Consider the following 57,671-nt stretch of genomic DNA (forward strand, 5'->3'; position numbering starts at 1 on the left):
CGGTTTACAGCGTTGTTACCGCCGCCACCTACACCGATAACCTTTATTGTTGCTAATTGATCCACATTAGTATCAAATTCCAACATCTTAAGTTCCTCCTAATTCTAGAAATTACGTTGCTTTTAATCAAAGAAATATCCGAAAAATCGTTTCATCCGATTTGATAAGTTCTTTTCATTTTTCGGCTTCTGCTTTGAATTTGCGTTTGAGTTTGAGTTTATTTTTGCGTTTGGTTTTGGTTTTGGCTGTTGAGGAGCCATTATTTCTTCCTCAACCATCTCTTCTTGAATAGGTGTACTAATATCCCGTCCTTGAATTTTTGCATTTTTATAGGCGAACTTTATTAGGCCAACACCTGTTGTAAAATGTGGTTCTCTTACTCCAATGTAATCAGGCATTGCAAGTCTTACATTGTTTTCAAGTACCACTTCTGCCAGTTCAAGAACTCCTGGCATAGAAGCGACACCACCTGTTAGTACATATCCTCCTGGAACATCTTTGAATCCTAAATTGTTTACTTCTTGAACAACCATATCAAAGATTTCCTCTAGTCTCGCTTCGATAATGTCAGCGATTTCTAGTTGGTTGAACTGCTGATGTTGATCGCTTCCAATGATTGGTACACTAAATACTTCTTCTTCTGATGCATGATCATAAAATCCATGGCCGTGAGCAAGCTTAATTTTTTCTGCATCTTCTGTTGAAGTTCTAAGACCAATTGAAAGGTCTTTTGTGAGATGTTCCCCACCGATTGGAATAATTCCTGTAGCTTGTAAGTGCCCTTTGCTGAAAACAGAAACGGTTGTTGAACCGCCTCCCATATCAATCATTGCGACACCAAGATTTTTTTCATCCCGAGAAAGAGCAATTGAACCTGCTGCTAGTGGTTGCAAGCAAATATCCGTAATCTCAAGTCCAGCTCTCTCTACACAGCGTAAAAAGTTATGTAACACGGTCTTCGATCCCGTAATAATCGTGCCTTCCATCTCAAGACGGACACCTAGCATTCCTCTAGGATCTGTAATCCCTTCTAGTCCGTCTACAATGAACTGTCTTGGAATAACATCGATAATTTCACGGTCAGGAGGAATAGACATAACTTGCGCTGCATCAATAACACGTGCAATATCGCTATTCATAATTTCCCGATTCTCGCTTGAAACAGCTACAACTCCGTGACAATCTTGTAATCTTACATGGTTTCCGCTAACGCCAACAACAACGCGATGAATCTCCATACCTACCATACGCTCTGCTTGTTGGACAGCCTTCTTTATCGAATGAACGGTTTCATCTATATCAACAATCGACCCTTTTTTAAGTCCACTAGATTCCACGTTTCCAACACCAATGATATTTAGTGAATCATCACTCATTTCACCGATGATTACTTTCACACTGGATGTACCGATGTCAAGACTTACGAAAATCTCATTGCTGTTCATTCTCTGGCACCTCCCTTAACACTTCAATCCTACTTTTTTAGGAGAACAACAATTATATTTATCATATGAAACTATTCAACATATAGCTCTTTTTCCCTTTTGTGAATTGAATTTTTTTATCTTTTTTGTTTAAATAACCGTTATTTTTAATAGAGTTAGATCATAACAAGAATTTACTATTAAGTGAATGTAAAAGATTCGTAAACCTATTAAATATTAGTCTACACTAATATGAACGGCTAGAAAAGTGTAACTTACGCCCAATTGGGTATTATAAAACAAAGAAAGAGTAAAAAACACCGAAAAATAAATCTACCTCATTTTCCCAGCTCTCTTCACTTATTTTGTCCCTTTAGAAACAGTAGTTATAACGAGCTAATTATAGAACGATACTCCCTTTAAAAGGTTTCACTTTTCCTACTGAGCTTCTTCTGCTTCATCTTCTTTTTTATCGTCTTTAAAGTATGGGTCGTAAAGTCCGTCATATACTTCAAAATCAATGACTCCTGCGGCTTCTGGTCCTAACTCACTAACGATTTGTGGATAAGCTAAAATTTTCTTTGATAAATCTTCAATATTTGCCGTTACTTCAAAACCGTCATTCATATAAAGCGTGATAAACATTTTGTTTACATCTGTTGGAGTATACTCAATTTCTGAAATTGAATGCGCAATGCTGTCTGGAATCTTAATCAGTTCTTTGATCATTTCTTCCAAACGTTCGCCATTATTCCAACCTACTAAGAGCGGTGCATCCCCATGGGTATCTTCCCCTTGATTAGATTTTAAGATCTCTCCGTTTTCTAAGATAGGAATGAATTTCCCGTCATCAGCTACGTAAGCAACACGATCATACTCTTTCACATGAATATTGATTTTGTTAGGAAAAGCCTTCTCAATAGAAGCACTCTTAATTTGCGTATTTTCTTTAATTTTTTTGCTAACATCATCTGAATTAACGCTAAAAAAGCTCGTATGTGTTGATAAATCGCTCGCTTTAATAATTTCTTTTTTGGATGTGTACTCGTTTCCTTCGACGTTAATCTTAGCCACGTTACTAAGCGACGATTGTGTGTAAAGAATAAACAAGATCAGGATAAAAAAAACGGACATGTATATAATAAGTCTCCGATTAGCTCTTGATTTTCTTTGTTCCTTTAGCTTAGGTAAACGATCTTCCAAATTTACTACTTTGCGTTTATCCATGTTCATTCACCCTATATAGCTTAGTCATACAAGCAAGAGCCTGTACATATTACTAACATTATAGCACATACAGCACGCCTAAAAACGATATTCTCGCAATCGATTCTTCGTACGTGTAAGAAAGGATTGTGTTTTGTTCCTTTATTAGAGCAAGGAAAAAGACCACTTTCTTCAAGTGATCAAAAGAATTAAAAAGTTGCATCCCTCTAATTTGCGATATAAGGGAAAGCCAATTACTCACTTTCCCTTTCTTTCATACTTTCAAACAGCTTTTCTTATGTCTTTGTTCCTTTTGTTACGGTAAATGATTTAGCTCACAATTTCAACTTCTGTGTGCATTTCAATGCCTTCTTTTTCTTTTATTGTCTTTTGAATATACTTGATAAGATCAACAACATCCTGTGCTGTTGCACTTCCTGTATTCACAATAAAGTTCGCATGAAGGTCACTTACTTTTGCTCCACCGATCTCATATCCTTTTAAGCCATTCTTTTCAATGAGCTCTCCTGCATAGTTGGGAAGCGGATTTCGGAAAATACTTCCTGCACAGGGAAAATTCCATGGCTGCGTTTCTTTACGATAGTCTTTGTTCTTTTGAATTTTTTCAACAATTGCCTCGCGATTTCCTTCTTCAAGAGATAATACAGCCTCGATACAAATACCAGGACGTTCGTTTTGAAGAATAGAGTGGCGATATGAAAACTGAAGTTCATCATTTGTTAACCATTCAATTGTTCCATCTTCAAATAAAACAAGCGCTTTTTCCAGTATCTTGGACATATCAGAACCGTGGGCTCCTGCATTCATGTAGACAGCGCCGCCCACAGAGCCTGGAATTCCCGCAGCAAACTCGAGCCCTGTAAGCCCTTTACGGCTTAGCTGTGTTGCAAGTGCAACAATGGAGTATCCTCCTCCAACTTTTACCTTTGTTCCCTCAACTGTAAGATCGCTAATATCTCGACCAAGCTTAATAACTGCTCCTTTAATTCCTTCATCAGACACAAGCAAGTTAGAGCCGCGACCAATTGCTCGCCATGGAATGTTATGTTTCTTAATAAGAGTCATTGCTTTCTCAAGACCTTGAACGCTATTTGGCTCAATAAAGAGCTCCGCAGGGCCGCCAATTTTAAGCGTTGTATGATGTGCGAGAGGCTCATGCTGAAGCACTTTTCCTACATTATTTTCTTTTAGTTCTTGCACTAACCGTTCCATAGAATCCTCCTACGTTTATCTAGCTATATACGTCCACTTTATTATATGTGGGTATTGACCTAATAGTGATTTTGACCATTTTATTAAAGGTGACAAAAGTTATTTTGTCAAGTTCTTCAAAAGCTCATAAAGAACGGTTGCTGCATTTGGCATACCTAACTTTTTCGATGCAGCTCTCATATCTTTCAGCTTTTGCTCATTAAGTAAAATTTCATCAATGGACTCAAGCAAGCGTTCGCCTGTTAAATCAGCTTCTAAGCAAAGCGTTGCTGCATCATTGTCGCTTAGTGCACGTGCATTTTTTTCCTGATGGTTATTTGTTACATACGGACTTGGGACTAAAATGCTCGGAAGCCCTAACGCGGTAATTTCTGAAAGAGTTGTTGCTCCTGCTCTCGCTACAATCAAATCAACACCAGAAAGGACTTCTGGCATGTTATGTAAGAAAGGCTTAACAATAACATTTCCTTGCGCTCCCGCTTCTTCAAGCTGCTTCACAACTCGCTCATAGTGCACATCACCTGTCACATATAAAAATTCGTACGGTTTTTGACCCGCTTCCTTTATAACGCTTAACAGTGCATCATTAATTGGGCGAGCTCCTCGGCTTCCTCCCACAATAAGTACACTTTTCTTAGTTAAGCTAAGACCAACATCTTTTTTTCCTTTTACTCCGTCCTGATTAAGTACTTCAGAAGCACGGGGATTTCCTGTCATAACCACTTTTTCACTAGGGAAAAAAGCTTCTGCCTGTTCAAAGCATACAGCCACTTTATCTACATATTTGCTTAAAAACTTATTTGTTAAACCTGGAACGCTGTTTTGTTCATGAATAACGGTTGGAACCCCAAGCTTTGAAGCAGCGTAAACAACAGGGCCACACACGTATCCTCCTGTTCCAATTACAACATCTGGTTTAAATTCTTTAATATACTTTTTACTTTTAGATACACCCTTTAAAAAGCGGGCTACTGTTTTTACGTTATCAAAAGATAGCTTTCTCTTAAACCCTGAAATTTCAATTGCTCGAAAAGGAATACCTGCTCTTTTCACAATATCGCTTTCAAGTCCTTTTTCTGAGCCTATATATAAGACTTCTGTATTAGTTTCTTGTTTTTGAATTTCTCTAATAAGGGCTAAAGCCGGGTAAATATGACCACCCGTTCCGCCTCCACTTACGATTACTTTCATATCTTTCACCTCATCTGCACAACTTTTTAAATCATACCATAAAATTATATTACATAGATGATATGAAATTTACGTTTTTTAAACATTTTCTCTTCTATTATTGCATGAAATTTCTATTACAGAGACATTCCTAACTATTTTATCAAAAATAATAAGAGATAGAAAAAAAGAACTGCTACAATTGTAGCAGTTCTTTTTTAGTAACGAGAATGTCGACTAACGTTTAGCAGCACTCCAACAGCTGCTAGCATAAGTGTTAAGGAAGATCCTCCATAGCTTAAAAACGGTAGCGTAATCCCCGTGACAGGGATTAAATTTGTTACAACTCCAATATTAATCATTACTTGTATAGCAACCATTGAAATAACCCCAATAGCTAGAAAACTACCGTACAAGTCAGGAGCTCCAAGCGCTATCCTTACTCCTCTCCATAGAAGGAGAGCAAACAGGATGAGCACAATCGAGCCGCCAATGAAACCAAGCTCTTCTGCTAAGATAGCAAAAATGAAATCTGTTTGAGGTTCTGGCAAGTAAAAGAACTTTTGTCGACTTTGACCAAGTCCCATCCCAAGCAAGCCGCCTGGACCGATAGCATAGAGTGATTGGATAACCTGAAATCCACTTCCTAGCGGATCTTCCCAAGGATCAAGGAAAGACGTAATTCGCTTGATACGATACGGTGCAGAGGCAACAAGAGCAACAAAGCCTGCTACCCCAACAAGTCCTAAATAAGCGAAATGACTAATTCGGGCTCCTGCTACAAAAATCATCACAATACATGTTCCAACCATTACTGTTCCAGTACCTAAGTCAGGCTGAAGCATAATGATGCCAAATGCTAGAAAGACAAGCCCAAGAGAAGGCATTAGTCCTTTCTTAAAAGAAGTGATCTTCTTTTGATTATCTGCTAGATATTTGGAAAGAAACGCAATCATTGCAAGCTTCATGAACTCTGAAGGCTGAATGGAAAAAGCTCCAACGCCAATCCAGCTTGTAGAGCCGTTTCGCGTCATCCCTACTCCAGGAACGAGAACAAGTACAAGAAGCACAAAGCAAATGATAATAAGGGATTTTGACCATTTCCGCCATGTCCAGTAATCAATGTTCATAATAACAAACATGGCACATACCCCAAGCCCTGCAAACAATAGCTGTCTCTTAGCAAAAAAGAACGAATCATCAAACTTGTACGAAGCCCATACAGCACTTGCACTGTACACCATAATGAGTCCAATTGTAAGCAATGAAAGAGTTAATACAATTAAAATGAAATCTGGCGTTGTTTTTTTAGTTGACAATGTAGCACACCTCTGACTACAAGAATTCAGAGCTTCTTCCTAAGGTGTGAACAGTTTTTGAGACAAGCTCCTATTTTAGCTTATGCACGCAATTAATAAACATGTCACCGCGCTCTTCAAAAGTTTTAAACTGATCCCAACTTGCGCATGCAGGTGATAAAAGAATAACGTCTCCTTCTTCTGACAGTTTATATGCTGCTGCAACAGCCTTCTCTACATTATTGACACGTTTGATTGTTTGTATTCCCACATTTTTTGCAGTCTCTTCAAGCTTTGGTGCTGTTTCTCCAAATGTCACAAGCGTTTTTACACATGAGAGCGCATCTTCTAAATCTTCAAATCCATTTCCACGATCAAGACCGCCAGCTAATAAAATGACGTTCTCTTTAAAACCAGAAAGTGCTGCCTTTGTTGCTAAAATATTCGTTGCTTTTGAATCATTATAAAACGCTCGGCCATCAATATTTGTGACGTACTGCATTCGATGTTTAACACCTGTAAATGTTTTCAAAACACTAACAATCGCTGCTGTGCTTGCTCCGTAAAGCTTGCATGTAGCAATCGCTGCTAAAACATTTTCAATATTGTGCTCTCCTTTTAATAAAACATCATCCCAGCTAATAATTTTCTCTTCTTGGAACATCAGTTTATTTCCTGATAAATAAGCTCCCTCTTTCAGCTCTTTATGACGTGAAAAAGGTACAACTTTTGATTTGATACTCCCGAGATTAGCAGAAATGACAGGGTCATCAGCATTGATAACTGCATAATCTTCTTCATCTTGATGGCTAAATAAATTAAACTTCGCTTCAACATATTCCTCTTTTGAAGAATGATAGTCTAAATGAGCATCAAAAATGTTTAATAATACAGCTATCTTAGGTTTGTATTCTCGTATTCCCATAAGCTGAAAAGATGACAGCTCTGTAACAATAACTTGGTCTTTTTCTGCTTTAGCTCCAACTTCACAAGAAACCGTTCCAATGTTGCCTGCAATAAGGGGTTCTTTTTGGGCTGCTGCTAAAATCTCATAGATGAGAGTTGTTGTCGTTGTTTTCCCATTGCTTCCCGTAATTCCGATAATTGGAGCTTCCGACAGCTCATAGCTTAACTCAACTTCTGTAATAACAGGAATCTCTCTTTTTAAAGCTTCTTGGAGAAAAGGAATGCGATATGGAATTCCAGGATTTTTCACAACCATATAAGCATTATCTAAAAGGGATAGAGGGTGCTCTCCAAATACAGAAGAGATCCCCTCTTTTTCTAGTTCTCTTTTTACTTCTTCTTCTGGTTCTGTACGGTCTGTTACCGTTACATTAGCTCCAAGTCTATGTAGAAGTTTAGAAGCGGCTAGCCCACTTTTGGCTAATCCTAAAATAACCACATTTTGATTTTCATATGTTTTGATTGTTTTCACTTAAATCCACACCTCAATATAAATGCCTAAAATCGCAAATAGTAAACCAACTGTCCAGAACGTCATAACAACGCGCCATTCGCTCCACCCGCTAAGCTCATAGTGGTGATGAAGCGGACTCATTTTAAAGATGCGTCGTCCTGTTGTTTTAAATGAAATAACTTGAATAATAACAGATAGCGTCTCAATAACAAATACGCCTCCGATAATAATGAGCAGAATTTCAGCGTTAATTAAAATGGCAATTGTAGCAATAGCTCCTCCAAGCGCTAGTGAACCTGTATCTCCCATAAACACTTTTGCTGGATAAGCGTTAAAAACTAAGAAGCCAAGTAAAGCTCCAACAACAGCTACAGAGAAAATAGCTACGTTAAACTGCCCTGCATACCAAGCAAGCACAGCAAAAGCTCCAAATGCAATCGCTCCTGTTCCAGATACAAGACCGTCAAGCCCGTCTGTTAAGTTTACGGCATTTGAAAATCCAACAAGCCAAATAATTAGAAAGATAACATAAAAGATACCAAGCTCGATTTCTACATCTGTACCTGGAATATTAACCGCTGTTGATAGATTAGCTGAACGCGCTACGATGTAAAAAATAACGGAAATAACAATTTGTCCAAGCAGTTTCTGCTTTGACGTTAATCCTAAGTTACGCTTTAGAACCACTTTAATAAAGTCATCTAAAAAGCCTAATAAACCAAATCCAATTGTTACAAATAGAAGTAAGAATGTTTCAACTGTTGGTTCTAGATAAATATTTGTCATCACAAGTGTTGTGATCACGATGGAAAGTAAAATCATAATTCCGCCCATCGTTGGCGTTCCAGCTTTTTTCTGGTGTGATTTTGGTCCCTCATCACGAATGCTTTGGCCAAACTTCAAACGTCTTAAAAACGGAATGAAGAAAGGGGAACAAACCGCCGTTACTAAAAACCCCACCAAAATTGTTACTAATATCAATTGCTCAAACACGTGATTTCCTCCTCTTAACATCAAAAAACAGATCTAGGGTTTATGCCTGCTTCGTTTTGCTTTCAATAGATTCTAGTGCAACTTTGCGATCATCAAAGTCATTAACAGTTCCACCGATAATTTGATACGTTTCATGACCTTTACCAGCAATTACGATAACATCTTTAGCCTGCGCTTTGTTGATCGCGTACTGAATTGCTTCACGACGGTCTTCAATTGTTGTAAAGTTTTCTTCTGTGAGCTCTGCTGTCATATCGTTTAGAATCTCTTTTGGATCTTCACTTCTCGGATTGTCAGAAGTAAAGATTGCTTCTGTACTATATGACACAGCCACATTGGCCATGATTGGACGTTTGGTTTTATCTCGGTCTCCACCACACCCAACAATAACATATATATTTTGCTCGGCAAATTGTTTGACCGTTTTTAACACATTTTCTAAACTATCTGGTGTATGAGCATAATCGACAATAACTGTATAGTCTTGTCCTCCATTGACAACTTCAAAACGACCGTCAACGCCTTTTACTTTAGAAAGAGCTGCTACAATTGTTTCTAAATCTACATTAAGCGCAAATGCAGCCGATGCTGCAGCTAAAATATTATAAATGCTAAACTCACCAATTAAATTAACGTGCATTGTCTTATTTCCAAGAGGCGTCACAAGCTCAAATGTTGTTCCGCTACTTGTCATTTCAATATTGCGAGCCATAATGTCGCTTTCTGCGTGAATACCATACGTTAGTAGAAAAGCTGTTGTCATTTTTGCATATAGTTTTGATGAAGCATCATCAGCATTTAGGACAGCATATTTAGGAGACGTTTCCTCAAATCGGTTTCCAAGCTGAGAGAAAAGAAGACCTTTCGCATAGCGATACTCTTCCATTGTATGATGATAATCAAGGTGGTCTTGCGTTAAATTCGTAAATACAGCTACATCGTAATCACAACCGTGAACACGTCCTAAATCAAGCGCATGTGATGAAACTTCCATTGCTGCAACTTCGACATTTTCATCAACCATCTTGCTGAAAATACCTTGTAGGGCAAGCGATTCAGGAGTTGTGTTTTGAACAGGATAAACCTCGGAACCAATTCTTGTTTCAATTGTGCCAATAACACCTGTTTTTTGTTTTTTCTCTTGAAAAATTGCTTCTAATAAATGCGTTACTGTTGTTTTTCCATTTGTTCCTGTTACGCCAATAAGCTTTAACTTTTCAGTTGGTTGTCCGTAAAAAAAGTTAGCAAGCAAAGCCATAACTCGTCTTGTGTCTTTAACAATCACAACTGGAATATCAACATCTAGCTCATGTTCTGCTACAAGAGCTACTGCACCTTTTTCAACTGCTGTTTTGGCATAGTCATGTCCGTCAACCGTATACCCTTTCACACAGAAGAACAAGGAGCCTTCTTCAACTTCTCGGCTATCCATCTTAAGAGAAGTAATCTCTGGATTTTCGTTACTTGTAACGTTGAACTGCCACTTTGGCAAAACGTTAATTAATTCTGTTAGTTTCATTGTATTCAAACCTTCCTTTACCTAAACCATTGTTGTATCATTTTATGTCCACAAACTCAATATAAGGGTTAGTTGCGTCATTCCTCTTCCCATTTTACAGAAAAATAAGCCACGGGGGAATTCCCCAAGGCTTATTTCTTGAAATAATTTCATTTCCAAATCCGCTAAGCATACGCTAACCTTTATAAAATTGCCCGTAGAGTTTATTTTTCTCCTAAATAAATTCTAACCGTAGACCCTGCTTTAAGTTTTGTTCCAGCTTTTGGAGACTGTTTCACAACAACATCTCCTTTTCCGCTTGCATCTATTTTTAAATCAACAAGCTGCTCACGTAAGTCTTTTTTATCTAAGCCTACTAAATCTGGTGTTTCAATCATTGGTGTGTCAAGCCATGTTAGTTCTTTTTCAATTTGATCTTTACGCGGTTTAACTCCCATTGCTCGCAAGCTATCTTCCATAATGTTTCCGACAATCGGAGCTGCTACTACTCCTCCAAACTGTACGGTTCCTTTTGGATTATCAACAGCTACATATACAACAAGCTCTGGATCATCAGCAGGAGCTACGCCGATAAAAGAAACAATATGATTGTTTTCTAGATATTTTCCATCTTTTACTTTTTGCGCTGTTCCTGTTTTTCCTCCAACTCGATACCCTTCTACATATGCGCCTTTACCGGACCCTTTTGCAACGACGCTTTCAAGTGCATAGCGTATTTGCTCAGACGTTTTCTCTGAAATAACTTTACGCTTCGCTTCAGGTGCCTGCTTTTTCACGACTTTTCCTGTAACAGGATCTGTCCATTCTTTGGCAATATGTGGTGTATAAAGAGTACCACCATTCACTGCAGCAGAAACAGCTGCGACTTGTTGAATAGGTGTTACAGATACACCTTGACCAAATGCTGTTGTTGCTTGTTCAACAGGACCAACGCGGTCAAGATTAAATAAAATTCCTTTGCTCTCTCCCTGTAAATCAATTCCTGTTTTTTGTCCAAAGCCAAAGTCTTTAATATAATCAAAAAGCTTCTCTTTGCCGAGACGTTCTCCAAGCTCTACAAAACCTGGGTTACAGGAATTTTGTACAACTTCTAAAAATGTTTGTTCACCATGTCCGCCTCTCTTCCAACAGTGAAGAGTTGAGCCTCCTACTTCAATTGATCCATCATCAACAAACGTATCTTTAGCAAGATCTACTTTTTTCTCCTCAAGAGCAGCAGCTAGCGTAATAATTTTAAATGTGGATCCTGGCTCATAAGCGCTCCAAACCGGTAAATTTCGATTGTACACATCCGCAGGTACATTTTTAAAATTTGTTGGATCAAAATCCGGTCTGCTTGACATGCCTAGAATCTCCCCATTTTTGGGATTCATTGCAATGGCAATCATCCCATCAGGATTATATTTAGAATCAGCAAGGTCAAGTTCCCGTTCTAAAATAGTTTGTACTTTTGTATCAATTGTCAGCTTTAAATTCAGTCCATCTACAGGAGCCGTATAGTCATCTGCAATATTAGGCATTCTTTTACCTTTTGCATCAGAGTAAAATTCAACTGCTCCTTTTTCCCCGCTAAGCTGCTTGTCATAATATGCTTCAAGACCTGTTAGCCCTTGGTTATCAATTCCTGCAAACCCTAATACGTGAGATAAATAGCTTCCAAATGGATAATAACGAATAGAATCTTCCGCAATATAAACTCCTTTTAATCCAAGTGCGCGTATTTCTTTTGCTTTTTCATGAGAGATTTTACGCCCTTCTGGATTAATTCGTTCACTTGCTGCTTTCTTTGTAACATGCTTGTATGCTTTTTCTTTTGACATATTAAGTACAGCAGCAAGCTTTTCTGCAGTTTCTACAGGATCTTCAATTTGTCTGGGAACAATTAAAACAGAAGGGGCACTTTTATTTGTTGCAAGCTCTACTCCATTTCGATCTTGAATTTCGCCACGTTTTGGCTCAAACGGAATGTTTCGGCTCCACAAACTTTTGGCTTGCTCTGTTAATGTGTCTCCTAATACAAACTGAACGTATCCTAAGCGAACGTTAATAATCGAAAAGATCAGAATCCCGACAAAAAGGACGATTAACAGTCGCTTTCGAACGGTAACTCCAGACACGCGCATATTACATTTCCTCCCCTACGTTTAAGCTCGTTCTCTACTATATGCTTGTACTTTCTCATATAGAACGAACAGAGGAGGCCTATTCACAAGCAAAAGTTCCCACAAATAAGAATTAAACGCTCTTACTTGTGAGAACATTGGATTTACTGAAAACCGTAATCTTTTAATCTATTAATCAAGCGGTGCGTTGCTGTCACTTGATTCTTCTTGTTCTTCGTCGCTATCTTCTCGCTTCTCTTCAGCTGCTTTCTTTGCTGAGTGAAGTTCCACGCTTAAAAGACTTTTATTTTCCAAGGAGGCACCTTTTTTAATACTTTGACTGCCTTTTGCTACATATCCGTGACCGCTAACAGCTGTCTTTAAATGAAGCAGCTCGCTAATTTCGAGCACATCACGGTAAGAAAATCCGGTTAAATCAGGCATTGTTGGTGAACCATCGGTTTGTAGGAAAACCTTGTTTCCATAAATGATTCTTGAACCCGGAGCAGGCTGCTGCTCTGCAATTGTTTCCCCGTTCCCAATAATAACTGGAGAGAGCCCTTTTCCTGTTAATTCTTTCTTTGCTTCCTCAACAGAAGAACCAACATATGAATCTAGCGTGTTTCCATACTTTGTTTCACTAGATTTTGTTTTCTCTTTTTCTTCTTCACTAGGTTTCACCTGTAAATACTGCAAACTTTTTTGCATTGTCGGATTGAACACTTCAGCAACTGGCTTTCCACCTGTTTCATATGCTTTCAAATGAGGCTGCTTAACAGCAACGTACATCACTAATTCAGGATCATCTGCTGGAGCCATTCCCATAAATGAAAACGTATAGTTTTCACGTCCTGTCAGATACTTACCGTCCTCTCCTGCAATTTGTGCTGTTCCTGTCTTCCCTGCTACTTCATATCCATCAATGTCATAAGCAGCACCTGTTCCATGCTCGCCTGTAACAACTGTACGAAGCAGTTTACGTACTTCTTTTGCAGACTCAGCAGAGATTGGTTTACTTACTACTTCCGGTTTTGTTTCTGAAATCACTTTATCTTTTTGAGAATCAACCACTTTTTTCACAACGTACGGCTTCATCATTTTTCCGTCATTGGCAACTGCCGTTACAGCTTGGATTTGTTGAATAGCTGTAATAGCTGAGCCTTGTCCAAATGCTGTTGTAACTTGTTCAAGCGGTTTATTGTACACAAATTTACTTCCCACTTCGCCAGGGATATTAATTCCTGTCTTTTTATCAAGACCAAATTTCTTAAAGTATTCCATAAGTCGATCAGGGCCGATTTTCTCCATTGCAAGCTTTGCGAAAGCGACATTTGAAGAACGCTGCACTCCTTCGTTATATGTGATAGGCCCCCAACCAACACCATTGTTATGGTCGCCAATTTTACTGCCGCCTACTTTATAACTTCCCGATTCATACAGCTCATCTCCGTTGTATACTCCTGCATCAACAGCTGCTGAGAGGGTGAAAATCTTCATTGTTGAGCCAGGCTCAAACCGAGAGCTTATAGCACTGTTTCCAAAGTTCTGGATGTTCCGCTGATTTGGATTAAATCCAGGTCTATTTGACATAGCCAAAATCTCGCCTGTTTTAGGATTTGCTACAATGCCAATAATACTTGATGGTTCATACTCTTTTTGCACTTCGCTCATTGACTCTTCCAAAAAGACTTGAATTTTTTGGTCAATTGTTAAATACACATCTTTTCCTTGCTTAGGTGCAACAATGGATTCTTTTGGATTAGGAAGCTTTAAGCCCGTAGAATCACTTTCATACGTCATATAGCCATCCTTTTCTGTTAAAGCGTCGTTAAACTGCTTTTCAATCCCCATCATTCCAACAGTTTCACCTTTATCATTTTTTTGAGCATATCCAATGATATGAGAAGCAAACTCCCCATTTGGATAGAAGCGTTTGGAACTCTCTTTAAATCCAATTCCAGGTAGATTTAACTTTTCAATTTTTGCTCGAAGCTCATGATTAATGTTACGTCCGCCTGGGCCAAGCTCAACTTGAAATGCTCCTTTTCTCGTTAAGAGCGAAAGCAGCTTGTCTTCTTTCATATCAAGAAGAGGGGCAAGCTTTTCTGCTGTTTTTTCTGCATCTTTGACATGGTCTTCATAATCTTTGTCCAAAATAGCAATCACAGTATACGCTGTTGTATCTTCGGCAACAGCAGTACCATTTCGATCGTAAATTGTGCCGCGATGAGCTTCAATTGTACTTTTATGCGTATGAGCTTTCTCGGCTCGTGAAGCTAAAAGCTGACCGTTTGCTTTTCCTGTGACTTCGATATAAAAAAAGCGACCAGCTAACACAAAAAAGAGCGAACCAAATATTAAAATTAATATCGCTGCTCCTTTTCGTATTGATCGATTGTTTTGTTTCGACATTACTTCTCACTCACAACTTTCACATTGTCTGCATTCATTTCTAAGCCGAGTTTTTTAGCTTTTTCTAAAATGCGATCATATTGACTAAGCTCTTTTACTTGATCATTTAAATCCATATTTACTGTTTTTTGAGCTTTTACTTTTTCTTCTACTTTTTGCACATTCGCATTTGCTTCATATAGAGCAGCTTGATTCGAAATAAACTGAATCGAACCGAACAGCATAAACCCACAAAACGTTACATAAATAAGCTTTTCACCTAAAGGAAGACGTACTTTTTTCTTTTTTGTTACATGTTTAATTTCGTGTTGGACAACTTTTTTTTCTTTTTCTTTTAATTTATACGCTAAATTATTCAATGCAACCCCTCCCTTTTTTTATCGCACCTTCTTATTCTTTTGCTTTCTCAGCTATACGTAGCTTAGCAGAGCGTGCACGATTGTTTTCATTAAGCTCTTCTTCACTCGGAAGAATTGGTTTTCTTGTAATCAGCTTTAATGCTGGCTCATATTCTTTTGGAATGATAGGCAATCCATGAGGCAAGTCTGGTAAAGAACTTTTTTCTTTGAACATTGCTTTACAAATGCGATCTTCTAATGAGTGGAACGTGATAACACTAATACGTCCGCCTTTTCTCACAACATCAATTGCTTGTTCAAGCGCCATTTCAAAAACACCTAGCTCATCGTTGACAGCAATTCGAATAGCTTGAAACACCCGTTTTGCTGGATGTCCACCTTTTCTACGAGCTGGAGCTGGGATTCCTTCTTTAATTAGTTCTACAAGCTCATTTGTTGTTTCAATTTTTTTCGTTTCTCGATAACTTTCAATTTTTCTTGCAATTTGCTTAGAAAACTTTTCTTCTCCATATTGGAAGAAAATTTTCACAAGCCTTTCATACGGCCATTCATTTACAACGTCAAATGCACTTAGCTTTGATTGTTGATCCATTCGCATATCTAGCGGAGCGTCATGATGATAGCTGAATCCTCTTTCAGGGGTATCAAGCTGTGGGGACGAAACGCCTAAATCAAATAAAACTCCATCAACTTTTGTAACGCCAAGTTCTTCAAGCTTTTCTTTTAAAAAGCGAAAGTTACTTTTCACAAACGTTACTTTTCCTTCATAAGGAGCTAGCTTTTCTTTTGCATTTTCTAATGCTACATCGTCTTGGTCAAAGGCAATAAGATGACCTTCTGATGATAGCTGTTGTAAAATATATTCACTGTGTCCTGCTCCACCAAGGGTACAGTCCACATAAATGCCGTCGGGTTTAATATGTAATCCCTCTGCTGCTTCTTCTAATAAAACTGTCTTATGTTTGAACATGCTAGCACCTACTTTTTGTTCCCTAAACTATTACACCCTCTAATTTAGGATGCTTTTTTTATTATATATTAAATTACTTGTTTTTTTTAGCTTTTTCTACAAACTATCGACGAATTTTGTCAATTTATTATGTCATTGTAAAACATGAAAAAAAACATCCAATTACTCCCACAGTTTGAAGGCTAAAAAAACGCTTTCTGTTGCATTATAATGTTCACATTTTACGATTGAAAAGTCCTGATGTGTTTTTCTTTTGAATTTGTTCTTCTTTTTTAGTATCTCCGACTTGATTTCTTTCTTACAAACAAAAATGTTTTTTTTATAAAATATTTTTGTTTATAATTTTAATTCTATTTGGTCAAAAAAAAATCCTGCTAGTGGCAGGATTTTCTTATAAATAAATGATTTTCAATTTATGATCAAACTCGACAGAACAGCTTACAAGTTCGTCTACAAATGTAAAACCATATTTATTTATGTAGTAAAAAACGTTCCAAATTCTTTCCTGTGGCGCATTTTGTGGGACTAGAGCATTTTCAATCGAAAGATATTTATTCCAAGTCGCACTATGTCTTTTCAAGTGATCTTTCTCCATAATTTGGCTAATAGCGGATATTTGTCTCATAATAAGCTGTCGATTTTTATGAAGTAGATCAACGTAATTTTTATTTTCTTGCAATACTTTATCACGAAATAATGAATGGACTTTTTCTACTTCTTCTTCTAAATACTCAATATGAGAAAGGTATGCTCCTTGCCCACTCTCTTTTAGCCATTCATCTCTACGTACAGAAACGTTGCCAGAGAAAACGTCTTCTAACAATAAATCTAATTTTTCCATATCTCTCGCAATGCCGCGTTCAATAAATGTGTAAGAGAGTCTTGGAACAACAGGAGGCATCTTCATATCAAAAGTATCAAAAACGTCCCCAAGCTCAGCCCAATAAGCTACTTCCCCTGGTCCTGCGATAAAAGCAAGCGTTGGGAACAAATATTCTTGCATAAGAGGGCGAGTTACTACATTATTGCTTAAAAGTTCGGGTTTCACTTCAGCAATCGTTAAAAGCTCATCTTCTGAAAGTTTTATTCTTCCATTTTTTCCGTAAAATTTCGCTCCATTTCTTTGGAGCAATACGCGACGTCCATTTTCTGAATAAAAAATATGAGCATTAGCAATGTCTGTTTCAATGACATTTTTATAACGATGACGAAGTTTCCCCTGCGTTTCTTCAAGGGCTTCACTAATTTTAGCATTCTTTTTAATAAGTTGTGTGAAGAAATCAGCTTCAATTTTTCTTAAAGATGATGAACCTGAGTCAATTAAAATGAGGCCATGTTTGCTGAATAACTTTGTGATGAGGAGCGCAAAGAAGTCAACGTACGTTGTCGCGCTTTGCAAACAGGTTTCAACAAACGATAGTGCTTCTTTAGAATACTCCTTTTCCCCGAATGCTTGAAAAGCTTCCTTCACCCACTTTTGGAGGGTTTCTTTATGAAGTACTGCCTCAGAAGCCATTTTCTGTTCTCCATCTTTGTAGACATGTTTTTTCATCCCGTTTTCTTCTACAAAAATATGGTTAATCTCAGCAATATCATGATCTTCTCCTGCAATCCAAAAGACAGGGAGAACGCGCGAACCTAGCTTTTCCTCCTGCTCCTTTGCTAAATTAAGAATAGAAACGATTTTATTTATCGTATAAAGCGGTCCTGTTAAGAGACCTGCTTGTTGTCCGCCGACAACAACTGTTGTTTCCTCATTTCTTAAAGTCTCAATGCTTGCTAGTGTTTCTTTACAGGCACCTAAATGTTCGTTATATGAAAGCAAATGATTTACTAATGCCTCTCTTGGTAACGAGCGAAGCATTAAGTCCTCTTTTCGCTCTTTATAAACGTTTGGAGATAAAACATCATAATGAAAATATTCTCCAATAAAAGAATCTCCATTCACATAATCGTTCATAAGTGGATTAAGAGGTTTTCCCGCATAATCTATAAGTTCCATTGATGAACTTCCTTTCTGTACTCGAATTCACACTTCCCATTATCAATGCTATGCGTTCATTCGTCTAGTAAATAGCCTCAGCTAAATATTTTGCAGACGACTAAAAATCCCATATATAAAAAGAGCTAAATGCGCAATAAAAAAAAGAAGAAAGCTCACTCTCCAAAATCCTTTTAAAACTCTTTTAAATTGGACGTCTTTCGTCTTCTTCCACTGTAGCAGTGTTGTGAGAGCTGCAATAGTTAAAAGGATGAGTAAAATAAGCCATAAATATGAGCCTTCCCAAATAACGGCAGATAGGCAGTATACAGAGAAAATAAGGATAACAGTTGTAATATCAATTGATAGATGAAAAGCTCTTCGATTGCTTCTCAAAACTTTGCGAAGCACAGCATAAAACAGAATAAACGCCACTAAAGGAAGCGTTATAAGCGTTGCTAAAATCGCTGAAAAGATGCTTTCCATCCTTAACTCTCCCCCTTCTCTAATCCTTTTATAGAAGCGTATAAAAATGATAAGAGAGGCGTCTCGATTTTCTTTCTCTCCGCTTCTTCCAACACGTAACCAACGATTGCATCAATCTCTGTTATACCTCTATTTTGCAAGTCTTGAAGCATTGAAGAACGGTTATCCTTGGTGTTTTTGCAGATTGTTAATACATTTTTAAAAGTACTTTCCACATCTTTTAACTCTAACACCTTATGTACTTCATTAAGTAAAGCTCTCATATTTTGAAGAAAGTAGGGATTTTCTAAGAGAACTCCATTTTCTACTTTATAAAGAGCTGTTAAGGGGTTCACGAGTATATTTATGACAAGTTTCCCAAGAAGCATTTCCTTCCAATCATGTTCATAAACAAATGGAAATTGTTTGTCATATCTCAAAAGCAAAGAAAGGAATGTTTCCTCCCCTCTCCATACACTTACTTTTGTTTTTCCCTCTCCTTTGTGATGAACGGTATTTTCATTTAGCCGCAATGCTCCATGCTCAACAACTCCTAGAAAAACATTTTCAGCTGTTAATTCATCAAGCATTTTTAAGTGATTCATACCATTTTGAATAAAAAGCAGAGGACGGCATGTAGTCTTTAAAATGGGCATAATTGAAGAGAGCTGATACTCCTTTAACGTTATTATAGCGAGATGACCTTCATCCACATAAGAAGAGATTGGTTTCACTTTTGGAAAAAAGCGAAGAGAAGCTTCTTTATAAACTAAAATCCCCTTTTGCTTAATAGCATTTGCTTGTTCTTCTGTTTTAGTGTATAAAGTAACATCCCATTGTTCTGATAAATACCCTGCATATAATAATCCAAGGCTTCCCCCACCAATTACGTCTAGTTTCTCCATTTTGCTCTCCTTCTATCATTTTTCCTTTAAAAGTCTTTTCTCTCTTGTATTGTACCAACAGAAGGAAAGAAAAAAAAGAGCCGAAGAAGGGCGAAAGTCTCATTTTTATTCTTCCCCTAATATTCATCATCTGCTCTCTTCACCCTCCTTAAGAACATTTCCTAAGCATTGTACGAGCAATTTTCTAATAATTTAGTATATAATAAAAACAAGGGGTTTTTTATTACTTCTACAAGGGGGATTTTTTATGTATAACAAAGATGTAAAGAGGCTAAAAATCAACTACAAGACGCTCGAAGAATTTAAGAAATTTAAAGAATATGGCATACAAGAGCTCTCCATGTTAGAAGATTTACAAGCAAACATCTCAGAAAATGAAATAGAGTCACCTTTCTTTGGAATTTATTTAGGAGATAGTTTAGTCGCACGTATGAGTTTATACAAGCGAGGAAAGAAATATGATCAATACTTTGAACCTTCTCAAGAATATCTTGAAATATGGAAACTTGAGACGCTGAAAGACTATCAACAACAAGGATATGGAAGAGCTCTTATCGAGTTTGCCAAATCGTTTAACTTACCAATTAAAACAAGTCCACGTGTTAAGTCAAGTGAATTCTGGAACAAGATGGGCTTCACTCCTGTAAAATACGATATGGATCGAGACTTAGGCGAGAATCCGCTTGTGTGGCAGCCTGCTGGTGTTTCTCAAAAAGCTTAACAACCTTATAAATAAAAAAGACAAGAAGGGATTTCCCTTCTTGTCTTTTACTTCACTTCTTCCACTTTTTCCTTTACAGTTGAGTCACTTAAAACAACTCTTTTTGCTCTTTCCATAATTTCAATAAGAGCTTTATAGTCGTCTCTTACAACAATTAAATTTGTTTGTAGCATTTGTTTTTCCTGCTCTAACCTGTTTACTTTCTTTTCTAACTCTTTTATTTTCAAACTAAGCTTTTTATTTTCTTCTGCAGTTTCCAAAGAACCACCATTTCCATTTTTAAGATTCTGCAGATAGCTAATAATCTCATCAAGCGTTAACGTTTTAACCCCTGTTCCTTCCTCAGAAGCATTTTGTACAAAAATTGGTGCTGGAACAGCTGAAGACTTAAATTCTTTTCGCTGTTTTTTAGCACTTTCAATCCCTGTTTTATATTGCTTGCGAACATAGGAATTCCAACGAAATCCGCAAGCAGCTGATGTTCTTGATAGCTTCCTTCCTACTTCTTCAAAAGCGGCTAGCTGTGTCCCACCTTCTCTAATATGGCGAAGGACTACTTCCGCCAACAATAAATCTTCATCACTAGTCCATGCATCCTGCCTTGTTGATGTCATCTTTAATCCCCCCTATTCTGTTTACTATATACGTATGCAGCTAATAGGGAAGATAGACTAGAAGAAATACATGATTGTTTTTTTAAACTCTTCTTTTTCAAGACAAATAAAAAAACAGTGCAAAAATGCACTGTTTTTTTATTATTTTGCTACTTCTTTTCCTTTGTATGTTCCACAAGCTTTACATACGCGGTGTGCAAGCTTCATGTCGCCACAATTTGGGCATTCTACCATACCAGGAACTTGTAGTTTGAAATGCGTACGACGAGTTCTTTTCTTCATTTTAGAAGTTCTTCTAAAAGGTACAGCCATTCTTCCCACCTCCTTAAAAGGATTTACATCATATGAAGGCCGGTTAAGCCGGATCTTCTTAAAGGTTGTTAGTCTTTCTTGTCTTTAAAATAATCCTGAAGAACAGAGAGACGTGGATCTACTTTTTGTTCTTGATCTTCCTCTGTAATAACCTGCCAATCGTGACCAGACTGAGGGGCAGCCCCTTCTGGATTCTGTTCGTCACTAAAAACTTGGATAGGTACTTGAAGGACGATAAGTTCTTCCACTACCGGCTGTAAATCAACGATATCTTGTTCAATGTAATGAACATCTTCTCCTGTTTCTTCATCTGTTGACGTTAAAATAAAGGTTTCATCCGTTTCAATGTCAAATTCATAAGGAACATCAACAAGTGTTCTCGCACAAGGCAAGATAAGTTCCCCTTGTATTCTTAAATGAAAGGTAACATGTGTTGAGAAAATGTCTCCTCTTCCCGTAATATGAACAGGAGAAATATCACGAATCTCTCCATCTCGTTTTACGATGTCAGACAGATCTACTTTCTCATCTATATTTAAACCTTTACTTTGTAATTTACGCAGTTGGTGCACTGACCATTTCAACGTTATCACCTCAAAGCAACAAAAGTAATTATAGCCTTCACAAAGCTATTTGTCAATATTTTTTCTTTACACTATAATGTTGGTAATCGTTATCGTATATCCACTTTATCATTTTTTTTATAAATTGCAAAAGAAAAGTTTAAAAAGGAGGCAAAAAGCTTGAAAACAGTAGGTATTATTGCCGAATATAATCCGTTTCATAATGGGCACCTCTACCATATAAATGAAGCAAAGAAGCAAAGTGATACAGATTGTGCAGTCGTTATTATGAGCGGGAATTTTCTCCAGCGCGGGGAACCTGCTCTTGTTTCAAAATGGGCTCGCACTGCAATGGCTTTAAAATCAGGAGCAGATGTTGTGATTGAGCTTCCCTTTTTATTTGCCGTAGGACACGCTGATACGTTTGCATATGGTGCTATAAACCTTCTAGAATCCTTATCTGTTTCTTCTCTTTGCTTTGGGAGTGAACATGGAGATATCTCTGCCTTCCTAAAAGCAGCTGAAATTGCACGTGCAAACAAACCTCTTATCGAAGAAAACATTAAAGCTGAAATGAAAAAAGGGAAAAGCTACCCAAATGCAGTAACAAATGCTTTAACTCATTTTAAAACTGATTTAGATTTATCACAACCAAACAATATCCTTGGTTTTTCTTATGTAAAAGAAATTCAGAAACTTGGTGCTAAGTTAGCTCCTTTTACAATTCAGCGAAAAAGTGCAGACTATCATGATGAAAGTCTTCCAAGTGGTCCTATTGCAAGTGCTACAAGCATCCGAAAAAATCTATTCTCAAACCAAACAACTATTGAAAGTCTTTCTTCTTTCACACCACTTTCTACAGTTGATGAGCTGCAAAAGTATAAGAAAACATATAAACTTTTGCATAATTGGGAAGCCTATTTCTCCTATTTGCAGCATCAACTTTTTATTCTTTCGGCTTCTGAGCTTAAAAGTCATTATGAAATGGAAGAAGGGATGGAATACCGCTTCTTAAAAATGATGAAAGAAGCTGACTCCTTCCAAACATTGATGACCCTTATTAAAAACAAACGTTACACATGGACAAGACTTCAGCGCATGTGCCTACATATTTTAATGAATACCAATAAAGAAGAAGCTAAAACTCTTCTAAGCAGTCCTCCTCCATATGCAAGACTTCTTGGAATGACAAAGCAAGGAAAAAACTACTTAAATACAAGGAAAAAAACTTTTGAAGTTCCCCTTGTTTCAGCCGTATCTAAAATGGACCATCCCCTTTTAAATATGGATATAAAAGCAACTAGAGTATATAGCCTACCTTTAGATATAAAGGTGCGTCAGCGCTTTTTCAAGCAAGAATATACAACACCACCTATTCAACTATGAAAAAAGAGCTGTTTCCCGTATCATACGGAAAACAGCTCTTTTCTATTCTTTTTCAGGCATCTTATTTAAGTAGGAAACAGCATCGTCAAACGTATCAACAGGTACAACTTTCATATCTGTATCAATTTGCTTAGCTGCCTTTAGGGCATCTTGATAGTTAGAGTTTTTTGCTCCATGATTGTTTGGCGCAAAGAAAATCTCCGCTCCTGCTTTATCAGCTGCCACAATCTTTTGCTCAATTCCACCAATTTCTCCTACCTCTCCTTTTTCATTGATTGTGCCTGTTCCAGCAATTTGACGTCCCTTTGTCAAATCATCTTTTGTTAACTGGTTATAAATTTCAAGTGAAAACATGAGTCCTGCTGATGGCCCCCCAATTTCTTCTGAGTTAATTTTAACTTTTGGATCAACAGAGATATCAAAATCTGTTACAAGTGAAATTCCCATTCCAACTCGGTTATTCAACACTTTTAACTGCTCTAGTGTAATGGTCTCTGTTTTGACTTTTTCATTTCTCTTAAATGTAACGCTTACTTTATCTCCTGCTTTTTTTCCTTCTACATATGAGATAAGATCTTCACTGCGTTTTACAAGTTTGTTATCTACTTTCGTTACAATATCACCTGTTTTTAATACGCCGTCTGCTGGCATATCTGGAGCAACTGCCATTACATAAACACCGTCATATTTATACTCTATATCTTTGCCCGCTTTCTCGTACGCAATGGCAATCGCAGATTCTTGAGACATTTCCATCATATGAAGCTGACGAGTGTTATACTCTTCATTACTTTCATTTTCACCTAATATTTCCTCTTCTTTATAAAGGTGACTAAAGTCTTGAAAATGAGCAAGTGCATAAGAAAGTGGCGTTGCTTTTCCAATACGAACCGTTGTTAACATAAGGGCCCCTTCTTCTTTATAGCCGCCTTCCACTTTCACAATCGGTTCTAACTCTTCTGCAAGTCCTGGCTTCGTAATATAGTATGGTAATGGAATGAACGTAATGGAGAAGATAATAAGAACTCCAATGATAAACCATATAACTCTTTTGCTGCTACTTTTCATGAAATGACTCCTTCCACGTCTCGATCTTTTCCTTAATAACGGGAAGCTGTTTTATTGCTTCTGCTTCCCCTTGTTCAATAATTTCTTTAATGTTTGTAAAAGCTCTTGAGCTAAACTTTTCAACGCGTGGACGAATCATAATGTCACAATTTGTTTCCCGGTTTTTAACAAGTTCCATCTGCAAAATATCAAAACTTTGCAAAATAACGTCAAAAATCGAACCAATCTCAGCATCCATTTTAACACGTGAAACGTTCACACCAATAACAATATCAGCTCCCATTTCTTTTACGACGGAGACTGGGATGCGATCAACAACTCCTCCATCGACAAGAAGACGGCCATCAATTTTTTCAGGCACAAAAATGCCTGGTATCGAAATACTTGCTCTTATAGCTGGAGCAATTGGTCCTTTATCAAATACTACTTTTTCTCCTGTTTTAATATCTGTTGTTACAATTGATAAAGGGATATTTAAGTCTTCAATGTTCTTGTTTTTCGTAAACATACGCACAAGTTCTTTCACACGTTCTCCTGCAATAAAGCCCATTTTAGGTAGCGTAAGATCTGTGTAATATTTACGTTTGAACGCAAACGCAATGCGATAAAGCTGCTCCATTTCAAGCCCAGTTCCGTAAAAGGCACCAACAAGCGCTCCCATGCTACTTCCTGCTAAATAATCAACTTCTATATTTTCTTCTTTTAAGACTTTTAAAACTCCAAGATGCGCAAATCCTCTCGCACCTCCAGAGCCTAGAGCAATACCAATTTTCGGGCGATTCATCTCCTTCACCCCATTATCCTTTATGAATTCTTTGGTCTAAATAATCCCCCAATGCTCGTATATTAGAATATGTACAACCTTCACTTTGGAGACGAAATCGTTAAAAATAGTTTATCACGTCTCCCTATTTGTTGCATGTTTAACCCAAATGTAATCTATGATAGCTAAAGGAGGAAAAGTGTGAAAACATCGTTTATAAAAACTGGTCTTCTCTCTTTATTATCTCTTATGCTAGCAAGTACTCTTATTATGTATCCAAAACAAGCTTTTGATGCCTCTTTACGGGGTCTCAACATATGGTGGGAAGTTGTTTTCCCTTCTCTTCTTCCTTTCTTTATTATTTCTGAGATGTTGATTGGTTTTGGAGTTGTTCGCTTTATTGGTATTTTACTTGAACCTTTGATGCGCCCTGTTTTTCGCGTTCCGGGTATCGGTGGGTTTGTACTTGCAATGGGAATGGCTTCAGGATTTCCAGCAGGAGCCAAGCTATCCGCAAACATGCGTAAAAAAGGGCAGCTAACCCGCATTGAGGCAGAACGTCTTGCTTCCTTTACGAATTCTTCAAACCCTGTATTTATTTTCGGAGCCGTTTCTGTCGGTTTTTTTCATAATCCTCATTTAGGAGTGTTACTTGCTTGCGCTCACTATGGGGGAAATTTGCTCGTTGGCATCGCAATGAGATTCTACGGACGAAAGGAAGAGAGAGATTACCGTACTAAAGAACCAAAGAGCTCTTTTTCACCCCTCATTGCTTTTAAAGAAATGCATAAAGCTAGAATAGAAGATGGACGAATGATTGGCAAACTGCTTGGTGATGCAATTATGTCCTCTGTGCAAACGCTCTTTATGATCGGCGGATTTATGATCATTTTTTCTGTGTTAAACAGGCTTCTTTATGTAACCAACATTACGTCTTTCATTGGAGAAGGACTTGGCATTATCTTTTCAGCCCTTAAATTGTCAACATCTTTAAGTTTGCCGTTTATTTCAGGAATTTTTGAAATCACGCTCGGCAACCAGCTTATTAGCGAAACTCATTCACCACTATTTCAACAAGTTGTGCTCGCGTCATTTGTTCTTGCATTTAGCGGATTGTCTGTTCAAGCCCAAGTAGCAAGTCTTTTAGCAGATACTGATATTCGCTTTTCACCCTTTTTCATGGCCCGTATCCTTCATGCTGTGTTTTCCGTTTTCCTTATTTTCCTTTTATGGAATCCGCTTCGTGAACATGTTACAACACTAAGTGGAAGCGGTGAACCTTCTCAAAGTGTTTTATCGCTCTTTTTCACAGAATGGTGGCAAATATGCATTACATATGGTCCGCTCTTCACTATTGCTATGCTTACTATATATACTTATCTGTATAGTCGTAAAATAAAGTATAAGTTATAAAAAAAAGCGATAACGCTATCGCTTTTTTTACTCTTTAAACTTTTGACTAAGTGCTTCTGCAACAGGGGCTGGCACAAGTTCTGAAATGTTCCCTCCGTATTTGGCTACTTCTTTTACAATGCTTGAACTTAAAAAAGAATATTGATTGTTTGTCATCATAAATAATGTTTCAATATTGTCATCAAGTACTCGGTTTACAGAAGTAATTTGCATTTCATATTCAAAATCAGAGACCGCTCGCAAACCTCTTAAAATAGCGCTTGCATCTTTTTGCTTCGCATATTCCATTAAAAGACCTGTATGAATCTCGATTTTAACGTTTGGCAGATGACTTGTAACTGTTTTTAATAATTCTGCTCGTTCATCAGCTGAAAAAAGCGGTTTTTTGGCAGAGTTGTGCAAGATACATACATAAACCGTATCAAACACTTTTGCACCTCTTGTAATAATATCTAAGTGGCCATTTGTTACAGGATCAAAGCTGCCTGGACAAATTGCAATGCTCCCCATAATTTTGCTCCCTTCTTTTCCTAAAACTTGTTTTATCCATGTTTATAAATCGAAATCACTGTTAATCCATATACTTCTTTTTTAACGCGGTTCAGCTTACCAATAACTTCTGGAAGTTCAACATTATTCTCATGCTCCGCCATTATAATTCCTTCTTCTTTTAACAAATGACGTTTTTGAATTTCCTCCATAAGATGCAGGAGTTTTTGCGCTTTATATGGCGGATCAAGCATAATTAAATCAAAGTGTAGCTCTCGTTTCTCTATAGCTTTCAGCGCTCGTTCTGCATCATTGCGATACACTTCAGCACGATCTGTAAGCTTACAGGAATTTAGATTTTCTTTGATGGTCCGAATGGCTTTCCCATCTCGGTCTACAAAAATCATGCTTTGGAGCCCTCTACTTAGCGCCTCAATTCCAAGGCCACCGCTGCCTCCAAACAAATCAAGCCCTATCCCACCATCAAAATAGGGTCCAATCATATTGAAAATCGCTTCTTTTACTTTATCTGTTGTCGGGCGAGTTGTTGTGCCTGGAACAGCTTTTAAACTTAGTCCTTTTTTATCACCTGATACTACTCTCATTATTTTTCAACCTCGGCTTGTCAAGATATGTATACTTCATTTCACTTATCTTATCAAATTCTTATACAAACGTAAAACAAGCTCGCTTTCTTTTAAAGTTTTTTGTGGCCTTTTGTATAACTTTTTTAGATTTGGATAAACTGACAATTAGCAACATCTTGATGAGATGTTGTTGCCAACCGCGGAGAAGACTTACGTTCCCCATAAGTTCTTCCTCCGGTTTCTCCTCTCCCTTTGCCTTCTTATCTTGATTAACAAACATACGGGAATGTTAATCTTGCTATAGGAGGACCCTGCAATCAAGTGATTGCAGGGTTTTTTTATGTTGTCTTTTTTGGTAGAGTAAGCTTAGCTCTTATTATAAAACATTAAAGGAGAAAAGAAGATGATTCAACGTTTCATTGAACTTGGGGAAGGTTATTCAGATCTTTATGAACTATTAGAAATAGCGAGAAATCAATCACACCGTGTACGCCATCTTATGATTTTAAATACAGAAAAAGAGGGAAGAAAGCTCTCTTCCTTTCTTGTCATCCTTGAGCCTACTTCTGTTGGTTCTTTTCAGCCTCTTTATATTTGTCGCGAAGGTATTGCTGTTACAGATCAAAAAAGCAAGCGACTTCTACTGTTCGAAGCGCTTGCTGAAGATTTAGGAAAAACCATTATAACGCTTGATGTAAAACCCTCCACTTTTTTTGGTGAAAAGGAACTTTACTTCCAGCATTTAATCGGCATTTTGCGAATGAATCGCTATATTCCGCCTTTAAGCTAAATTCTATAATCCAATTTTATAATCATATTCTTTTGCTTTATCAGGTCTTGAATTTTCAAATTCTGTTTTCAGAGATCCTTTATAAGATAGAAGAACTTTCTTCACATATGGAAGGCTCTTTAATTTAGTCATTACACCTTCTGATTTTTCTTTATCACAGTATAAAACCGCATATTTAAGCGATTTTGAAACGTAGTGAACGTTTCCATATTTTCTTAAAGCTTTTGCTTGCTTTACAGAGTTTAAATAAACGACAAGGCCTTGTCGCTCTGTCATGATCACCATTGCTTCCCCCTTTATTGCTTGTACTATGTATAATGCTAAGGCGTGTTACTAAACTGTAACACGCCTTAAAATCTATATTAGGTCAGCTACATCCACAGCTTCCACCAGCGCCGCAGCCACCGCCACAGCTTGACATCGTATCAAAAAACGGATTACCTGTTGGTACTTTAATTTGAGCTGAAACAGCGCTACCAATCTCTACACTTATTTCATCAAGCACATTTTGCAATTCTTTCTCAGCTTGCTTGAACGCCCAAATTGTACCGTGTAAGTCAACCTCTCGCTTCAAACGACGAATCTCTTTTGTAACAAATTTAAAATCCGGATGATATTTTCCGAAACGCTGAACTTCCTCATAGCGTTCTTTCATCTTTACAAACTCGCTAATTAGAGCTTGCGCTTCCTTATCTTCCTCTAATTCTTTTAACTTTGTTCGATAATCGTCGCCGATTTCTGAATGGATAATCATGGCGGATAGCTCGTCAGCCTGTTCTAACAAATGAATGGTTTCCATCGTCGCAAACATTCATCTATACCTCCGCTTTTCTTTTTCAGATTACGTTATATGGGGCATTTTCAAAAGAAAACATAAAAATAACGCTTTTTATTACCCTTTTCCATTCTACCATGAATGGTATTGTAATAAAAAGCGCGAAGATGAGAAAATGTGATTTTATACTTTCTTTCCTATTCAGTTATAGGCTCTTGTTCTTTTTCCTCTTTTACTTGAAAAGAAATCTCTTTTTCTACGCCATAGCTATTTTCCTCATTTTTCATCACTTCAATCTGAACCTTATGCTCTCCACCTTTTAATCCTCTTATCACAAATGCAGCCTGCTCAATAAAGATCGTCTTTTTATCATCAATCGTTATTTTAAGCACACCTTTGTTTTCATCATCTCGCACAAATGAAAAGTTGTGAAGACGACAATCAATATATACGGCTCCTTCTTTCACACTATAACTCACATCTAGCGTTGGCTTTTCAGCAGCATGTACAGCTGTCGGACTCAAAAGAGCGAAAACAAGTAATAAAATACGCAAACTCAATTCCTCCTTTTTTAGGAATAGTGTTTGCGTTTTTTTATTCTTTACTCTTTTTAATCTCCACTTCTTGTTGCTTGAAACATTGCTAGCATCATATTTGCCATCTCAACGGAATTATAAAACTTCTCAACTTTATGAGGAATTGTCTGTTTGTAGTAGTTTAAAGACGCTAGTTCAAAATCGTTCAGGGCGTGTGGATTACGCGTTAATTTACGATACCACATAGGCTGCTGCCTAATAAAATCACGTAGTTTATCTTTTGCTTGTATATATTCATACACTTCTTGGCGCATGCTGCCACCTCAACTATTTTAGTCTTTTTTGAACCAAAATGGAGACGCGTTCCCTCCCCCTTGTTGTTTCTGGGTATTGCTTTTTGAGGTATTTGAACTAAATTCCTGCATTAATCCTTGCAAGCTAGAAATAGCTGCGTTTGCGTTTGACATATAATGCTGAACTTGGTTCATATCCATTTTTTTAAGCTGACTCCAAAGCCCGCTAATAAAATCACGCTGTGAAGATTCAGTTTTTGTTTCTTCATCATCTGTTTTATAAGCATTCCAAACTTCGTCTTCTTCACCAAGCAAATACCAATCCTCATAAAACTCTTTCCATGTTTTGCGATTTGCGCGAACTTCCTCAATTAGTTTGGGATTTTTCTTCACAAAAGCTTTAAACTCCTGGACCTTTGGATGAAGTTTCTTTTTCGTTTGCGCCACGTTCTTTCACCTCGTATATATAGCCTACTAGCTATTGTAAGTATGAAGGTGTCGTCTCGTTCGCCCATTTTTATACTTTCTTTGTATGAGAATCATCTTTATGTAAAACAAGAAAATAAGCAAGTAAAATACTGATTATACTAAGCCAAAATGTAAAATAACCAATTTCCTTCATATAATTATTTAGCATGCTATATGTTGGCATCATGCCAAAAACGTAATCAATGATTTCATTATGTAAAGTCCAAATCCCTGCAATAACAAGATGAATCATCTTAAAACGATATTCTTTAACGTAAAGAAGACCTTGAAGTGCCATTCCTGAATGTGAAAGCACGAGCATAAGCATCGCTCCATTAAAAAATCCAGTGACACCATATGTTAATAAATTCATAACAACAGCCCAAACTCCATACTTGAAAAGAGTAATGAGAGCAAGTGCTTCAAATAGTTTAAAGTTTCGATTTAATAAAAACCCAACTAACACAAAAACAAAAAATAAGCTTGCTGTTGGACTATCTGGTACAAAGGGTAAAAAGATAGCTGGCGTATGTGCAAGCTGATTTCCGTACCAATAGTAACCGTAAACCGTTCCTAAAATATTAATAATAAGCAATAAAAATAAAAAACGTCGATCTTTTAAAACAATAGAAAGATACTCCATATCCTAACCTCCTTTCCCTCATTATAAGGTGTCCAAATAAAATAAGGAAGCAGGCTACTAGGAACCGGCTTCCTTATTTTTTATTCTTTAGGTTTTCCACCGCTCTCAATATATTCAGAGAGCGTTTTTAACTCTTCATCTGTTCCTTTAAAAACTCCAGAAGGCATATTTCCTCTTCCTTCTTTTGCAATCTTTGCAATTTCATCTGCCGAGAGCTTTGTTTCTGCTAATGCAGGCCCTCCTGCTCCTCCTTCAAGGTTTTCTCCATGACATTGCAAACAGGTTTGCTCATTCGCAATTTTATACCCTTCTGCTTCTTGGTCAACTTCTGCGACGTTTTTAATTTCACCTTGTGCTTCACGCTCTTCCCAATTAACTGCTTTTACAGATTCCCATGTTAAGTAGAACGTTCCTGCTACAGCTAAAAGCATAAACCCTGTTGCAAACGGGCGTTTTGTTGGTCTTCTTTCAGGCCCTCTGTCAAGAAATGGTGCAAGTAAAAGTGCTCCAAACGCAATTCCTGGAATAATAAAAGCGCCAATTGCGTTATATGGCCCTGAAGCATACGTGTATTTTAGGAGCTGGTAGAGGAATAGAAAGTACCAGTCTGGTAATGGCGTATATCCTGCATCATTTGGGTCCGCCATTCGTTCAAGTGGTGAAGGATGGGCAACTGTTAAACATAGATATCCAATTAAGAAGACAGCGCCAACAAGCCATTCTTTGAGTAAAAAGTTAGGCCAGAATGCTTCTGTTTTCCCTGGATATTCCGAATAATCTTTTGGAATATTGCGTCTTTCTTTATCTGGTACGCGTGAATCTCCAACAAACTTCATTCCCTTTCCGCGATGCATCTTATCTCCCTCCTCTTTTCAACTTTTAAAGCGGACCTGATATTCCTTGTTTTCTAATCATGATAAAGTGTGCACCCATTAATCCTAGCAAAGCGCCAGGCAGGAAGAAGACATGAATAGCAAAGAATCTTGTTAAGGTTTGGGCTCCCACAATCGTTGGGTGCCCTGCAAGCAGCGTTTTAATTTGCCCTCCAATAAGTGGGGTCGACTCAGCGATTTGAAGCCCTACCTTTGTAGCGAATAGCGCTTTCATATCCCATGGCAATAAATAACCTGTAAATCCTAAACCAAGCATAACGAAGAAAATAAGCACCCCTACAATCCAGTTCAATTCTCTAGGTTTCTTGTATGCACCTTGGAAAAAGACGCGCAGAGTATGTAAAAACATCATCACGATGACTAAACTTGCGCCCCAATGATGCATGCCACGAACAATTTGGCCAAACGCAACTTCATTTTGAAGATAATAAACAGACTCCCATGCATTTTTTATATCTGGCACATAGTACATCGTCAAAAACATACCAGACAAAATTTGAATAACAGTAATAAAAAAAGTAAGGCCACCAAAGCAGTATACAAAAGCAGAAAAGTGATGGGCTGGGTTGACGTGCTCTGGAACTTCATGGTCAGCAATGTCACGCCACATTGGCGTAATATCCAACCGCTCATCTACCCAGTCATATATTTTATTCAACATACGCTACACTTCCCCCCGTGGTTTGACATTGCCTAAATATAAAGTTCCCTTTTTAACTTCCATGTGGAAAAGATCGAGCGGTGCCATTGGTGGAGTACCAGGCACATTCTTTCCACTTTTTTCATAAAGTCCGTTATGACATGGACAAAAAAACCGGTTTGGGTGATTTTTCTTATCTCCATTCCAGTTTACTGTACAGCCGAGATGCTTACAGATTGGGGAAAGAGCCACAATCTCTCCTTTGCTGTCCTTATATACCCACGCTGTTCTTGGCTCTTCTGATTCATGCCATGCATCAACTTGATCAATAGTGAACTCAAACCGCTGTGGTGTTGTTGTAATTTCCTTCACTTGTGCAACAGCAACCATTTCTTCGCCAGCCCCTTTTTTCAGAACTGGATCAACTGCAAAACGAACCATTGGCATTAGCATTCCAGCCGCCATGAACCCTCCTACACCTGTCAATGTATAAGTCAAAAACTGACGACGTGACACACGATGCTCTCTTTCCTCCATCGCTTTCCCTCCCTAATCCTCTAAAGGAACATTTTCTACTAAAAAGGCCTCGTTTCGACAATTTACATCAAATATTTTAAATTTTCTAACTAATTTAGATATAGACATCTTAATCAAAGGCCATTTTTTACTTCCACATCCCTAAAAGACTTTTTGTTACCTTTTCAACTTGAATCATGATTGCTTCTTTCTTTCCTTTCTCTGTTTCTTGCATTTCAAAAGGGACAAAAACAACCGATCCTTTCACTTGTTCTTGTTGCCACGCTTTATCACTAGTTAGAAAGAGAATATGCTTTGCTTCTCCATCATAGAAGTCTTCAATCCATTGCTCGAGACGCGCGGTTACTGAGGGCTCTTTACTATGATACGTGAAAGGAGGACATAACATTACTCTCCCTTTAAATCTGTGCTCAATTTCATTTGTAATCGCTATCATGATTTCCCATAAAAACCCATTCTTCTTGACTTCGTCCACAAAATTGACGGCGTGAAGCGGAACGATAATTGTATCAATGTATTCCTTTTGAGCAAGATAAATTCCGACATCACTACTATTCCATTTCAACATTGCCCCCTCCAATTCCTTCTCTAATTTTCGACTATATTAAGCATAGAAAAAACCTCGTCACTTGACAAGGTTTTCTCCGTATTTCTTATTGACTTTCTTCATATTTTTTTAAGTAGTCTGTTAGACGATAAAATTCCTCTTTGTCTCCTTCATCAAGAGCTTTATCGATGAGTTCCATAATTTTTGCTTTATGGAAAGACTTAATGGAATCGTCTAACATTTTTTCAGCAAGCAACCGATCTTTTTCGTTTACTTCTAAGTTTTTAGGAATGTAAGGATTATCTTCTAAAACAGCAACATACTGTGGTGAGAGATACGATGAGCGAAAGTTTAGCTGAATGTAAATATCTTCATCCCTGTTCAAACGAATATCATGAAATGATTTTTCCGCATCTGTTGTCATCACGTTCTCTTTGTAAAATCGAAATGACGGATCGTCAACACAATGTGTTGACATAATTAATCCTCGAGGACAAAACTGAGCTTTCTCTACAAAATGAACTTTCTTCATTAGTTGATCATGGCTCATTAAATAATTTAAAATCCAAACGCACTCACGTCTTTTTAGTTGATAATTTGTTAAAAACCAGCGAATAAATTCTTTCTTTTCATCTATAGATACTGGGATCGCCATCTACTTTCACTTCCCTCCTCTTTTTTACCAATAGAGATTTTCTCCTTTGTGTTCTATGTTCCCATTCCTACAGGATAGAAAACGGGGTGATTGTAGTATAATGCTTTGTCTATTACTTCAACACTACAAGGATTTTTCCCTTCACAAATCTTCTAATTGCCATAAGATTTCTTGTATGTCTGTTGCAGATGGGTTAATTGAGAGTATTTTTTCAAACATGGTGCGCGCTTCTCTTCTTTTTCCCTCCTCCATGAGAAACATACCGTAGTCTTCTAAGAATAAAATATCTTCTTTAAAGAAACTATATGCAGCTTCGTAAGCATTTAATGCTTTTTTGTATTCTTCTGCACCTTCGTATGCTTTAGCAAGGTCCCATTCAAAATGAGGATCGTCCTCTCCAAACTCTTTTGCATGTTCATAGTGCTCAATAACATCTTCAAATCGTTCTTGATGTAGAAGGAGTTTGGCAAGAGTTAAGAGGGCTTCTAAATAGCCAGGATCAAGAGCTAAAGCTTCACGGAAAGCTTTCTCTGCCCATTCCTCATTTTGAAGTTTAAGAGCAATCTTTCCACTATAAAACCAAAGCTCTTTATTGAATTCATCATCTTTTATTCCTTCTTTTGCCGTTTGAAGCGCTTCTGCTAACATTTCTTCTTGCTCATATGCTTTAGCAAGTGGAAGATATACAGAATGATACTGTGGATCAAGTTCTTTTAATTCTGTTAGCCTTGCAATTGCTGTTGTATGCTGACCTGCTTGATAAGCTGTTACTCCATACTCAAACAAAATATTAATTTCAAGCTTATCCTCAAGTGCTTTCTCATAATGTGGAAGTGCTTCTTCAAACTGACCAAGACCGCTAAGTGATTCAGCTAAACGATGATGTAAGTTTGTTCCATTGAAGTCCTCTTCTGTCTTCAACAGTTTTTTATAGTACTTTTGTGCATTTTTAAATTCTCCTTGACTAAGAAAGAATTCGCCAAGCGCAAAGTCGATGACAGGTTCATCAGGCAAAAGCTCTTTTGCATTAAGCAATTTAGCTTCTGCTACTTCTGGAAGACCTTGCATCTCATATAAATCAGCCATTAAAAGCAAGGCTTGAGCATAAACCGGGTGGCTGTGTGAAATCTTCTCTAATGTTTCAAGTGCTTTCTCTTCCTGTTCTACATCAATATAAAGTTCTGCTTTAATAACAAGAAGCTCTGCTTCGTTTGGATAAAGCTCCAATAGCTTGTCTGCCATTGCAAGCGCTTCATCAATAAGACCCCACTGTTGAAAATATTCGAGAATGAGGAGCTTCTCGTCATCTGCAACAACATCTTTTATTTCATTGATAAGTTTTAAACCTTTTTCAACTTCATTGCTTTCAATATATTTTATAGCTTGTTCAAGCTCTGTCATATATAATCTCCTTTTACATCCTTCTTACTTTTATCTAGTATACTCCATGATAAAGGACAATGAAAAATGTTTCAAATAATCTACTCGGTTTTAAGCAATAGAAAGAGAGAACCAGAAATGGTTCTCTCCTGTTAGCGTGACAGTTTTGCTAAATGTTCAAAGAAAGTTGGGTATGAAACGCTAATTGCCTCTGGACGCTCCAGCTCTACTTTCGAAGAAGTAATAAGAGATGCAACAGCAAGCATCATACCAATGCGATGGTCACCATGACTATCAACATTTCCTCCATGCAATGGAGTGCCTCCTTTAATAATCATTCCGTCTTCTGTTGGTGTAATATCTGCTCCAAGTTTATTTAGTTCAGTTGCAACAGTAGAAATACGGTCTGTTTCTTTTACACGCAGCTCTGCTGCATCTTTAATGATTGTCTCTCCTTCTGCTTGTGTTGCAAGAAGAGCAATAATCGGAATTTCATCAATAAGGCGTGGAATTAAGTCTCCACTAATTTCTGTTCCTTTAATATCAGACGTTTCTACAACGAAATCACCAACAGGTTCTCCGTTTTCAACACGCTCTGCTTCAATTTTGTATTTAACATTCATCATATCTAATACATCAACAATACCTGTACGGGTTGGATTCAATCCAACGTTTTGAAGGCGAATACGACTATTTGGTACAATCGCTCCTGCAACAAGGAAAAATGCAGCAGAAGAAATGTCACCAGGAACGTTTACTGTTGTTCCTTTTAACGTTTGTCCACCTTCAACAGAAGCACTCGTTTCATCGCTTTCTACTTCTACTCCAAAAGCGCCAAGCATTCTTTCTGTATGATCACGTGATTTATGAGGTTCTTTTACCGTTGTTTTTCCTTCTGCATTAATGCCTGCTAAAAGAATAGAGGATTTAATTTGAGCACTTGCAACAGGCGATTCATATGTAATCCCCTTTAATGCATGTCCACGCACAGCAAGCGGCGTATATTGACCATTTTCACGTCCATCAATTTTTGCTCCCATTAAGCGAAGCGGAACAGTTACACGAGCCATTGGACGTTTAGCAATCGAGTCGTCTCCAATAAGGCAGCTGTGAAAGTCTGTTCCAGCTAGAAGACCAAGAATAAGTCTTGTTGTTGTGCCAGAGTTTCCAACATCAAGAAGCTGACTTGGTTCTTTTAAACCGTTAAAACCGCGTCCGTTGATTTCAACAACATCTTCTGTACGAGTAATTTCAACGCCCATCGCTCGAAAACATTCAATTGTGCTTAGGCAATCTTCTCCTTCTAAAAAGTTATGAACGGTTGTTTTTCCTTCTGCGATAGAGCCGAACATTACGGCTCTGTGCGAGATTGATTTATCGCCAGGAATGGCAATTTCCCCTTTTAAACTTACTTTCTGACTTTCCAACACTTTCGTCATTTTTTATTCACCTGCTCCTTTTTTCTATTTTAAGATGGAATAAATGTTCCATATCCATGACTCTCTAAACATATTCTAGCCTTTTCACGATCTTCTTCTTTTTGAAGACTAAGGCGAAGAACTCCATAAATATCTTCACGTGTTTCTAAAATGCGTAGATTTGTAATACTGATTCTTTCTTCCGCTAAGTAGCCTGTTACTTCTGAAATAATCCCTGGATAGTCCGGCACGTCCACATACAAATCATAAAAGGAAGGAATTGCTCCTTTTTCTTTTACAGGAAGGCCATCTCGGAAATTTTTAGCTTCTTCGAAATAATTAAAAATTCCTTCTGCATCAAGCGAACGTACCATTTCTTTAATTTCTTCCATCTCTAATGCCCACTCATCAAAAAGTTCAAGCATTGATTGTTGATTATGAATTAAGATATCTCGCCACATAACAGGACTGCTTGAAGCGATACGCGTAATATCTCGGAAGCCTCCTGCCGCAAGCTTTGAGGTTAACTCATTTTGCTTTTTATATTTTTTAGCTTGATGAACAAGACTTGCCGCAATAATATGAGGGAAATGACTAATCACTCCTGCTACTCTATCATGCTCAGAAGGCGTCATTTCGATAAGCTGTGCCTTTGTTCCTTGAAGAAGATGTTTAAGTTCGCTAACCTTCTCCTCTGGCGTATGTTCAGAAGGAGTTAAAATATAATAAGCATTTTCAAACAAATGAACCTTTGCAGCAGCTACGCCACTTTTGTGAGAGCCAGCCATTGGATGCCCTCCAATAAAGTGAACGTCTTGATGTGCAAAAATGTTCGCTTTCTCAACGATTTTTGTTTTTGTGCTTCCGACATCTGTAATAATAACGCCTTTTTTCAGTTTTAAAGAAGCAAGTTTCTCACATAAGGCAACAGCATGTGTAACAGGAACCGCAATAATAATAATGTCTGCTTTTTCACATGCACACTCAATAGAAGAAGCTTCCTCATCAATAACACCTAGTGATTTGGCAAGGTGAAGCTGATCTTTGTTTATATCATATCCAATCATATGTACGCTTTCTTGCGTTTCCCTTATGTTTAAAGAAAGTGAACCACCTATCAACCCTAGTCCAATGACAGCAATATTTCTTGTCACGTTTTCCACCTCATTAATACTAAAACTTTGTCCCTATATTTTAAGCCAAGATGAAGCCCACGTCTATGTGTGCCTCATCTTGGCCTTTCATTTTCATCTCTATACGTTAGCTTTGCACTGCATATTCTTGTAAGAAAGCATGAAGATGTTCCAAGATTTCCTTATTCTCCTCTTCTGATCCAACTGTGATACGAATAGAAGTTGGGAAACCAAGCGCATTTCCTGATCGAATGATAATACCTTTTTGAAGAAGATAGTTAAAAATAGCATCTCCTTCATACTGTTTAAAATCAATCAAAATAAAGTTGGTTTCTGAAGGATAATAAGAAAGCTTGTGCTCTTCACAGAAATCATAATATTGCTGAAGACCTTTTGTATTTTTCTCTCGGCATTCTTCGATAAATGCTTGATCTTCAATTGAAGCGCAAGCAGCTGCCTGTGCTAAACGACTTGTGTTAAAAGGCTCGCGCGCAGGCTCGATTTTTTGTAAAAGCTCCGTATTCGCTACTCCGTACCCGACGCGAAGGGCCGCAAGTCCGTAAGCTTTTGAAAACGTACGAAGGATAATTAAATTTTTATACTGACTTAAAAGTGGAATAGTTTCCGGATAGTCCAATGCTGTTGCATATTCATAGTATGCTTCATCAATGGCTACAAGTGTTGTCTCTGGGACGCGCTGTAAAAAAGCGTGCAAACGATCTTTATTAACATACGTTCCAGTTGGATTATTTGGACTGCAAATCCACACAATTCGTGTTTTATCATCAATAGATTCAAGCATTTTATCTAAATCATGCTGACCGTCAATAAGGGGGACTTCTCGAATTTCAGCTCCCTCAATTACGGCATTATGCTTGTATTGAGAAAAGGTAGGCGTCGCCATCACTGTATTTGTATCTTTTGTTAAAAGTGAACGACAAAGAATTTGAATTACTTCATCTGAACCATTTCCAAACAAAAGCTCTGTTTCTTTAACATTCAAGAAGTTTGCTACTGCTGTACGAAGCTCGCTCGCATAGCCATCTGGATAAAGCGTTAACTTTAAAGCTTCCTGTTTAATAGCTTCAACAGCTTTCGGTGAAGAACCATACGGGTTCTCATTTGATGCTAGTTTAATAACTTTCTCTAATCCAAATTCTTTTTTCACTTCCTCAATCGGTTTTCCCGGCTTATAAGGAGTTAGTGAAAGAAGCTGTTTTTTGACTTCCACGCTTTTTACACCTCACAAAGTGATATAGGAGAAATAATCTCTTCAATATAATTCTCAATAGTTGTTAAGGCATCTCTCTTCTCCTCTTTGCTCCCTTTTAAAGCATCTTCTAATTCTCCTACTTTGTGAACAAGTGCACTTCCAATAACAATTCCATCGCTATGATTAATAAGCAATTGCACTTGGTCTGCTTTAGAAATGCCAAACCCAACTGCTACAGGAACCTTTGCGTATCGTTTCACTTCATCTAAGAATTCATGCACATTTTCAGGAAGCTTATCTCGCACACCTGTTACACCAAGAGAAGATACGCAGTACAAAAATCCATCAGCAGATGCAGCGATTTTTTGAATGCGATCTTTGGATGTTGGAGCAACCATAGAAATAAGAGCTACTTCATTCTCTTTTGATAGGGAACGAAGCTCTTCACTTTCTTCATATGGAAGATCTGGGAGAAGAAAACCATCAACTTGATTTTGTCGCATTAAAGCGAAAAAGTTTTTGTACCCCAATTGTAACACAGGATTAAAATAGGTAAAGAGGATAATCGGAATTTCAACGCCTCTTTCTCTCATTTTTGATACAAGTTTGATCGCTTTTGTAATAGTCATTCCTGATTTTAACGCTCTGCTTGAAGCGGCCTGAATCACAGGTCCATCTGCAAGAGGGTCTGAGTATGGAACGCCAAGTTCGAGCACTGAAGCTCCTACTTTCTGAAGACTGTATGCTAACTCAACTGTCGCTTCTTCTGTAGGATCTCCTGCTGTAATAAAGGGAATAAATAATTTTTTATGCTTTGGTAGTCTCTCTTTGAACGTGCTCATTGTCCATTTCCTCCTCTAATAAACGAATTAGTGAATTTACATCTTTGTCACCACGGCCTGATAAACATACAAGAATTGTTTCATCCTTTGATTTTAAAGGAGCAAGCCTGAAAGCTTCAGCAAGCGCATGTGATGATTCAATAGCAGGCATAATGCCTTCTGTTTTAGTTAAAAGCGTAAATGCATCAAGTGCTTCACGATCTGTTGCACTTTTATATTCGACTCTGTTGATGCTTGAAAGCAGTGCGTGTTCTGGTCCAACACCAGGATAGTCGAGCCCAGCTGAAATGGAATATGGTTCTGTAATCTGACCGTGCTCGTCCTGTAGTAAGTTTGTGAGTGTGCCATGTAAAACTCCTTTGCTTCCACGAGCCATCTTAGCTGAGTGAAGACCTGAATCAAGCCCTTTTCCACCTGCTTCAACTCCAATTAATTTAACATCTTCATCACCGATAAAGTCGTAGAACATTCCAATTGCATTGCTTCCGCCTCCAACACACGCAATCACAGTATGAGGCAAACCCCCTTCTTTTTCCATAAATTGCTTTTTCGCTTCAATACCGATAATCTTCTGAAAGTCACGAACCATTTTGGGATAAGGGTGTGGTCCTGTTGCAGAGCCAAGTAAATAAAAGTGGTCTTCACAATGTGAAACCCAGAAACGGATGGCTTCACTTGTCGCATCTTTCAGCGTCTTTGTTCCTGAAGAAACGGGAATAACTTCTGCGCCAAGAAGCTTCATTCTGAATACGTTCAGCTTTTGACGTTCAATGTCTTCCTCACCCATAAACACTTTACATTCCATGCCAAACTTAGCTGCAACTGTTGCGGTAGCAACGCCATGCTGTCCTGCACCTGTCTCTGCAATAAGCTTTGTTTTCCCCATATACTTTGCAAGCAGTGCTTGACCAAGCGCATTATTAATTTTATGTGCTCCTGTATGATTTAAATCCTCACGCTTTAAATAGATTTTAGCTCCACCAAGCTTTTTAGTCACTTGATCTGCATACGTAAGAGCCGTTGGGCGACCTGAATATTCTTTTAACAAATTCGCATATTCTTCTTTGAAATTTTCATCTTCCATTGCTTTATCTAATGCTTCTTCAAGTTGTTCAAGAGGGTACATTAATGTTTCAGGTACATATTTCCCTCCATATTCTCCAAATCGGCCAAAACTATCTGGATAGCTATATTTCATTGTGCATCTTCCTTTCTAATTCACTGATTAATGTTTTTGTTTTTTTTCCGTTCTCTTCAATCCCACTTGAAATATCAACAGCTTGTGGGCTATATGTTAAAAGATCTTCAATATTTCCCGGGCGGATTCCTCCCGCGATAAAGCACAGTTTTTGCAAACCCTCTGCTTTATTTGTATATTTCGGAACAACGCTCCAGTCAAATGTCGTTCCCGTTCCGCCAAACGAACCTTTTACTTTTGTATCAATTACAAATCCGTCCACAGCCTCGCTATACAATATCATGTTCTCTTCGGTGTCTCTATCATGAGGTAAAGCTTTCCATACTTCTTTCCCTGTTGCCTCTTTTATGCGAAAAAGGTCTTCCTTCGTTTCTTCTCCATGACATTGCACAACATCAAGTTTTGCTTTTTTCACTACTTTTTCGATTATACTTAACTGTTCATTTACGAAAACACCTACTCTTTTTTTAGAAGAAACAGCCCATTTTCCAACATCTTCTGGTGAGACATAACGTTTACTCTTAGAAGTAAAAATAAACCCAACATAATCACACATGCTTTCTGTTACAAGCTTCCATTCTCTATCATTCTTAACTCCACAATACTTAATTTTCATAAACTTCTTCACCAAATAAATCATAAATAGCTGTAGTTTGATCTTCCTGACGCATTAATGATTCACCTACAAGAATGGCATTTGCGCCCGCATTTTTTACGGTTTGCACATCTTCATAAGTAAAAATTCCACTTTCACTTACCATGAGGCTTTCTTTAGGAACAAACTGACTGATTTCCTCTGTTTGCTGAAGCGTTGTTTGAAAGGTGTGCAAATTTCGGTTGTTGATTCCTATAATTTCTGGTGTAAAAATAGTTAAAATGCCTTGAAGTACTTCTCTGCTATGTACTTCGACTAAGCAATCTAAATGAAGTTCCTTTGCCTGTAAGTACAATTCATGCAGTTTTTCTGGACTCATTGCCTCACCAATGAGTAAAATAGCGTCTGCTCCAATACGAGCACTTTGCTCTACTTGAAGAGAATCGATAATAAAGTCTTTTCGAAGAACAGGAATGGAGACTTCCTTCTTAATGTTTGTAAGATACGTATGATGACCTTTAAAATACGTTTCATCTGTTAAGACAGATAAGGCATTTGCCCCTCCTTTCACATATTGCTTTGCGATCTGGACAGGATTGAAATTTTCTTTAATCAATCCTTTTGAAGGAGAAGCTTTTTTCACTTCAGCGATCAATGAGACAGGACGTGCTTTATTTTGTAACGCTTGATAAAATGAAATCTTTTGAACATCCTCTTGCTGTCCTAACTGTATTTCTTTTAGCTCTTCTCGTTTTGTTTGTAAAATTTTCTCAAGCATGAAGATTCACCTCTTTTGTCATATGTCTAAAATGTTGTTGAACGGTTTTACTTTTAATCGCTTCCTCTGTAATACGTACTCCCTCTTCGATAGACAATGCTTTGCCACTTACATAGAGAGCTGCTGCTGTATTTAAAACAACCGCATTTACGGCCGTTGTCGGCGCTTTGTTGGCAAAAATATCTTGAATTAATCGAGCGCTCTCTTCCGCTGTTTCTACAACAATTTCCTCTTGAATTCCACGTGGTAAGCCAAAATCTTCAGGTGCAATTGTATAAGTTGAAATTTGACCTTCTTTCAGCTCGACAATGTCCGTTTTCGCACATGCGCTTATTTCATCAAGGCCATCCCTTCCTGTTACAAATAGAACATGATGGGGATTAAGCTTTTGAAGCGCTTTAGCAAGTTTTTGAGAAAGTTCAAAAGAATACACCCCTATGACTTGCTTTAAACAATTAGCAGGGTTTGCCATTGGCCCTAAAGCATTAAATACAGTCCGAAACCCAAGCTCTTTACGAGTTGAAGCAACATTTTTCATTGCCGGATGATAAAAAGGAGCGAACAAAAAAGCCATATTATAGTGGTCTAATTTTTCTTTTGCTTCTTCTTCTGTTAACCCAATATCAATACCGAGATACTCAAGCACATCAGCACTTCCGCTTTTAGAGGAAACAGCTCTATTGCCATGCTTTGCCACTTTCACCCCCAGAGCGGAAGCTGCAATGGCGCTTGCTGTTGAAATATTAAAGGTAGAAGCTCCATCTCCTCCTGTTCCGCACGTATCAACAGCATCGTGAAAAGAAGTTGAAAAAGGACGCATGTTCTCACGAAGTGCACGAACAAAACCTGTTATTTCTTCAACCGTTTCGCCTCGATACGTTAAGATTGTTAAAAAGCTAGCAACTTGACTTTGTGATACATTTCCTTTCATAATGCCATCCATCACAAGCTGTGCTTCGCTTTCTGTTAAAAACCCACCGTTTAGACATTTCTTTAGGTATTCTTTAAACATGCAACTTCGCTCCTTCTTTTCCGTAGATTTCTTCAGCTACGTTAATCGTATGAATAAGTGCGCTTGCTTTGTTTTTAGTTTCTTTATATTCAAGCTCAGGCACTGAGTCATACACAACGCCAGCTCCTGCTTGAACATATGCATTTTCATCTTTTAGTACAATCGTGCGAATCGCAATACATGAATCAATATTTCCATCAAAATCAATGTAAGCGACCGTTCCTGCGTACACATTTCGTGCAACAGGCTCCATTTCATTGAGGATTTGCATAGCTCTAACCTTTGGAGCTCCTGATACTGTTCCAGCTGGAAAGGCAGCAAGAAGTGCTTGAATTGGGGAATATTTATGATCAAGCTCTCCTGTAACTTTTGAAATCATGTGCATAACGTGAGAGAATGTAACAACTTCCATTAATACTGGCGTTTGAACGCTTCCGTAGCGAGCAACGCGCCCAATGTCGTTTCGGGCTAAGTCAACGAGCATATAGTGTTCTGCACGCTCTTTCTCATCTTGAAGCATTTCGTTTTTCAACTTTTCTTCTTCTTCTTCTGTTCGTCCTCTTCTCCTTGTACCTGCTATTGGGTGAATTTCTAAGTGTCCGTTCACAACTTGGATAAGTCGTTCTGGAGAACTCCCGATAATTTCAGCATCTTCTAGCCTAATATAAAACAAGTATGGTGAAGGATTAACAAGACGCAGAATGCGATAGATTTCCAATCCTGATAGAGCCGTCTTCAATTTAAAGCGCTGTGATAAAACACCTTGAAAAATATCGCCGCTTCGAATATATTCTTTTAATTTTTCAACATCTTCTACAAACTTCTCTTTCGTATAGGAAGACTCAACAGAGCTAAAATCAACTTCTTTACGCTCAGCTGAAAAAATGATTGGCTCCGCTGCGCGACAGTCCTTTTTAAGCTTTTCAACATAGAAACGAATTTTTGCTTCTCCGTTCTCGTAGAGCTCTTTTAACTTTTCTTCATCTTGCTCTTCATGTGTTTGAAGATAGTGAATAAGCGTCATCTTCTTATTTTTGTGATCATAAGCAGCAATCGTTTCACAAAAAGAAAAATGAACAGCAGGCATTCCTAAATCATTTTCTTTATGAACAGGAACCTTTTCAAAAAGAGATAGAGAGTCATAGCTTAAAAATCCGACGGCTCCTCCCTTAAATGGAAGCGGCATATCTGGGATTTTCGCTTTCACATATTTTTTTGCTAATTCAAATGCTTCATTTAAACAAGTAGAAGTGTTTACTTTTGTACCATCTGATCGTTCTAAAAAGAAAGTGCCGTTTTGTTCTTTTAAATATAAAAAAGGATTAAGACCAATAAATGAATAGTTCGCCCATGGTGAGCTCTCATCGCTGCTCTCAAGCAAATAAATCGCTTCTTCTCCGAGACATTGAAAAAGATCAACTGGCATAACGTTATCCATTAAAAATGTTTTTGTAATTGGGATTGTTCGATAATTTAATGATGCTTGCAAAAAAGAAGTAAAATTAGTATTCATATGCTCATTCCTCCATATTGTAAGTGAAGAATGAGAACAGTGAGGTGGGTGATGATAAGAGGGATAATAAAAAAGCCCAAAGTCAAATAAGACTTTAGGCAAATAGACATTTTAATATACTACTACTCTTCTAACCTCTGCTCTGCTCTCTCTACACTCGTCTCATCTACCTAGTTTATATTCACTTATACTCAGCTCTACAATGTTTCCTTATACTCTCTAAAACTCTAACTTACAGAACATTCTAATACCTAGAATATTTGCTGTCAACCATTAAAACTCTATTTTAAAGTCTCAGACAAGAGAGATAAAATGGTCTTCTCATCAACTTTCATTAATAAAGGTTCTCCAATTTCCTTTAAAAGAACCATGTTAATTTGGCCATGCTGTGCCTTTTTATCAGCTTTCATCTTAGCTACAAGATTGTTCTTATCCAACCCTTGTGGAATATCTGTACGATATCCAAGCTTATGTAGCCACTCTTTAAATTCTTCAAGAGAAAATGTTGTATCAATAAGCTCTTTTCCAATTTCGAAAGCAAAGCACATCCCAATTACAACAGCTTCTCCATGAGTAATCTCCCCATATCCAAGCTCTGCTTCAATTGCATGCCCTAGCGTATGACCAAAATTCAAAAAGGCGCGAATACCCGTTTCTTTCTCATCGTTAGCTACAATTTCAGCTTTTACCTTTATCCCTTCTTTAATAGACTGAATAAGCGTTTCTCCTTTTAAATCTTCAAAAGTAGACACACTAGATTTCAACCAATCATAGAAAGTCGTAGAATAAATAAGCGCATGTTTAATCACTTCTGCAAACCCTGAACGCCATTCTTTTTCACTCAGCGTTTCTAAAAGTGAAATATCATAAAAAACAGCTTCTGGCTGATGAAAAGCACCAATCATATTTTTGCCAAGCTCATGGTTAATCGCTACTTTTCCACCAACTGCGCTATCGTGTGCAAGCAGTGTTGTTGGAACTTGAATAAATGGAATGCCACGCATATATGTTGCAGCCACAAATCCAGCTAAGTCACCAACAACTCCGCCGCCAAATGCGATAATGAGTGATTGACGATCAAGACCATGTTCAAGAGCAAATGTTTGAACATTATAAAAATGCTCAAATGATTTTGCTCCTTCTCCACTTGGCAAAATATACGAAAGAGCTTGATTAGGAAGCTCTTTCATCAGCGCCTTGCCATGATGTTTATAAACCGTTTCATCTGAGATAACAAGGATGTTAGAAACTGAGGGGCATACATCTTCAATGATGCTGTGTAAGTTTTCTAATATACGTTCACCAAAATAAACGGGATACTTTTTAGACGCTGTTTTTATCTGCAGGGATTCCATTAAAATTCTCCTGCATAGCTTTTTAAGCGCTCAATATTTTCTTTAATAAGATCCATACGGTCATGACCAAATTGCTCTACAATTGCATTTGCTACTTCCCATGCTACAACAGCTTCTGCTACAACACTTGCTGCTGGAACTGCGCAGCTATCTGAACGTTCAATGCTTGCTGAAAAAGGCTCTTTCGTATCAATGTCAACGCTTTGCAATGGCTTATAAAGCGTCGGGATTGGCTTCATTACGCCTCGTACAACAAGAGGCATTCCAGTCGTCATTCCGCCTTCTAGACCACCTAAATTGTTGCTTCCTCTTGTATATCCTTCTTCTTCATTCCAAAGAATTTCATCGTGAACTTTGCTTCCAGGCAAACGAGCTGCTTCGAAACCAATTCCAAACTCAACGCCTTTAAATGCGTTAATGCTAACAATCGCTGCAGCGATTTTAGAATCCAGTTTTCGATCGTATTGAACGTAGCTTCCAACACCTGGTGGAAGACCTTCAATAATTACTTCAACGATTCCACCAATAGAATCTCCGTTTTCTTTTGCACTATCAATAGCACTCATCATTTCCTGCTCTACACTTTGATCAAAGCAGCGCACAGGAGATTCATTTGTACGATCTTTCAGTTCATTTAAATTTTTATATTGAGGAGGATTTGCTCGAACTCCGCCGATTTCTAGAACGTGTGATGCAACATTAATACCTAATTCACTTAAAATCTTTTTCGCTACAGCTCCAGCTGCAACACGTACTGTTGTTTCACGAGCAGAAGAACGTTCAAGAACATTACGTAAATCACGGTGACCATATTTCATTCCACCAATAAGGTCAGCATGTCCTGGACGTGGACGCGTAATTTTTCGTTTTACTTCTTCCTTCTCTTCTTCTGAAATTTCTTCAATGCCCATAATTTTAGTCCAATGCTTCCAGTCGTTGTTTTCAACAACAAGCGTTATCGGAGATCCTAGCGTTGAAGCGTGACGAACACCACTTAAAATCTCTACTTCATCTGTTTCAATCTGCATTCTTCGTCCGCGGCCATAGCCTTTTTGACGACGTGCTAAGTCTTCATTGATATCTTCAGCCTTCAATGGAAGATTTGAAGGCACTCCTTCTAGAATTGTAGTTAGTTGGGGTCCATGCGACTCTCCAGCAGTTAAGTATCTCATCTTACTCCTCCGTCTATTATGTTTGTTTAATAAAAAATTTTCTGTTGTGTATGACTATAACACAAAAATTTGGATTGTGGAACGTAAACTTTAACGCTTTTAAGCTCTAAAGTATTTTCAATTTAAAATTATTAATGATTTTCAAGCTGTAGTCTGTCTTTTTTCTTTATTCTTTTCGATAAAAAAAGGGCAGGGAACACGTTAACCCATAAGAGCTCGTATTAAAGATTTGTTCAGTGCTTCCGACAAACAAAACTCCTCCTTTTTTTAAAGATTGACTCATCTTCTCATACAGAGCATGCTTTGCTACATTTGTAAAATAAATAAAAACATTTCGACAAACAATAAGATCATAGTTGTTTTGAAAAGGATCTTGAAGAAGATCATGTTTTTTAAATACAACTGTGTTTTTAATGTCTTCGCTAATATAATAAAGTCCTTCGCTATATGTAAAATACTTTGTTTTCATATGTAGGGGGAGGTCTTGTAGCTCTCTCTCTCCATAAACACCTTTTCTCGCTTTCTTTAACACTGTTTCATCAATGTCTGTTGCTAAAATACGAATACTTTTTAATGGTAAAAACTGAGCTAAAATCATTGCAATTGTATATGGCTCTTCACCTGTCGAACATGCTGCACTCCAAATTTTCAAGGAGTGCTTTTTCTTAAGCATAGGTACTAAAATTTGCTCCTCAAGTTCCATCCATTTGCTTCTATTTCGATAAAATTCAGAAAAATTGATTGTAAAACGATCGAGGAACTCTTGTAAAAGCTCGTCTTTCTCACATAATGCTCTATAAAAATCCATAAAAGAAGAAGCGTGACGTTTCTGATAAAGGGATGTTAGCCGTCTTTTCATTTGGGCTTCTTTGTATAGTGATAAATCAATCCCTGTTTTCTTTTTGATGTTTGATATAAACTGCTCGTAGTCATTCACATTATTCATCCTTACTTCTTTACCAAATTAGCTTCATATCTCTTAGAATATAAAAAAAGCTAGCATAATGCTAGCCTTCATACACCCAATCATTTATTAGTTTCGTATAATTAACAAGCTCGCTTTCTTCAAAAAACAGCGAGATTTCTCGTGTAGCGCTTTCATTTGAATCTGAACCATGAACAACATTTTTAGCAACCTGCAAGCCGTAATCTCCTCGAATTGTGCCAACCTCTGCTTCAGCAGGATTTGTTTTTCCTAGCATCTTTCTAGCAACTGTTACAGCATTTTCGCCTTCCCAAACCATCGCAAAAACAGGGGAAGATGTAATAAAGTCAACAAGTTCTCCAAAAAACGGCTTCTCTTTATGTTCTTTATAATGTTCTTTAGCTAAGTCTTCTGACACATTCATAAGTTTTGCTCCAACTAATTGGAAACCCTTTTTTTCAAAACGTGTGACAACATCGCCAACAATATTACGCTGTACTCCATCAGGTTTTACCATAATAAATGTCTTTTCCATAATCTCCACCCTTTATGTACTTTATGAAAACGCAAACATCACAAGTGAATAATATCACTAATTCAGAATTTTTACAACAGTAGGGTGGAGAAGTTATTAGAATTTTCTTTTTCCGATAAACTTTGCAATTCGGTTATATGTGTTTTTCGCTTTACTTGGCGGAAGTTCATCAAGAACGGCTAATGCTTTATCAAGATACAGGTCGCTAACTTTTGTTGCTTTCTCAATGGATCCTGATCTTTTCACGTCCTTAATTATAGCTGTAATGCGGTCATGTTCCCCTGCAAAAAGCTTTTCAACCTGTTCTTTCATTCCAGGCATTTCTAAAGCATAAAACATAGGGAGCGTAATGTTTCCTTGGAGTAAATCGCTTCCTGCCGGCTTTCCAAGCTGTTTTTCGGAGGAAGTAAAGTCTAAAATATCGTCCGTAATTTGAAAAGACATGCCAACATAATAACCAAACCAGTACAAGCGCTCATGAATATTTTTGTCAGCTCCTGCTGCAATAGCTCCTAACTGACAGCTAACAGCGATAAGTAGAGCTGTTTTTCGCTTAATGCGGCGAAAATAAGTTCGAACATTTTGCTCTAAATCATACTTATCTTTAATTTGCTCAATCTCGCCTAAACACACTTCTACAATAGCATGTGAGAGCACTTTATGAGCTTCAACATCCGGGATCTTCGTCATTAATTCCAAAGAGCGCCCAAGAATATAGTCCCCTGTATACATTGCAATTCGATTATCCCATTTGGCTTTAATTGTAGGCTGCCCGCGACGTACGTCTGAATCATCAACAACGTCATCGTGAACAAGAGATGCCATATGAATAAGTTCAAGTGCCATAGCTACATTCTTGATATTTTCGATATCATAGTCGCCAAACTTTGCTCCTAGCAATACAAAAACAGGACGAATTCGTTTTCCTCCTGCTTGTAAAAGCTGAAGAGAAGCCTCTGAAATAATGGACGTGTTTTCTTTTTCAATGGCTTCTTCTAGCTCTTTTTCAATTCGAGAAATATCTCCATGTAAAAAGGCATATATCATTTGTAATTTCATTCTTTTCACCTTTTAAACAAATTTCATCGAAATAGCGTTGATGATGTTATTTAATCCCCATATGCATTGCAGCAGCTCCGCCTGCATACGCTTTGACATTGATTTTCTCAAACCCCGCTTCTTCAAATAAACGCTTGAGGGCGCGACGATCTGGAAAATCTTTTGCTGATTCTTGAAGCCATGAATATTCTTCGTAGCTTTTAGCGAACAACTTTCCAAAGAGCGGCATAATCCGCTTAAAATAAAAGTAATAAAGCTGGCGATACCCCATTAACGTTGGCTGAGATGTTTCTAAACAAACTGCTTTGCCCCCTGGCTTCAATACACGGTGCATTTCTTTCAATACTTGTAAATAGTCAGGAACGTTTCTGAGACCAAAGCCAATTGTGACATAGTCAAAGCTATTATCCTCAAAAGGTAGCTCCATTGCGTTACCATGAATAAGAGAAACGTTAGTATACGGAGAAGCTTTTACTTTCTTCTCACCAATTGAAAGCATATTTTGACTAAAGTCAAGACCTATTGCTTCCCCTTGTTCTCCGACAGCTTCAGCCATAGCAAGCGTCCAATCCGCTGTGCCACAACAAACATCTAAAGAACGAGATCCTTTTTTTACATTCATGCGTTTCATCGTATCTTTTCGCCATAGCTTATGTTGACGAAAACTAATGACCGAGTTCATTTGATCATAGTGTTCTGAGATGTTTTCGAATACTTTATGAACGCGTTCTTCTTTAGATTCTCGCATCGTTTACCCTTCTTCCCATACTCGTTTCATGAATTAAAAGTGATTTTATATATTTTTTCATTTCCTCACTTTTTGTAAGCTCGTCTCCATCAATAAGAGCGTTTCGATTTGTTTCTATATAGGAATCGAGCATTGCTATTCCTTCACGCTTATTAATCGAATTTCTTTTCATATATTTTTTAAACGTGTCTGTAAAAAGCGTTTTTTCATCATTCAGTAAGCATTGCTTCTCATATGAAAAGCGCTTTGTTAATAAGACATTTAAAAAGAGCTTTGTCCATTTCGGCTGCTCAAAATATTCCGTTAGAGCTGTAAATACAGCAGTTTCAATTAATGTGAAGTGATCAATCATCTCTTCTAGCGTTTTGACTTCATTTCTATATAAAAACATCTTTGATATATTGGTTTTTTTAATTGCTGTAGCAAGACGCTGAATAAACGTAATGTCACCTGCTTGAGAAAGCAGAAAATAGTACAAACCGCTATAATAATCTCCAGCGATTACTGTTAGCTGTCGTTCTTTTTCAGGCGCAGTTTCGCTAGGGATTTTTTGAGTGGAGACTAAGTCATGGGTGTCCAATGCAATTTGCACAAGCATAACGGACACAGCATGTGCATGCAACGGCTTTTCCGCTGTTGAAAACGGCTCTAGAAAAGAACATAAAAGCAACAGCTTATCTTCATCAATGCTCGGAGTTGAAATTATGTTCTTCATGTATTTATGTTGTAACTTATTTGTAAGCTGCTCTTTTACGTCCTCTATAAATTCCAAGATGTTGGACACATCAATCACCCTTTGTCTCCCTTTCATTATTCATTATTCTTTTCGATAATCGTTCAAAATAGACAACGTCAATTATAACACAAGTTTTTCGTAAAAAAACGGTTAATTTCACAATGCTTTTCAAACGTTCTCGTTTTCAGAAAATAGATAGTATATATAAAGAAAAGCAGGAAACTTCCTGCTCATCTTTGCATTTATTCCTAATTCTAGTCTAGGAAATATTCTACTTTTTTAAACAGACTTACGCTTGCTTGAGACATCATATGAGCTTACTTTTTCGTCTCTGATTCCACTTCTCCATGTTGAGACTGGATAATCGCTTTTCCACGAACTTTAATAGCTGACGTATGCTCTGTAAACTGAGCAATCATAACTTCACCTTTATCCAGTTTTTCTGAATGATGAAATCTCGTATCAGATCCTCTTGTTAATCCAATTACGTTTACTCCATCTTCCTCTGCTTTAATAACAATATATTCCGCTGGTTTTGACATACTCTTAGCTCCTCTCACTCTTTACGATTTAATTAATGATAGCACTTCAGCACGAGCAGCTGCATCTGATTCAAGTATACCTCTTACAGCTGAAGTAACCGTTTTTGAGCCTGGCTTCTTCACACCGCGCATCGTCATGCACATATGTTCTGCTTCGACAACGACCATAACACCGTGTGGATCTAATGATTCAACAATTGAGTTTGCGATTGTTGAGGTGATGCGTTCTTGAAGCTGAGGACGTTTTGCAACTGCTTCAACAGCACGAGCAAGCTTGCTAAGACCTGTCACTCTTCCTCCACGCGGGATATAAGCGATATGAGCTTTTCCATAGAAAGGAACAAGATGATGTTCACACATAGAGTAAAACGGAATATCTTTGACAAGTACAAGCTCTTCATGATCTTCACCAAAAATTGTTTTGAAATGTTCTTTTGGATCTTCTTTTAGTCCAGAAAAAACTTCTTCATACATTTTCGCAACGCGCTTTGGTGTATCAAGTAGTCCTTCTCTGTTTGGATCTTCTCCAATTGCTTCTAAAATGAGCCGAACCGCATGCTCAATTTGTTCTTTGTTAACATTCTGTTCTGACATAAAACTAGCCTCCATTATATTCGGTCAATGACGTTCAGTCGTCATTCATATTTATCATAAACTTTGCTTTATAGAAGCAAAGTTGGTTTTAAGAGGATAAAGAGATAATTCCAAACAAAATTCTAGCATACGGAACACCCAAAGGCAAAAAAGAAAGGTCGCCTATTAAGCGACCTTTCTAAGCTCTTGTTAATATGTAATGTTTATTTAACAGCATCTTTAAGAGCTTTACCTGGTTTGAACGCTGGTACTTTGCTCGCTGGAATTTCAATCTCATCCCCAGTTTGTGGATTACGACCTTTACGAGCAGCGCGCTCACGTACTTCAAAGTTACCAAAGCCAATCAGTTGAACTTTGTCACCTTCTTTTAACGCATCTAGAATTGTATCAAAAACAGCATCAACTGCTTTTGTAGCATCCTTCTTTGAAAGCTCGCTAGCTTCTGCAACTGCATTGATTAAATCTGTCTTATTCACGCTATTCACCTCCTCCCAAAAAGGATAATGAATCCATCGATCCCTTGCAAGAGATATCGTAACATTCCTAGTCCTTATTTCATTTCTTTACATATTACTCAAACTTTATACGTTCGAATCCTCTTGTTTCGCTAATATGCCTACATCATAAAGGATTCGTTAATAAAATGCAATGGTTTCACAACATGTTCCATTGGCTTAGGCATATCTTGCTCGCTATGTCTTTTAAAAGATTAACATATCGTATATTGGTAATCAAGCGAAAAGTTATGAACAATGCTAGGTTTTCTCTATGAATAATCCAAAAGACTTAGCTCATTTTAAGAGATTCTTATTAAATCAACGCAAAAAAGAGAGGATATCCTCTCTTTTTTGTTAGTTTATAAAATAATCGCAATCAAGCCACCAGAACCTTCGTTAATAATCCGTTCAAGCGTCTCCTTAAGCTTGTAACGCGCATTTTCTGGCATTAGAGAAAGCTTTGCTTGGATCCCCTCTCTCACAATGGAGCTTAAAGAGCGGCCGAAAATGTCTGAGTTCCAAATTGAGAGCGGATCATCCTCAAAGTCTTGCATAAGGTAGCGAACAAGCTCTTCACTTTGCTTTTCAGTTCCAATAATAGGAGAAAATTCAGACTCTACATCTACTTTAATCATATGAATAGATGGAGCTACTGCTTTCAAACGTACACCAAAGCGAGAACCATGTCTTGTAATTTCAGGTTCATCAAGACTCATATCCGCAAGTGAAGGTGCCGCAATTCCGTAGCCTGTTTGCTTCACCATTCGAAGGGCATCTGAAACTTGGTCGTACTCGACTTTAGCATGAGCAAATTCCTGCATAAGCTCAAGAAGATGATCACGCCCTCTGATTTCTACGCCAACAACTTCTTTTAAGATTTGATCATACAAGTCATCTGGCGCAAAAAGGTCAATTTCAGCAATCCCTTGCCCCATATCAATCCCTGCTAATCTTGCTTCATCAATGAACTCATACTCTGAAAACAAGTCAACAACTCGATCAACATCACGAAGTCTCTTAATATCTTTGACGGTTTCTTGAACAGCTTCTTGATAGTTTTCACGGAGCCAATGTTCATCTTTTAATACCATAACCCAGCTTGGTAGATTCACGTTTACTTCGAGCACTGGGAACTCGAAAAGTGCTTCACGTAGCACATTGTGTACGTCTTGATCTCTCATGCTTTCAACGCTCATAGCAAGCACTGGAATATCATATTTTTCAATTAGATTTTGACGAAGCTTCTCTGTATCAGGATGAAATGGCTGCACAGAGTTAATGACCATAATAAATGGTTTCCCTACTTCTTTCAGCTCCGCAATAACGCGCTCTTCTGCTTCAATATAGTCAGCTCGAGGTATCTCACCAATCGTTCCATCTGTTGCAATAACAACGCCGATTGTAGAGTGTTCTTGAATGACTTTTCTCGTTCCAATTTCCGCAGCTTCGTGAAATGGAATTGGTTCTTCATACCATGGTGTATTAATCATTCTCGGCCCATTTTCATCTTCATATCCCTTTGCTCCTGGAACCGTATATCCTACACAGTCAACAAGGCGAATATTTACATCCAGCCCTTCGTCAACTTCCACATTTACAGCTTGATTCGGAACAAATTTGGGCTCAGTTGTCATGATTGTCTTCCCTGCTGCACTTTGCGGCAGTTCATCTTGCGCACGAGCTCTCTCACCTTCATCCGCCATGTTTGGAAGTACAACAAGTTCCATAAATTTTTTAATAAATGTTGATTTCCCTGTTCTTACAGCCCCAACGACTCCGAGATAAATATCTCCACCTGTACGTTCCGCGATATCTTTGAAAACATCAACCTTTTCCAAAAGATCCCCCTCCGATCTATGAGTTCATAACCTATATAATGCCTAGAACACTATATACTTATGATGTTGTCCTATTAAAATATGACTAGCTTAAAAGAAAAAGATTTGTCTATCCTTTTATATGAAAAAGGTTAAAAACCCCTTCCCTTCAATATGTATTCGAAGAGAAGAGGTTCATGACTTAATTTTGGAGAATTAGAGGTTCTCCCTTATTGTTCAAAGTATAAGAGGGGGAAAAAACAGGTACAAAAGGAGAGTTTTCAACAAGAACCTCTCTTATATCATCTCCTTTTTTATAGCTTTTTTCTGTCTTCTTCAATGCTCGATACAAATCTTCCGAGTAATCTACAAAAAGCTCAGCTTTTCCGTTGACTAATACGGGCAGTGTTTGACCACTGTAGGGACTTTGCACGGTGATTTTATGCTCATATCCGAGTTTTTTGTAATCAAGCGTATAAAATCCACCTCCTGCTTCTTGTGCATATGGAGGAGAGCCATACTTCTGTCTATAAGCATCTAATCGAATGTGAATATCATGGATTTTTTGGGACACAGAAACATCAATTAGTTTTACTGTTGGATTTTCTTCAGGAGAAACAAGCACATAAGAATATACTCCTCCTGCTTCATAAGAGTTTCCCGGCACGTCTTCAAGATAAGCAGGGATAAGCTTGTTAAAGTCTATAGGATACTTCTGATATAAAGGCGTTTTCATATCTCTTGTCTTAATAGGAACAATGCCTCCCTTATCTTCTCGAAATTGATCAACAGCCGTCTGAACAGCATTAAGCTGGGCCTCATATGGAACTTTGTTTTCTTTTAATCTTTCTTCAGGATATAAACAGCCTGTTAATAGAAAGAGAATGCATAAAAGAGAGCTAGCCTTTTTCATGAAAAAACCTACCTTATCACCTATTATGTAAGCAAATACATTACTTTTGGACAGGTCCGCTGAATACAACAAGCATAATAATAAGACCTGCTATAACCATGAAAAGATATGCAAAAGTAGCAGTAAGCCCTTTCAAAAATTTTCTTTTAAGCTTAAATCTACTCACGTAAATAAAGAATACGGAAAAGAACATAAAAGCAATTGCTCCAAAGGCAATCCACATTTTCATCAATCCTTCTGACATTCTTTTCAGCTCCTTTTCCTTCTTAATACTTTAACTATATAGTTCTTGTTTTTTTTTCATACACCTTTAATTTTTTAGTTTCTATTACAAAAAGTAAAAAAGCCTTGGACAACATATTGTTGTCCAAGGCTTTTTGTCTCGAAAACAAAAGTGAATAATAGAGATTTCTTTCTATCTCCTATTAGATACCTCTATCATCTAAAATATTCGTTAAATCTTCCATTTCATGCGTTTTTGTTCTCCCCATAAGGCCGTCAACAGCACTCTTCGCATCAACGTCATTGAACAAAATGTTATAAATAGCCTCTGTTATCGGCATTTGTACGCCAAGCTTTGAGGAGAGCTGGTAAGCTGCTTTGGCAGTACGTACGCCTTCCACAACCATTCCCATATTATCCAATACAGATTGCAAGCTTTGCCCTTTGCCAAGCAAATTGCCAGCACGCCAGTTTCTAGAATGTACGCTTGTACACGTAACAATTAAATCTCCGATTCCAGTTAATCCAGAAAACGTCAGCGGGTTAGCTCCCATCGCGCAACCTAAGCGAGAAATTTCGGCTAGTCCTCTTGTAATAAGAGCAGCTTTTGCGTTATCTCCATAGCCAAGGCCATCGCTAATTCCAGCACCAAGGGCGATAATATTTTTCAGCGCTCCGCCAATTTCTACTCCTACAACATCCGAATTTGTGTAAACGCGAAAATATTGGTCATTAATGAATAAATCTTGAATTCTTTCTGCTTCTTCCATATTTGTAGAAGAAACGGTTACAGTTGTTGGCTGTTTCTGGCTCACTTCTTCAGCATGACTTGGACCTGATAATACAACAACATCTTTAAGTGCCGAATGATTCCCAAACTCTTCTTCAATCATTTCAGAAATACGCATATGTGTGTCAGGTTCAATACCTTTGCTGACGTGAACAATCGTATACATACCGTTTGTTAATTTAATGCTTTGACATACTTCTCGAATTGCTTTTGTTGGAACGGCTAAAATAATTGTATCTAACCCTTCAATAGCTTTCTCCAATGAAGCTTCTCCATAGATGTTTTCAGGAAGAATAACTCCAGGCAAATACTTTTCGTTTGTGTGACATTCGTTAATTTCCTTTACTGTTGCCTCACGATGCCCCCATAAACGAACATGATGTCCATTATCTGCTAAAACGATAGCAAGAGCTGTTCCCCAGCTTCCTGCTCCTAAAACTGCAATATTTGACAATTTTCCCACGCCTCCACTCTCTAGTTTCGTTGTCGTGCAAAAATACGAATTGGCGTTCCTTCAAAGCCAAATGCTTCGCG

Annotated in this window: 63 protein-coding genes (2 of these 63 cut by a window edge); 4 read left to right on the forward strand and 59 right to left on the reverse strand. The window is 37.7% G+C overall.

Annotation, left to right across the window (positions count from 1 at the left end; all coding sequences use genetic code 11):
- From ftsZ to ACK3CR_RS20900, 16 genes are all read right to left on the reverse strand, one after another.
- A protein-coding gene (gene ftsZ, locus ACK3CR_RS20825; protein ID WP_268584431.1) for a cell division protein FtsZ crosses the window boundary here: on the reverse strand, positions 1-86 show its beginning. It extends 1,087 nt beyond the left edge of the window; only the first 86 of its 1,173 coding nucleotides appear in the window; its start codon is at positions 84-86; the stop codon falls past the left edge of the window.
- Positions 87-122: 36 nt separating this feature from the next.
- Complete coding sequence (gene ftsA / locus ACK3CR_RS20830) at positions 123-1,445, reverse strand: cell division protein FtsA (RefSeq protein ID WP_328122290.1); 1,323 nt, start codon at positions 1,443-1,445, stop codon at positions 123-125.
- Positions 1,446-1,862: 417 nt separating this feature from the next.
- Positions 1,863-2,651 (reverse strand): cell division protein FtsQ/DivIB, encoded by a 789-nt coding sequence (locus ACK3CR_RS20835; protein WP_243518062.1) that lies wholly within the window; start codon positions 2,649-2,651, stop codon positions 1,863-1,865.
- Between the two features lie 309 nt (positions 2,652-2,960).
- Positions 2,961-3,863 carry a UDP-N-acetylmuramate dehydrogenase gene (murB, locus tag ACK3CR_RS20840; RefSeq protein ID WP_243518060.1) on the reverse strand — a complete coding sequence of 301 codons (903 nt, stop codon included), beginning with the start codon at positions 3,861-3,863 and terminating at the stop codon, positions 2,961-2,963.
- Between the two features lie 99 nt (positions 3,864-3,962).
- Entirely contained in the window at positions 3,963-5,054 is a 1,092-nt protein-coding gene (gene murG, locus ACK3CR_RS20845; RefSeq protein WP_488976077.1) for an undecaprenyldiphospho-muramoylpentapeptide beta-N-acetylglucosaminyltransferase, read from the reverse strand.
- Between the two features lie 197 nt (positions 5,055-5,251).
- Positions 5,252-6,352, reverse strand: coding sequence for a stage V sporulation protein E (spoVE, locus tag ACK3CR_RS20850; protein WP_040056699.1), 1,101 nt, complete (start codon positions 6,350-6,352; stop codon positions 5,252-5,254).
- A gap of 70 nt (positions 6,353-6,422) precedes the next feature.
- Positions 6,423-7,769 (reverse strand): UDP-N-acetylmuramoyl-L-alanine--D-glutamate ligase, encoded by a 1,347-nt coding sequence (gene murD / locus ACK3CR_RS20855; RefSeq protein ID WP_488976078.1) that lies wholly within the window; start codon positions 7,767-7,769, stop codon positions 6,423-6,425.
- A complete protein-coding gene (gene mraY / locus ACK3CR_RS20860; RefSeq protein WP_019391725.1) occupies positions 7,770-8,744 on the reverse strand; it encodes a phospho-N-acetylmuramoyl-pentapeptide-transferase in 975 nt (324 codons plus the stop codon). It lies immediately after the preceding gene.
- Between the two features lie 40 nt (positions 8,745-8,784).
- Positions 8,785-10,263 carry a UDP-N-acetylmuramoyl-L-alanyl-D-glutamate--2,6-diaminopimelate ligase gene (locus ACK3CR_RS20865; protein ID WP_243518054.1) on the reverse strand — a complete coding sequence of 493 codons (1,479 nt, stop codon included), beginning with the start codon at positions 10,261-10,263 and terminating at the stop codon, positions 8,785-8,787.
- 203 nt (positions 10,264-10,466) lie between these two features.
- Complete coding sequence (locus ACK3CR_RS20870) at positions 10,467-12,386, reverse strand: stage V sporulation protein D (RefSeq protein WP_243518052.1); 1,920 nt, start codon at positions 12,384-12,386, stop codon at positions 10,467-10,469.
- Between the two features lie 171 nt (positions 12,387-12,557).
- Positions 12,558-14,777 carry a penicillin-binding protein gene (locus tag ACK3CR_RS20875; protein WP_488976079.1) on the reverse strand — a complete coding sequence of 740 codons (2,220 nt, stop codon included), beginning with the start codon at positions 14,775-14,777 and terminating at the stop codon, positions 12,558-12,560.
- Positions 14,777-15,136: a cell division protein FtsL gene (gene ftsL, locus ACK3CR_RS20880; protein ID WP_243518047.1), complete on the reverse strand. Its 360-nt coding sequence runs from the start codon at positions 15,134-15,136 to the stop codon at positions 14,777-14,779. The genes ACK3CR_RS20875 and ftsL overlap by 1 nt, the downstream gene beginning before the upstream one ends.
- A 31-nt stretch (positions 15,137-15,167) precedes the next feature.
- Positions 15,168-16,106, reverse strand: coding sequence for a 16S rRNA (cytosine(1402)-N(4))-methyltransferase RsmH (gene rsmH / locus ACK3CR_RS20885; protein WP_243518045.1), 939 nt, complete (start codon positions 16,104-16,106; stop codon positions 15,168-15,170).
- A 391-nt stretch (positions 16,107-16,497) separates the two neighbouring features.
- Entirely contained in the window at positions 16,498-18,108 is a 1,611-nt protein-coding gene (gene bshC / locus ACK3CR_RS20890) for a bacillithiol biosynthesis cysteine-adding enzyme BshC (RefSeq protein ID WP_243518044.1), read from the reverse strand.
- A gap of 81 nt (positions 18,109-18,189) precedes the next feature.
- On the reverse strand, positions 18,190-18,573 hold the full coding sequence (locus ACK3CR_RS20895) for a DUF3397 domain-containing protein (protein WP_488976080.1): 384 nt from the start codon (positions 18,571-18,573) through the stop codon (positions 18,190-18,192).
- Positions 18,574-18,575: 2 nt separating this feature from the next.
- Entirely contained in the window at positions 18,576-19,457 is an 882-nt protein-coding gene (locus ACK3CR_RS20900) for a 2-dehydropantoate 2-reductase (protein ID WP_488976081.1), read from the reverse strand.
- Between the two features lie 247 nt (positions 19,458-19,704).
- On the opposite strand from ACK3CR_RS20900, the gene ACK3CR_RS20905 reads away from it, so the two are divergent.
- Positions 19,705-20,178 carry an N-acetyltransferase gene (locus ACK3CR_RS20905; protein ID WP_019391716.1) on the forward strand — a complete coding sequence of 158 codons (474 nt, stop codon included), beginning with the start codon at positions 19,705-19,707 and terminating at the stop codon, positions 20,176-20,178.
- 47 nt (positions 20,179-20,225) lie between these two features.
- Here the strand turns inward: ACK3CR_RS20905 and ACK3CR_RS20910 are convergent, their stop codons facing one another.
- The 3 genes from ACK3CR_RS20910 to ACK3CR_RS20920 form a co-directional block, all read right to left on the reverse strand.
- Positions 20,226-20,792, reverse strand: a complete 567-nt coding sequence (locus ACK3CR_RS20910; protein WP_243518037.1) for an RsfA family transcriptional regulator — start codon at positions 20,790-20,792, stop codon at positions 20,226-20,228.
- A gap of 141 nt (positions 20,793-20,933) precedes the next feature.
- Entirely contained in the window at positions 20,934-21,104 is a 171-nt protein-coding gene (gene rpmF / locus ACK3CR_RS20915) for a 50S ribosomal protein L32 (RefSeq protein WP_019391714.1), read from the reverse strand.
- Between the two features lie 68 nt (positions 21,105-21,172).
- On the reverse strand, positions 21,173-21,688 hold the full coding sequence (locus tag ACK3CR_RS20920; RefSeq protein WP_019391713.1) for a YceD family protein: 516 nt from the start codon (positions 21,686-21,688) through the stop codon (positions 21,173-21,175).
- A gap of 159 nt (positions 21,689-21,847) precedes the next feature.
- Between ACK3CR_RS20920 and ACK3CR_RS20925 the strand changes: the two genes are divergently transcribed.
- Positions 21,848-23,053: a nucleotidyltransferase gene (locus tag ACK3CR_RS20925; protein WP_488976082.1), complete on the forward strand. Its 1,206-nt coding sequence runs from the start codon at positions 21,848-21,850 to the stop codon at positions 23,051-23,053.
- A 42-nt stretch (positions 23,054-23,095) separates the two neighbouring features.
- Here the strand turns inward: ACK3CR_RS20925 and ACK3CR_RS20930 are convergent, their stop codons facing one another.
- Positions 23,096-24,121: a SepM family pheromone-processing serine protease gene (locus tag ACK3CR_RS20930; RefSeq protein ID WP_488976083.1), complete on the reverse strand. Its 1,026-nt coding sequence runs from the start codon at positions 24,119-24,121 to the stop codon at positions 23,096-23,098.
- Positions 24,111-24,905, reverse strand: a complete 795-nt coding sequence (locus tag ACK3CR_RS20935) for a patatin-like phospholipase family protein (RefSeq protein ID WP_488976084.1) — start codon at positions 24,903-24,905, stop codon at positions 24,111-24,113. Before ACK3CR_RS20935 ends, ACK3CR_RS20930 begins: the two co-directional genes overlap by 11 nt.
- Positions 24,906-25,085: 180 nt before the next feature.
- Here ACK3CR_RS20935 and ylbJ point away from each other — a divergent pair, with 180 nt between their 5' ends.
- The gene (ylbJ, locus tag ACK3CR_RS20940; RefSeq protein WP_488976085.1) at positions 25,086-26,297 is read left to right on the forward strand and encodes a sporulation integral membrane protein YlbJ; all 1,212 of its coding nucleotides are present in this window, start codon (positions 25,086-25,088) and stop codon (positions 26,295-26,297) included.
- Between the two features lie 27 nt (positions 26,298-26,324).
- Here ylbJ and coaD read toward each other — a convergent pair whose 3' ends face one another.
- Both coaD and rsmD read right to left on the reverse strand, forming a co-directional pair.
- Positions 26,325-26,807: a pantetheine-phosphate adenylyltransferase gene (gene coaD, locus ACK3CR_RS20945; protein WP_019391708.1), complete on the reverse strand. Its 483-nt coding sequence runs from the start codon at positions 26,805-26,807 to the stop codon at positions 26,325-26,327.
- Positions 26,808-26,839: 32 nt separating this feature from the next.
- The gene (gene rsmD, locus ACK3CR_RS20950) at positions 26,840-27,391 is read right to left on the reverse strand and encodes a 16S rRNA (guanine(966)-N(2))-methyltransferase RsmD (RefSeq protein WP_243518027.1); all 552 of its coding nucleotides are present in this window, start codon (positions 27,389-27,391) and stop codon (positions 26,840-26,842) included.
- A 385-nt stretch (positions 27,392-27,776) separates the two neighbouring features.
- Here rsmD and ACK3CR_RS20955 point away from each other — a divergent pair, with 385 nt between their 5' ends.
- Positions 27,777-28,163 (forward strand): DUF7147 family protein, encoded by a 387-nt coding sequence (locus tag ACK3CR_RS20955; protein WP_111925150.1) that lies wholly within the window; start codon positions 27,777-27,779, stop codon positions 28,161-28,163.
- A gap of 3 nt (positions 28,164-28,166) precedes the next feature.
- Here ACK3CR_RS20955 and ACK3CR_RS20960 read toward each other — a convergent pair whose 3' ends face one another.
- The 36 genes from ACK3CR_RS20960 to der form a co-directional block, all read right to left on the reverse strand.
- Entirely contained in the window at positions 28,167-28,439 is a 273-nt protein-coding gene (locus ACK3CR_RS20960) for a YlbG family protein (protein WP_026009502.1), read from the reverse strand.
- 91 nt (positions 28,440-28,530) lie between these two features.
- Positions 28,531-28,974 carry a YlbF/YmcA family competence regulator gene (locus tag ACK3CR_RS20965; RefSeq protein WP_243518022.1) on the reverse strand — a complete coding sequence of 148 codons (444 nt, stop codon included), beginning with the start codon at positions 28,972-28,974 and terminating at the stop codon, positions 28,531-28,533.
- A 161-nt stretch (positions 28,975-29,135) separates the two neighbouring features.
- Positions 29,136-29,492: a hypothetical protein gene (locus ACK3CR_RS20970; protein ID WP_243518020.1), complete on the reverse strand. Its 357-nt coding sequence runs from the start codon at positions 29,490-29,492 to the stop codon at positions 29,136-29,138.
- Between the two features lie 56 nt (positions 29,493-29,548).
- Positions 29,549-29,788, reverse strand: a complete 240-nt coding sequence (locus tag ACK3CR_RS20975) for a YlbE-like family protein (RefSeq protein ID WP_019391701.1) — start codon at positions 29,786-29,788, stop codon at positions 29,549-29,551.
- Positions 29,789-29,806: 18 nt separating this feature from the next.
- A complete protein-coding gene (gene ylbD / locus ACK3CR_RS20980) occupies positions 29,807-30,214 on the reverse strand; it encodes a YlbD family protein (protein WP_328122302.1) in 408 nt (135 codons plus the stop codon).
- Positions 30,215-30,284: 70 nt separating this feature from the next.
- Complete coding sequence (gene lhaT, locus ACK3CR_RS20985) at positions 30,285-30,878, reverse strand: lipoprotein heptaprenylglyceryl N-acetyltransferase LhaT (RefSeq protein WP_488976086.1); 594 nt, start codon at positions 30,876-30,878, stop codon at positions 30,285-30,287.
- Between the two features lie 80 nt (positions 30,879-30,958).
- Positions 30,959-31,732: a menaquinol-cytochrome c reductase cytochrome b/c subunit gene (locus ACK3CR_RS20990; RefSeq protein ID WP_124049458.1), complete on the reverse strand. Its 774-nt coding sequence runs from the start codon at positions 31,730-31,732 to the stop codon at positions 30,959-30,961.
- 25 nt (positions 31,733-31,757) lie between these two features.
- Positions 31,758-32,432, reverse strand: a complete 675-nt coding sequence (gene qcrB / locus ACK3CR_RS20995) for a menaquinol-cytochrome c reductase cytochrome b subunit (protein WP_019391697.1) — start codon at positions 32,430-32,432, stop codon at positions 31,758-31,760.
- 3 nt (positions 32,433-32,435) lie between these two features.
- Positions 32,436-32,948: a QcrA and Rieske domain-containing protein gene (locus tag ACK3CR_RS21000; RefSeq protein WP_061801811.1), complete on the reverse strand. Its 513-nt coding sequence runs from the start codon at positions 32,946-32,948 to the stop codon at positions 32,436-32,438.
- Between the two features lie 127 nt (positions 32,949-33,075).
- Positions 33,076-33,516 carry a DUF2487 family protein gene (locus ACK3CR_RS21005; protein ID WP_243518017.1) on the reverse strand — a complete coding sequence of 147 codons (441 nt, stop codon included), beginning with the start codon at positions 33,514-33,516 and terminating at the stop codon, positions 33,076-33,078.
- Between the two features lie 85 nt (positions 33,517-33,601).
- A complete protein-coding gene (locus tag ACK3CR_RS21010) occupies positions 33,602-34,150 on the reverse strand; it encodes a ReoY family proteolytic degradation factor (RefSeq protein ID WP_019391694.1) in 549 nt (182 codons plus the stop codon).
- A gap of 141 nt (positions 34,151-34,291) precedes the next feature.
- Positions 34,292-35,551, reverse strand: a complete 1,260-nt coding sequence (locus ACK3CR_RS21015) for a tetratricopeptide repeat protein (protein WP_243518016.1) — start codon at positions 35,549-35,551, stop codon at positions 34,292-34,294.
- Positions 35,552-35,682: 131 nt separating this feature from the next.
- Positions 35,683-36,969 carry a 3-phosphoshikimate 1-carboxyvinyltransferase gene (gene aroA / locus ACK3CR_RS21020; RefSeq protein ID WP_420851485.1) on the reverse strand — a complete coding sequence of 429 codons (1,287 nt, stop codon included), beginning with the start codon at positions 36,967-36,969 and terminating at the stop codon, positions 35,683-35,685.
- 29 nt (positions 36,970-36,998) lie between these two features.
- Positions 36,999-38,102, reverse strand: coding sequence for a prephenate dehydrogenase (locus ACK3CR_RS21025; protein ID WP_328122310.1), 1,104 nt, complete (start codon positions 38,100-38,102; stop codon positions 36,999-37,001).
- 106 nt (positions 38,103-38,208) lie between these two features.
- Complete coding sequence (gene hisC, locus ACK3CR_RS21030) at positions 38,209-39,312, reverse strand: histidinol-phosphate transaminase (protein ID WP_243518014.1); 1,104 nt, start codon at positions 39,310-39,312, stop codon at positions 38,209-38,211.
- Positions 39,313-39,317: 5 nt separating this feature from the next.
- Positions 39,318-40,136, reverse strand: coding sequence for a tryptophan synthase subunit alpha (gene trpA / locus ACK3CR_RS21035; RefSeq protein WP_488976087.1), 819 nt, complete (start codon positions 40,134-40,136; stop codon positions 39,318-39,320).
- A complete protein-coding gene (trpB, locus tag ACK3CR_RS21040; RefSeq protein ID WP_488976088.1) occupies positions 40,102-41,334 on the reverse strand; it encodes a tryptophan synthase subunit beta in 1,233 nt (410 codons plus the stop codon). The genes trpA and trpB overlap by 35 nt, the downstream gene beginning before the upstream one ends.
- Complete coding sequence (locus tag ACK3CR_RS21045) at positions 41,324-41,950, reverse strand: phosphoribosylanthranilate isomerase (protein ID WP_243518008.1); 627 nt, start codon at positions 41,948-41,950, stop codon at positions 41,324-41,326. Before ACK3CR_RS21045 ends, trpB begins: the two co-directional genes overlap by 11 nt.
- Positions 41,940-42,707, reverse strand: a complete 768-nt coding sequence (gene trpC / locus ACK3CR_RS21050) for an indole-3-glycerol phosphate synthase TrpC (RefSeq protein ID WP_243518006.1) — start codon at positions 42,705-42,707, stop codon at positions 41,940-41,942. Before trpC ends, ACK3CR_RS21045 begins: the two co-directional genes overlap by 11 nt.
- Positions 42,700-43,719 carry an anthranilate phosphoribosyltransferase gene (gene trpD / locus ACK3CR_RS21055; protein ID WP_243518004.1) on the reverse strand — a complete coding sequence of 340 codons (1,020 nt, stop codon included), beginning with the start codon at positions 43,717-43,719 and terminating at the stop codon, positions 42,700-42,702. Before trpD ends, trpC begins: the two co-directional genes overlap by 8 nt.
- A complete protein-coding gene (gene trpE, locus ACK3CR_RS21060) occupies positions 43,712-45,232 on the reverse strand; it encodes an anthranilate synthase component I (RefSeq protein ID WP_243518002.1) in 1,521 nt (506 codons plus the stop codon). Before trpE ends, trpD begins: the two co-directional genes overlap by 8 nt.
- 281 nt (positions 45,233-45,513) lie before the next feature.
- Positions 45,514-46,587, reverse strand: coding sequence for a 3-dehydroquinate synthase (gene aroB, locus ACK3CR_RS21065; RefSeq protein ID WP_410914103.1), 1,074 nt, complete (start codon positions 46,585-46,587; stop codon positions 45,514-45,516).
- Positions 46,587-47,759: a chorismate synthase gene (aroC, locus tag ACK3CR_RS21070; RefSeq protein WP_243517997.1), complete on the reverse strand. Its 1,173-nt coding sequence runs from the start codon at positions 47,757-47,759 to the stop codon at positions 46,587-46,589. The genes aroB and aroC overlap by 1 nt, the downstream gene beginning before the upstream one ends.
- 166 nt (positions 47,760-47,925) lie before the next feature.
- Entirely contained in the window at positions 47,926-48,696 is a 771-nt protein-coding gene (locus ACK3CR_RS21075; protein ID WP_243517994.1) for a CheR family methyltransferase, read from the reverse strand.
- Positions 48,697-48,766: 70 nt separating this feature from the next.
- A complete protein-coding gene (ndk, locus tag ACK3CR_RS21080; protein ID WP_243517990.1) occupies positions 48,767-49,219 on the reverse strand; it encodes a nucleoside-diphosphate kinase in 453 nt (150 codons plus the stop codon).
- 96 nt (positions 49,220-49,315) lie between these two features.
- Positions 49,316-50,278, reverse strand: a complete 963-nt coding sequence (hepT, locus tag ACK3CR_RS21085) for a heptaprenyl diphosphate synthase component II (protein WP_243517988.1) — start codon at positions 50,276-50,278, stop codon at positions 49,316-49,318.
- Positions 50,279-50,324: 46 nt separating this feature from the next.
- Entirely contained in the window at positions 50,325-51,026 is a 702-nt protein-coding gene (locus ACK3CR_RS21090; RefSeq protein WP_243517985.1) for a demethylmenaquinone methyltransferase, read from the reverse strand.
- Positions 51,013-51,819, reverse strand: coding sequence for a heptaprenyl diphosphate synthase component 1 (locus ACK3CR_RS21095; protein WP_243517982.1), 807 nt, complete (start codon positions 51,817-51,819; stop codon positions 51,013-51,015). Before ACK3CR_RS21095 ends, ACK3CR_RS21090 begins: the two co-directional genes overlap by 14 nt.
- Before the next feature lie 260 nt (positions 51,820-52,079).
- On the reverse strand, positions 52,080-52,304 hold the full coding sequence (gene mtrB, locus ACK3CR_RS21100; protein WP_243517979.1) for a trp RNA-binding attenuation protein MtrB: 225 nt from the start codon (positions 52,302-52,304) through the stop codon (positions 52,080-52,082).
- Positions 52,305-52,325: 21 nt separating this feature from the next.
- Positions 52,326-52,898, reverse strand: a complete 573-nt coding sequence (gene folE, locus ACK3CR_RS21105) for a GTP cyclohydrolase I FolE (protein WP_040056722.1) — start codon at positions 52,896-52,898, stop codon at positions 52,326-52,328.
- Between the two features lie 203 nt (positions 52,899-53,101).
- Positions 53,102-53,374 (reverse strand): HU family DNA-binding protein, encoded by a 273-nt coding sequence (locus tag ACK3CR_RS21110; RefSeq protein WP_019391675.1) that lies wholly within the window; start codon positions 53,372-53,374, stop codon positions 53,102-53,104.
- Between the two features lie 380 nt (positions 53,375-53,754).
- Entirely contained in the window at positions 53,755-55,233 is a 1,479-nt protein-coding gene (spoIVA, locus tag ACK3CR_RS21115) for a stage IV sporulation protein A (protein ID WP_019391674.1), read from the reverse strand.
- A gap of 181 nt (positions 55,234-55,414) precedes the next feature.
- A complete protein-coding gene (locus tag ACK3CR_RS21120; RefSeq protein ID WP_243517976.1) occupies positions 55,415-56,125 on the reverse strand; it encodes a hypothetical protein in 711 nt (236 codons plus the stop codon).
- Positions 56,126-56,165: 40 nt separating this feature from the next.
- A complete protein-coding gene (locus tag ACK3CR_RS21125; protein ID WP_061801835.1) occupies positions 56,166-56,369 on the reverse strand; it encodes a DUF2768 domain-containing protein in 204 nt (67 codons plus the stop codon).
- 181 nt (positions 56,370-56,550) lie between these two features.
- Positions 56,551-57,591 (reverse strand): NAD(P)H-dependent glycerol-3-phosphate dehydrogenase, encoded by a 1,041-nt coding sequence (locus ACK3CR_RS21130; protein ID WP_243517974.1) that lies wholly within the window; start codon positions 57,589-57,591, stop codon positions 56,551-56,553.
- Positions 57,592-57,611: 20 nt separating this feature from the next.
- On the reverse strand, positions 57,612-57,671 hold the 3' end of the coding sequence (gene der / locus ACK3CR_RS21135) for a ribosome biogenesis GTPase Der (protein WP_243517972.1). The gene runs 1,251 nt beyond the window's last position; only the last 60 of its 1,311 coding nucleotides appear in the window; its start codon lies beyond the right edge, outside the window; its stop codon occupies positions 57,612-57,614.

It is taken from the genome of Priestia sp. TRM10, assembly GCF_057808375.1.

Excerpts from the sequence above, each read along its gene's own strand:
- trpD (WP_243518004.1), bottom strand. The coding sequence starts at position 43,719 with ATGTTTAAAGAATACCTAAAGAAATGTCTAAACGGTGGGTTTTTAACA.
- hepT (WP_243517988.1), bottom strand. The coding sequence starts at position 50,278 with ATGAAATTACAAATGATATATGCCTTTTTACATGGAGATATTTCTCGA.
- ACK3CR_RS20975 (WP_019391701.1), bottom strand. The coding sequence starts at position 29,788 with ATGCGCCAAGAAGTGTATGAATATATACAAGCAAAAGATAAACTACGT.
- mtrB (WP_243517979.1), bottom strand. The coding sequence starts at position 52,304 with ATGTCAAAACCAGCGGAATATATTGTTATTAAAGCAGAGGAAGATGGA.
- ACK3CR_RS20865 (WP_243518054.1), bottom strand. The coding sequence starts at position 10,263 with ATGAAACTAACAGAATTAATTAACGTTTTGCCAAAGTGGCAGTTCAAC.
- ACK3CR_RS20905 (WP_019391716.1), top strand. The coding sequence starts at position 19,705 with ATGTATAACAAAGATGTAAAGAGGCTAAAAATCAACTACAAGACGCTC.
- coaD (WP_019391708.1), bottom strand. The coding sequence starts at position 26,807 with ATGGGGAGCATTGCAATTTGTCCAGGCAGCTTTGATCCTGTAACAAAT.
- ACK3CR_RS20935 (WP_488976084.1), bottom strand. The coding sequence starts at position 24,905 with ATGAATCGCCCGAAAATTGGTATTGCTCTAGGCTCTGGAGGTGCGAGA.
- lhaT (WP_488976086.1), bottom strand. The coding sequence starts at position 30,878 with ATGGAGTATCTTTCTATTGTTTTAAAAGATCGACGTTTTTTATTTTTA.
- ftsA (WP_328122290.1), bottom strand. The coding sequence starts at position 1,445 with ATGAACAGCAATGAGATTTTCGTAAGTCTTGACATCGGTACATCCAGT.
- ACK3CR_RS21015 (WP_243518016.1), bottom strand. The coding sequence starts at position 35,551 with ATGACAGAGCTTGAACAAGCTATAAAATATATTGAAAGCAATGAAGTT.
- rsmH (WP_243518045.1), bottom strand. The coding sequence starts at position 16,106 with ATGTTCAAACATAAGACAGTTTTATTAGAAGAAGCAGCAGAGGGATTA.
- qcrB (WP_019391697.1), bottom strand. The coding sequence starts at position 32,432 with ATGTTGAATAAAATATATGACTGGGTAGATGAGCGGTTGGATATTACG.
- ACK3CR_RS20930 (WP_488976083.1), bottom strand. The coding sequence starts at position 24,121 with ATGAAAAGTAGCAGCAAAAGAGTTATATGGTTTATCATTGGAGTTCTT.
- aroC (WP_243517997.1), bottom strand. The coding sequence starts at position 47,759 with ATGAGATACTTAACTGCTGGAGAGTCGCATGGACCCCAACTAACTACA.
- aroB (WP_410914103.1), bottom strand. The coding sequence starts at position 46,587 with ATGGAATCCCTGCAGATAAAAACAGCGTCTAAAAAGTATCCCGTTTAT.
- rsmD (WP_243518027.1), bottom strand. The coding sequence starts at position 27,391 with ATGAGAGTAGTATCAGGTGATAAAAAAGGACTAAGTTTAAAAGCTGTT.
- trpE (WP_243518002.1), bottom strand. The coding sequence starts at position 45,232 with ATGAATACTAATTTTACTTCTTTTTTGCAAGCATCATTAAATTATCGA.
- ACK3CR_RS20870 (WP_243518052.1), bottom strand. The coding sequence starts at position 12,386 with ATGCGCGTGTCTGGAGTTACCGTTCGAAAGCGACTGTTAATCGTCCTT.
- ACK3CR_RS21000 (WP_061801811.1), bottom strand. The coding sequence starts at position 32,948 with ATGGAGGAAAGAGAGCATCGTGTGTCACGTCGTCAGTTTTTGACTTAT.
- ACK3CR_RS20895 (WP_488976080.1), bottom strand. The coding sequence starts at position 18,573 with ATGGAAAGCATCTTTTCAGCGATTTTAGCAACGCTTATAACGCTTCCT.
- ACK3CR_RS20965 (WP_243518022.1), bottom strand. The coding sequence starts at position 28,974 with ATGTTTGCGACGATGGAAACCATTCATTTGTTAGAACAGGCTGACGAG.
- folE (WP_040056722.1), bottom strand. The coding sequence starts at position 52,898 with ATGTCAGAACAGAATGTTAACAAAGAACAAATTGAGCATGCGGTTCGG.
- ACK3CR_RS20960 (WP_026009502.1), bottom strand. The coding sequence starts at position 28,439 with ATGACAGAGCGACAAGGCCTTGTCGTTTATTTAAACTCTGTAAAGCAA.
- ndk (WP_243517990.1), bottom strand. The coding sequence starts at position 49,219 with ATGGAAAAGACATTTATTATGGTAAAACCTGATGGAGTACAGCGTAAT.
- ACK3CR_RS20900 (WP_488976081.1), bottom strand. The coding sequence starts at position 19,457 with ATGGAGAAACTAGACGTAATTGGTGGGGGAAGCCTTGGATTATTATAT.
- aroA (WP_420851485.1), bottom strand. The coding sequence starts at position 36,969 with ATGACGAAAGTGTTGGAAAGTCAGAAAGTAAGTTTAAAAGGGGAAATT.
- ACK3CR_RS20955 (WP_111925150.1), top strand. The coding sequence starts at position 27,777 with ATGATTCAACGTTTCATTGAACTTGGGGAAGGTTATTCAGATCTTTAT.
- trpA (WP_488976087.1), bottom strand. The coding sequence starts at position 40,136 with ATGAGCACGTTCAAAGAGAGACTACCAAAGCATAAAAAATTATTTATT.
- ACK3CR_RS21120 (WP_243517976.1), bottom strand. The coding sequence starts at position 56,125 with ATGAAAAAGGCTAGCTCTCTTTTATGCATTCTCTTTCTATTAACAGGC.
- ACK3CR_RS20990 (WP_124049458.1), bottom strand. The coding sequence starts at position 31,732 with ATGCATCGCGGAAAGGGAATGAAGTTTGTTGGAGATTCACGCGTACCA.
- murG (WP_488976077.1), bottom strand. The coding sequence starts at position 5,054 with ATGAAAGTAATCGTAAGTGGAGGCGGAACGGGTGGTCATATTTACCCG.
- ACK3CR_RS21090 (WP_243517985.1), bottom strand. The coding sequence starts at position 51,026 with ATGCGAGAATCTAAAGAAGAACGCGTTCATAAAGTATTCGAAAACATC.
- ACK3CR_RS20875 (WP_488976079.1), bottom strand. The coding sequence starts at position 14,777 with ATGTCGAAACAAAACAATCGATCAATACGAAAAGGAGCAGCGATATTA.
- trpC (WP_243518006.1), bottom strand. The coding sequence starts at position 42,707 with ATGCTTGAGAAAATTTTACAAACAAAACGAGAAGAGCTAAAAGAAATA.
- rpmF (WP_019391714.1), bottom strand. The coding sequence starts at position 21,104 with ATGGCTGTACCTTTTAGAAGAACTTCTAAAATGAAGAAAAGAACTCGT.
- ACK3CR_RS20910 (WP_243518037.1), bottom strand. The coding sequence starts at position 20,792 with ATGACATCAACAAGGCAGGATGCATGGACTAGTGATGAAGATTTATTG.
- trpB (WP_488976088.1), bottom strand. The coding sequence starts at position 41,334 with ATGAAATATAGCTATCCAGATAGTTTTGGCCGATTTGGAGAATATGGA.
- ACK3CR_RS21005 (WP_243518017.1), bottom strand. The coding sequence starts at position 33,516 with ATGTTGAAATGGAATAGTAGTGATGTCGGAATTTATCTTGCTCAAAAG.
- ACK3CR_RS20835 (WP_243518062.1), bottom strand. The coding sequence starts at position 2,651 with ATGGATAAACGCAAAGTAGTAAATTTGGAAGATCGTTTACCTAAGCTA.
- ACK3CR_RS21010 (WP_019391694.1), bottom strand. The coding sequence starts at position 34,150 with ATGGCGATCCCAGTATCTATAGATGAAAAGAAAGAATTTATTCGCTGG.
- bshC (WP_243518044.1), bottom strand. The coding sequence starts at position 18,108 with ATGGAACTTATAGATTATGCGGGAAAACCTCTTAATCCACTTATGAAC.
- murB (WP_243518060.1), bottom strand. The coding sequence starts at position 3,863 with ATGGAACGGTTAGTGCAAGAACTAAAAGAAAATAATGTAGGAAAAGTG.
- ACK3CR_RS21125 (WP_061801835.1), bottom strand. The coding sequence starts at position 56,369 with ATGTCAGAAGGATTGATGAAAATGTGGATTGCCTTTGGAGCAATTGCT.
- ACK3CR_RS21045 (WP_243518008.1), bottom strand. The coding sequence starts at position 41,950 with ATGAAAATTAAGTATTGTGGAGTTAAGAATGATAGAGAATGGAAGCTT.